A 57,671-nucleotide genomic window follows, 5' to 3' on the forward strand; every position below is an offset into this window, starting at 1 on the left:
GACCCTTGTCGATCTTGATGAACGGCACGACACCCCGCTCGATCAGCGCCTGCGGTGCGGGCTTGCCGTCGACCTGGCCATCCATCGTCCGCTCGAACAGGATCGCGCCGAGAACCTTTTCACCGGTAAAGCAGGGCGAGGTGATGATGCGGCTGCGCATCTGGTGGATGAGCCCGAACATCTCCTCGTCCGACCCCCAGGCCCCCTCTTCGATGCCATAGCCCTTCAACGCCTTGGGCGTGGACCCGCCCGACTGGTCGAGCGCGGCGATAAAGCCCTGACCATCGGCGATCTTGGCGGTCATTTCCTGCGTATTCATGAGGTTCCTCGACTGATTATAGTTCTGGTATCAAAGAGCCAGCCAGCGCTGGAGGGCCTGATCGACCTGTTCCATGCGGGTGGCGGACAACGTGCCGACGACGCGGACGAGCCGGTCGCGGCGGATCGACTGGAGGCGGTCGACCTGAATATCGGACGGCGCCCGCAGGCCGTTTTCAGGGGACGGCGAGACGGGCACGCGAAACAGCCGCTCGCCGCCGACATGCGTCGTCACTGGGCAGAGCGTGATGCTGCTATGCGTGTCGTTGAAGGTATCGGACTGGACGACGACGCCGGGACGCAGACGATCGTCGCCCTCGCCCGGGCCCGACACGAGCACGACGGCGCCGCGGATCAGTTCCACGCGCCGTCCTCACAATCAATGGCTTCCCAGAAATCAGGCGCCTGCTCGGCATCGCGCCGAGAGGCGGCCAATGACTGACGCCGCGCCTCCGACCGATAGGCCTCATCGTGAAGATCGACATAGCGACGGACAGCATCGCGCGCGATGTCACTCTTAGACCGCCCCTGCGAGCGCGCGACGGCGGTCAATCGTCGTTCGAGATCGTCATCGAGCCGGACACCGAGCATCGCTGCACCTACGTGTTTAACATGTTAAACGTAGCAGGCTGCCGTCGACTCTTCAAGGCGAGAGGGGGTCATGGCTAAAGCCGCGCCTTTTCACTGTGATAAGACGATGATCAGCCGCGCGTCAGCGCAGCTACCCCGGGCAGGTCCTTGCCTTCCATCCACTCGAGGAACGCGCCGCCAGCGGTTGAGACGAAGGTAAAGTCGTCCGCCGCGCCGGCCTGGTTCAGCGCCGCGACCGTATCCCCGCCCCCGGCGACCGAGACGAGGCCGCCCTCCTTCGTCAGCGCCGCGGCCGTCCGCGCGAGACTGACGGTCGCGGTGTCGAACGGCGGCGTTTCGAACGCGCCAAGCGGTCCGTTCCACACGAGCGTGCGACAATTCTTCAGAACGTCGGCCAGCGCCTCGGTCGCCGCCGGGCCGATGTCGAGGATCATTTCGTCGGCGGCCACTTCATGGACGTTGACCGTGCGCGTCGGCGGGTTGGCCTTGAATTCCTTGGCGACGACGACGTCATACGGCAGGTGGACGGTGCAATTGGCCGCATCCGCCGCGTCGAGGATCTCCTCCGCAGTCCCGGTCAGGTCGTGCTCGCACAGCGACTTGCCGACATCGACGCCGCGCGCCGCCAGAAACGTGTTGGCCATGCCGCCGCCGATGATGAGGTGATCGACCTTGCCGACCATCTGCTTCAGCACGTCGAGCTTGGTCGAAACCTTGGCGCCGCCGACGACCGCGGCAACCGGATGCTGGGGGTTGCCCAGCGCCTTGTCGAGCGCGTCGAGTTCAGCCTCCATCGCGCGGCCCGCGAAGGCGGGCAGCTTTCGCGCGACGCCCTCGGTCGAGGCATGCGCGCGGTGCGCGGCGGAGAAAGCGTCGTTGACGTACAGGTCGCCGAGCGCCGCAATACGATCGACCATCTCGGCGTCGTTCTTCTCCTCACCGGCGAAGAATCGGGTATTCTCCAGGATCGCCACGTCGCCCGGGTTCATCGTCGCGACCGCCTCCGGGGCGCCGTCCCAATCGACGAACTGGACCGAACGCCCGAGCACGTCCTGATAGGCGCTGGTGACCAGCGACAGGCTCATCTCGGGATTGCGTTGCCCCTTGGGCCGGCCGAAATGGGCCAGGATCAATACGATCGCACCCTTGTCCGAAAGCTCGGTGACGGTCGCGAGCGTCGCACGCAGACGCGTGTCGTCGGTGACGCGGCCATCGGCCATGGGCACGTTCAGATCCTCGCGGACCAACACGCGCTTGCCGTGGACGTCACCGATATCGTCGAGGGTCTTGAAGGGTCGCGTCATGCTTCGATCCTTATTTCGTCGCCGACGGCGATCTCGCCACCGGTAATCACCATCGCGCAGGCCCCGCCGCGCCAGTCAGGTGTCAGCGCCGCGCGCAGCCCGTCGGCCAGCGCCTCCATCCGCTCGCACGGATCGGTTTCGCGCGTAATTTCCAGCACCACGTTCGCACCGATGCGCAGGCGGACACCCTTCGTCTGCGGCAGGTCGAGCCCGTCGACCAGCAGGTTCGCGCGGCGTTCCTGCCAGCCGATGCTGTGCCCGACCTCCGCCATCGCCGCGTCCCAGTCGCCGCGTTCGATGAGGGTGACCTGGCGCTTATAGGGCTTGCCCTTCATCGCGCCCCGGAAATCCCCGGCGATGCCGGTTTCCGGAGTAACGCGGGCGTGCTCGATCACTTCCATCGGCGCCTTCGGGCGCGCGTGGCGAGCGATGCCGAGAAGCACGCCCATCGCGCGTCAGCCGAGCTTTGCCATCGCGCAGGCGGTGTCCACCATGCGATTGGAGAAGCCCCATTCATTGTCGTACCAGCTGACGACGCGCACCAGCTTGCCATCGAGTACCGCGGTTTCCAGGCTGTCGACGGTCGACGATGCCGGCGTGTGGACGATGTCGATCGAAACCAGCGGCTCGTCCGAATAATAGAGCACGCCCTTCATCGGGCCGTCGGCGGCGGCCTTGAGCAGGCTGTTGACCTCTTCCTTGGTCGTGTCGCGCGCAGGCGTGAACGTCAGATCGACGAGGCTGCCGTCCGGCACCGGCACACGGATCGCCGAACCGTCGAGCTTGCCCTTCAGCTCGGGCAGGACTTCGCCGACTGCGCGGGCAGCGCCCGTGGTGGTCGGGATCATCGACATGGCCGCGGCACGCGCGCGACGCAGATCCGGGTGGATCTGGTCGAGGATCTTCTGGTCGTTGGTATAGGCGTGAACGGTCGTCATCAGACCGCGCTCGATGCCGATTGCGTCGTTCAGCACCTTGGCGACCGGCGCCAGGCAGTTGGTGGTGCACGATGCGTTGGAGACGATCGTGTGCCCCGCCTCCAGCTTGCCGTGGTTGACGCCGTAGACGACGGTCAGGTCGACACCCTTGGCCGGCGCCGAGATCAGCACCTTCTTGGCGCCTGCATCGATGTGCTTCTGCGCGCTTTCGCGGTCGGTGAAGAAGCCCGTGCATTCCAGCACCAGATCGACGCCGGTTTCACCGTGCGGCAGGTTGGCGGGGTCGCGCTCGGCGGTCACCTTGATGCGCTTCCCGTCGATGACCAGGTCGGTGCCCTCGGCCGAGACCTCGCCCGGATATTTGCCATGGACGCTGTCGCGGCTGAACAGCCAGGCGTTCGACTTGGCGTCGGCCAGGTCGTTGATCGTGACCAGTTCGAGCCCGCAATCGGGACGCTCGAGGATTGCCCGCGCCACCAGACGCCCGATGCGGCCGAAACCGTTGATCGCAACCTTCGTCATCTCTTTCCCTCCTGTTGTCCGTTCGAGCCCTGGTCGGGCGAACGGGGAAATCACTTGCCCAGAGCCGCCTTCACTTGCGGCGCGATCTTGTCGGCGGTCAGGCCGAAATAGTCGTACAGCTTGTCGGCCGGCGCCGACGCGCCGAATCGGTCGATGCCGAACCGCAGGCCCTGCACCATCGTATAGCGTTCCCACCCGATCGTCGTACCGGCCTCGATCGAAACGCGCAGCAGCTGTTCCGGCGCCACGGGCGGCAGCACCTCGTCGCGGTACGCGGCCGGCTGGGCGTCGAACCGCGACCAGCAGGGCATCGACACCACGTCGGCGCCGATACCATCGGCCTCCAGCTTGTCGGCGACGTCGAGCGCGATCTCAACTTCCGAACCGGTCGCGATCAGGATGACCTTACGCTCCGCAGTCGCGGCACGCAGGCGGTAGCCGCCCTTCGCCGAAAGATTTTCTCCGCCCGCCTCACGGACTTGGCGCAGGTTCTGGCGGGTCAGTGCGAGGAGCGACGGTCCGTCCTTCCGCGCGACCGCGCAGGCCCAGGCCTCCGCCGTCTCAACCGAATCGCACGGCCGCCAGACGTCCAGATTGGGGATCAGGCGGAGAGACGTGACATGCTCGATCGGCTGATGCGTCGGGCCGTCTTCGCCCAAACCGATCGAATCGTGCGTCATCACGAAGATCGATCGCGCCTGCTGGAGCGCCGCCAGGCGAATGGCCGGACGGGCATAGTCGGAGAAGACCAGGAAGGTGCCGCCATAGGGCACGATGCCACCGTGCAGCGCCATGCCGTTCATCGCCGCGGCCATGCCGAATTCGCGGATGCCGTAATGGACGTAGCGGCCCGAATAGTCGCTCGCGGTCATCGCGGTCGCGGTCGCTTTCGTCTGGGTATTGTTCGACGGCGTCAGGTCGGCCGATCCGCCGACGAGCGCCGGATAGGCGGCGGTCAGCTTTTCGAGCACCAGTTCGCTCGACTTGCGCGTCGCGACCTTTGCACCGCCGCGCGCGATGTCGTCGAGTGCGACCCTGGCGACCGCATCGAGATCGAAGTCACCGGTCATACGTGCGGTAAAATCCGCGCTATTTTCAGCACTTGCCAGCCGCTGCTTCCAGTCGGCGTGAGGAACCGCGGCAACCCGGCCGGCCTCCGCCCACGCATCACGAATTTCGTCGGGAAGGACGAACGGCTCGCTTTCCCACACCAGCGCTACGCGGGTCGCGGCAACCTCGTCGGCGCCCAGCGGGGAACCGTGAACCTTATGGCTGCCGCCTTTGTTCGGCGCGCCCTTGCCGATGATCGTCCGGCACCGCACGAGCGTCGGGCGGCCTTCCTCCGCAATCGCTTCGTCGAACGCACGGGCGATATCGGCGGTATCATGGCCGTCGCATTCGACGACATGCCAGCCGGTGGCGCGATAGCGTGCCGCAATGTCCTCGCTGGTCGACAGGTCGGTCGACCCGTCGATGGTGATCCGGTTGTCGTCCCACAGCACGATCAGGCGCCCGAGGCCTAGGTGGCCGGCAAGGCCGATCGCTTCGTGATTGACGCCCTCCATCAGGCAGCCGTCACCCGCGATGACCCAGGTCCTGTGATCGACCAGCGCGTCGCCGAATTCGGCGTTCAGATGGCGCTCCGCAATCGCCATACCGACCGCCATCGCCACGCCCTGCCCCAGCGGGCCGGTGGTGCATTCGACGCCCGGCAACTCGAAATTCTCCGGGTGGCCGGCGCACGGGCTGCCCAGCTGGCGGAAATTGCGGATGTCCTCGATCGTCGGCCGCGCATAGCCCGTCAGGTGCAGCAGGCTGTAGATCAGCATCGAACCATGGCCGGCCGACAGCACGAAGCGGTCGCGGTCCGCCCAGTGCGGGTCGGTGGGATCGTACTTCAGATATTTCGTGAACAGGACGGTCGCGACGTCGGCCATGCCCATCGGCATGCCGGGGTGGCCCGAGTTTGCGGCCTCCACCGCATCCATCGACAGCGCCCGGATGGCGTTGGCGAGCTGGGCGTCGGAGACAGCCATTCGGGGTTCCTTGCAAATTATGATAGGGCGGAGTCGCCCGTGCGCGGCTGCCTTTGCGCATCGTCCGGGGTCTCCGTCAACCGTTGCGGGCAGTGCTTGCCCTGCTACCGAAAGCTGGTAATCCGGTATCATGAGCGACCAAGCGCCTGAAATTGCAGCTGCGCGGATCGAGCGTGCGTTGGCCCGGATCGAGGCTGCCGCCGCGGCCGCCGTGCGCGACAAGGCCGATTTGACGGCGCGTCATGCCGCGTTGCGCGCCCAGATCGGCGAGGCGATCGTCCAGCTCGATTCGCTGATCGCTGCCGAAGAGGATGACGACTGATGGCGGAGGTTCGTCTGACCATCGGCGGTCGTGTCCACGTCGTTGCCTGTCGCGACGGTGGCGAGGCGGCGCTGGAAGCGCTCGGCCGCCGACTCGACGCGCATGCCCCAACCGCCGCGCGCGCCGCCGGCGGTCAGGGCGGCGAGCGGACGATGCTCTACATCGCGCTGATGCTGGCGGACGAGTTGACCGAGGCCGAACAGACGACCGGCAGCAGTGGCCCGTCGTCGATCCTCCTCGACCGCATCGCCGAGCGGCTGGAACGTGTCGCCGACACCCTTGAGCAAGCGGGCACGAACGCCTAGATATAGCCGTGGCGGGCACTGCCCGGTACGAGCCGAAAAATATCCCTGAGGCTATTCATCATCCTATGGGGGCTGTCCCTGCGCGGACCGTGGTCCGCAGTATATGGTTCCCACCTGACGTACCGTGCGTCAGAGGATATCCCGGCACACGGCCATGGCGGTCCCGCCACCGCTATTAGACACGCGAAAGGGGCGTTTGCGTGAGCGACGAGAAGAGAGCGCTGAGAGCCCATATGCGTGCCGAGCGCGACGCCTTCGCAATGGAAAGCGACAGCGTGATCGTGCCGCCAGCGGGCTATCTCGCGCGGCTGAGCCCCGATATCGTCGTCGCGTCCTACATCCCGGTAGGTAGCGAGGCCGACCCGACCCCGCTCGCCGCCGCTGCGCGGGCGGCCGGCGCGACGCTTGCTCTGCCCCATGTCGCGCAGCGCGATGGCGAGATGCGGTTTCTGGCCTGGACCGACAGCGATCCGCTGATGCCGGGCACCTTCGGCATCCGCCAGCCCGACGCCGGCGCACCCGAGCTGCAGCCCGACATCGTGCTGACCCCGCTCGTCGCGTTCGACGATGCGCTCAACCGGCTTGGCCAGGGGGCGGGCTATTATGACCGGGCCTTTGCGCGGCTGCCCGACGCGTGGCGGCTGGGCATCGCCTGGTCGGTCCAACAGCTGCTGATGATCGATTGCGACCCGTGGGACGTGCCGTTGCACGCGGTCGTGACCGAACGCGGGATGGTGCGCTCGTGACGCCCAGCTGGCGCAAACCGGCCGGCGCACTCGGAATCCTCGCCTGGATCGCCTTCTGGGTGGTGCTGATCACCAGCTTCTCGCACGTGATCGGCGGGTGGCCGGTGCTGGTGCAGGCGGTCGTCTATCTGGTCGCCGGAATCGTCTGGATCCTGCCGCTCAGGCCGGTCCTGCAGTGGATGGAAACCGGGTCGGTTCATCCGCCGCGGGACTAGCTCCCAGGTACTCAGGAGGTCGCCGCGGCAAAGCCGCGTCGTCGGTCGGGACCTGAGGTCCCGCCGGCCGAGCTCGTCGATGTGGACAGCGCTGTTGCGCAGTCTCTCATCGACTGCGCTGTGGCGCGAGTGACGGGGCTCGAACCCGCGACCTCCGGCGTGACAGGCCGGCGCTCTAACCAACTGAGCTACACCCGCTCTCTAGCGAGGAAGCGGCCTTTAGGGGCGGGATCGCGTGCCGTCAACAGCGGTAGCGGAGGTTATTTTTCAGCAGGAAGCGCGGATTGCGCCGCGGCAACGCCGCGCCGTCGGACGGGGCTAACGCTCCGCCGGCCGAGTTTGTCCATGTGGGCCGCGCTTGTCCGCAGCCTCTCTGGACTGCGCTGTGGCGCGAGTGACGGGGCTCGAACCCGCGACCTCCGGCGTGACAGGCCGGCGCTCTAACCAACTGAGCTACACCCGCTCTCTAGCGAGGAGGCGGCTGTTACGGTGCCGACTCCGACCCGTCAACAGATTCGCCGAACTTTCTTACGCCTGCGTCAAGAATTGTCGTCACGGCGCTCCATGCGCATCCGCAATTCCCCCGGTTCCTGCACGAGTGTGCCGTGTTCGAAGAGGAACCCTGCGATGTCCGGTCGCCCGGCGGCATCGAGGATCGTCTGGATAATGATCAGCAGCGGCACCGCCAGCAGCGCACCGGGGGTGCCCCAGACCCATCCCCAGAAGCTCAGGGAGATGAGGATCAGGATCGGGTTGATCGTCAGCCGGTGTCCGACGATCAATGGCGTGATCGCATTCGCTTCGATCAGGTGTGCGCCGACCATGATCGCGGCGGGCACCAGCGCCAGCCAGATGTCGTTAAACGTCATCAGACCACCCAAGGCGAGCAACGCCGCCGCCAGGATCGGCCCGAGATAGGGAATGTAGTTCAACAGCGCGACAATCCCGCCCCACATCAGGGGAGTCGGCATGTCGATCGCCCAAAGACCCGCGGCGACGACCAGCCCCAGGCAAAGATTGATGACGGTGATGGTGCCGAGATAGGCCGAGGTGTCGTCGACGACCTGCTGAATCACCCGCGCGGTCGCCATTGCTCCGCCGAAGCTGGTTCGGCGCGTGATCGCGGCACGTCGCGTTCGCGTCCAGCCCGCCAGGAAGAAGTAGATGACCAGCACGGCGTAGAACATTTCGATGAACGCGGACGGTGCAGAGGTCGCGAACAGCTCGACGATCGATCGGGGCGGTGCCACGGGCGCGACCTGCTGCCGCTGGGGCGCGGCGGCCATCTGCCGCAGCGTCTTGTTCACGAACCGCTCGAGATTCGAATAGAGGTCGATGAGCGGCGACAGGTTATGCTGAATCTGATCGATGCGTTCGGGCAGGATCCGGACCCACTGCCACGCCGGCACGACGATCGACGCGAGCGCCGCGTTGACCACCGCCAGGAACAGCAGGACGCACAACAGCGACGCGAGACCCGATGGCAGACGCCGCCGCTCCATCCATTCCAGCATCGGCACCATCGCGATCGCGATCACGACCGCCGCTGTCGTCGGCAGAAAGAATGTCGAGCCGGCCTGAAGGGCAAAGGGAATGGCAATGACCAGCCCGACGCCAGCGATCAGCGTCAGCCCAGCGAGCAGGCGGTCGCGGCGCATGACCTCGACATGACTGCCGTCGTCGGCTGAAAGCGGTGTCGGTGCGGGGGCGTCGGCCACATATCTCTCCCAGTTCTGTGCCGGGTGTAGCGCCATTCCCTGTCTCTGTAATCCCAGTTAGGATGTGGATTATGGGAGAGTTTCTGCTTGTCATCGACGCCGGCACGACATCCACCCGTGCGATGCTGTTCGCCGCCGATGGCCGGTGCCTGGGATCGCAGGGTGCCGCGCTGACGCAGTCCTATCCCGCACCCGGCCGGGTCGAACACGACGCCGCGGAAATCTGGACGAAGACCCGCGATTGTGCAGCCGCGATGGTAGCCCAGGCAGGCGGCGCGGATCGGATCGCTGCGATCGGCATCACCAATCAGCGCGAGACGGTCGTCTTCTGGGACCGCACGACGGGTGATCCGCTGGCACCGGCGATCGTCTGGCAGGATCGCCGGACGGCAGCCATCTGCCAGCAGCTGAAGGATGCCGGTGAGGAACCGGGCGTCCAGGTACGCACCGGCTTGCTGCTCGATCCCTATTTTTCCGCCACCAAGATCGCGTGGGCGATGCGCGAATGGCCCGAGGTACGCGCGGCGGGCGACCGGCTGGCGGTGGGCACGGTCGAGAGTTGGCTGGTCTGGAAACTGACCGCGATCGATGCGCGGGGCGGCTCCCATGTCACCGACGCGACCAACGCCTCGCGCACATTGTTGATGGGGCTGGGCAGCGGGCAGTGGGACGACGGTCTGCTCGCGCTGTTCGACGTTCCTCGAACCGTCCTGCCGGAGATCGTCGACAGCGCGGGGGAGATTGGCCGGACGACGGCATTCGGTGCCGCGATTCCGATCTGCGGCTTGGCCGGCGACCAGCAGGCCGCGACGATCGGCCAGGCGTGCCTGGAGCCCGGTGCGACCAAGGCGACCTTTGGCACCGGCGCCTTCGTCCTGACGCAATATGGTGACCGCCTGCCCGCCTCGCGCCATCGCCTGCTCGCGACCGTTGCGTGGCAGATCGGTGGCAAGCGCGCCTATGCGCTGGAGGGATCGGTGTTCGTCGCGGGCAGCCTGATCCAGTGGCTGCGCGACGCGGTCGGGCTGATCGATACGGCGGGCGCCAGCGAGGCGCTGGCCCGCAGCGTTTCCGACAACGGTGGCGTCTACCTCGTCCCCGCCCTCGCCGGCATCGGCGCGCCCTATTGGCAGCCTGAGGCGCGGGCGACCCTCAGTGGCCTGAGCTTTGGTGCCACCCGCGCACACATCGTGCGCGCCGCACTCGAAGCCATGGCGCACCAGGCGCATGACCTGAAACGCGCCTTCGCCGCGGACGGCGCGGACTGGAGCCGACTGCGGATCGATGGGGGCATGGTCGCCAACGATTGGATGGCGCAGGATCTGGCCGACATGCTCGCCCTGCCCGTCGAGCGGCCCGACTTCGTCGAGACGACCGCGCTCGGCGCCGCGATGCTCGCCGGGGTGGGTTGCGGCCTGTTCGGGTCGCTATCCGAAGCGGCGACGATGCGGGGCCCCGTAACGGCGTTCGTACCGACGATGGACGACGTCACCCGCGGGCGCCGCCTGACCGGTTGGGCGGAGGCCGTGCGGCGCACGCTCCTGACCTGATCGGAATCGCGCTGACTCAGATCAACCGCTTAAGGCACTTATCGATCTCTATCGCATTGAGCGGGATATGCAGACACCCGCCTTTCAGAACGACCACCCCCTTGCCCTCGATTTCCAAGCTGCCATCCGAGATCCGGCCTTCCCCTGTGTCGGCGCGAAATCGGCGCTATCGCGTGGCAACATGCACTTTCTGGTCGCCCGCAGCATCGAATCGGCTTGGGACGACCTGCGCGTCCACGCCGGGCTGCGCGCGTTCGTCGCGGACTACCGAGCCGAGCCGACGCTGTTCCGCTCCTTCATCCTGTTGTTCGAAACCGACAGCACGCTCGACGAGGCCGGCTTCGAGCATGCGATGTGGGATCGCCTGCAGTCGCTCAGCGACAAGGACGAATGGCTGGGTCAGGAGCCTGACCCCCGCGTCAGCGACGATCCGAACGACCCACATTTCTCGCTGAGCTTTGCCGGCGAAGGCTTCTTCGTCGTCGGCCTGCATCCCAACGCCAGCCGCCCCGCCCGCCGCTTCCCGCGCCCGGCGCTGGTCTTCAACCTTCACGACCAGTTCGAGCGACTGCGGGCCGAGGGGCGGTACGAGAAGCTGCGCGAATCGATCATCGATCGCGATGTGGCGCTGGCCGGGTCGGCCAACCCGATGCTCGCCCGCCACGGCACGCTGTCGGAGGCGCGACAATATAGCGGGCGTGCGGTGGGCGACGATTGGCGCTGCCCCTTCTCCGGTCGGAGGAACTTCAGCGATGCGGCATGAGATCGCGCCGCGTTCGGGTGCCGGGTTCGAGCTGCGCGAGGGGCAGACGCTGACCGTCTATGATCCGCGGGGGGAGCAGGTCGCCGACTTGCTAGCCTATGCGAAACAGGACCTGCGCGAGGTCATTTCGTCGGGGCGCACCCTGGATTACGCCAGCCGGCTGTTCCTGACGACGGGCGACCCGCTCTATTCGAACCGCTCGAACGTGATGCTGGATATCGTCGAGGACACCGTCGGCCGTCACGACTTCCTGCTGACGCCGTGCAGCAAGGACACGTTCCGCATCATCTACGGCGACGCCGACCCGCACCGCGGCTGCTTCGGCAACCTGGCGGCCGCGCTGGCGCCGTGGGGGATCGAGCCGGACAGCATCCCGACTGCCTTCAACTGTTTCATGAATGTCGGCGTCAACGGGGAGACGGGCGAGATCACGGTCGACCCGCCGAAAAGCCGTGCGGGGGACAAAATCGCGTTCGTGGCGCGGATGGATCTGGTGATCGGACTGACCGCCTGTTCGGCGCTGCAGTCGAACAACGGCAGCTTCAAGCCGATCGAGTATGAAGTGACGGGCTAAGCAGTTTGTACCGTCGTCATTCCCGCGAAAGCCGGAATCAATAGTCGCTGAAGTCTATGAGTCTCATGTCGTTCAGCGAGAATGGATTGCCGCCATCGCGGGATTGACGATGGTGGGATTACGCTAAGCGTCGACGAACAACGCCTTCAGCTCACCCTTTAGTATCTTCCCGTTCGCATTGCGCGGCAGGACCGTGTCCGAGAAGCGGATTGCCACGGGCACCTTGAACGCCGCCAGCCGCTGGCGGACGAAGTCCTGCAACTCCGCCTCGCTTGCCTCGGCGCCCACCGCGAGGTGGACGACCGCGACGGGTTCCTCGCCCAACGTGCGGTGGGGAATGCCAACGAGCGCTGCATCGGTCACCGCCGGATGGGCGTAGAGGACATTCTCGACCTCGATCGAATAGATGTTTTCGCCGCCACGGATGATGATGTCTTTCGCACGGTCGACGATGTAGCAGAAACCTTCCTCATCAAGCCGCGCCAGGTCGCCGGTGCGCACCCAGCCATCGATGAAGGTCTCGGCGGTTGCCTCGGGCTTGTTCCAATAGCCCTTCACGATCATCGGCCCGCTGGCCCAAAGTTCGCCGACCTCGCCGACAGGCAGTTCACGGTCGCCCTCGACGCTCATGATCTTCAGGGCGGCGGTCGCGACGGGCGGGCCGCAGCTGTCCGGGCGGTTGATATAATCCTCGCCGCCGTGCTGCGTGACGGTCGCCATGGTCTCGGTCATACCCCAGCCATTTGCCGGAAGCGCGCCGAATTCCTGATAGATGCGCTTGACCAGCTCGGGCGCGGACGGTGCGCCGCCGTAGGCGATCAGTTCGAGGCTCGAGAGATCGTAGTTCGCGCGGTCAGGATGCTCGAGCAGCTGCCAGGCGATCGTCGGCACGCCACCGGTCACGTTGACCTTCTCGCGCTCGATGATCCCCAGGGCCTCGACCGGATCCCATTTCCGCATGAAGATCAGCGTCGAGCCCGAGACGAGCGTCCCCATCATCGTGGCCGAACATGCGGTGACGTGGAACAGCGGAATGACTGCCAGATAGACTTTCGGCGTCGGCTCCGCCGGCATCTCCCCGCGCCGCAGGGACATGCGCGCCTGAACATAGCCCGACGACAGGATGTTGGTGGTGAGGTTCCGGTGCGTGCCCAGCGCCCCCTTTGGCGCGCCGGTCGTTCCGCTGGTGTAGAAGATCGTCGCGTCGTCGTCGGGATCGATCGCCACCTGCGGGAAGGCGATATCGGGCAGGGTCGCCCAATTCGGCGCCGGACCGATCAGCGCGTCGAGGGGCGACGCCTTGCCGCCGAGCTCTCCCTGCGAACGCGCCACCAGAACGTGCTTCAGGTCCGGCAGCTGGTCGTAGCAGTCGACCAGCCGCGCGTGGCGCTCGCAATCGACGATCAGCAGCTTCGCACCCGAGTCGGTCAGGCCATATTCCAACTCGCCCCCGGTCCACCACGCGTTCAGCGGCACGCAGATCGCGCCGAGCGACACAATCGCGAAGAAGGCGACCGGCCATTCGGGCAGATTGCGCATGGTCAGCGCGACCCGGTCGCCCTTTTCCACGCCCATCTCGGCAAGCTTCGTCGCTAGATGCGCGACCGCGCGGACGGTGGCATCGAAGCTGATCCGTTCGTCCTGATAGATGGTAAAGGGCCGATCGCCATGGCTGCGCGCGAACTGGATCAACAGCGCCAGGTTCGGCGGAGCGTTCTTCCACGTCCGGGTCGGAATACCGCGGATGTCGACGGTCTCCATCTCGAACTTTTGCCCCGGTGCGCACAAGGCAGCCTCAACCTGCCCTAGCGTCATCTTCGGCCAGGACGGATCGAGCTGGATCAGCGGTTCGTCAGACACAGGCTTCCTCTCGCAACTTGAAGATCGGGTTTGCTCGTCCCGATGCTGTTTGTGCCAAGGTTAGTGTTGATTTGCGCGCGGCTCAAGCGGTAGAAGCGGCCGATCGACGGCACGCCGGCGATGAAGCGTTTCGAATGAGAGGTATGTCACGGCAATGGAGTTGGCGAAGCCCGGTGATCATGGCTTCGACGCTGATCGCCTCCGCGCGATCGATGCGTTTCTCGCCGAGCGCTACGTCGATTCGGGGCGATTCGCGAGCACCCAGCTGCTGATCGGTCGCGACGACGCGATCGTGCATTTCAGCTCGAACGGCCCGGCCCGCGAAGGCGGCGCCACGCTGGTCGACGAACGCGCCATCTACCGTATCGCCAGCATGACGAAGCCGGTGACCTCGGTCGCCTTCATGCAATTGCTGGAGGAAGGCCGCGTCGCGCTCGACACGCCGGTGCATCACGTTCTTCCGGAACTGAAAGGCGTCGGCGTCTATGCCGGCGGTGGCGGGGATACGCCGTTCTCGACAACCCCGACCGCCGAACCGATGCGGATGGTCGATCTGCTGCGCCACACCGCCGGGCTGACCTACGGTTTTCAGGAACGCACCCCAATCGACGCGGCCTATCGCGCGGGGCGGATCGAGAATTGGCACGGCAATCTCGACCTCGACGGCTTCGTCGCGGCGCTCGGCGACCTGCCACTCGAATTTTCGCCGGGTGACGCTTGGAATTATTCGGTCGCGACCGATGTGCTTGGCCTCGTCGTCCAGCGTATCGCCGGTCAGCCACTCGGCGACGTGTTCCGCGATCGCATCTTCGCGCCGCTTGGGATGCACGACACCGGCTTCGCTGTACCCGCCGACCAGACCGACCGGCTGCCCGACTGCTACGCCTTCGTGCCCGGCAAGGGGCGCGTGATGTACGATCGGGGTGCCGACTCCGCCTGGAGCCGCGCGCCGAAACTAGTGTCGGGTGGCGGCGGGCTGGTGTCGACCAGCCTCGACTATCACCGCTTCTGCCGCATGCTGCTGAACAAGGGGACGCTCGACGGCGCGCGCATCCTGTCACGCAAGTCGATCGATCTGATGACGATGAATCACCTGCCCGGCGGCCGCGATCTGGCCAGCATGAGCCGGTCGATGTTTTCGGAAAGCACCAATGCCGGCGTCGGCTTCGGGCTGGGCTTTGCCGTCACGACAAACGTCGCGCCGACTTTGGCGCCGGGATCGGTCGGCGAGTTCTATTGGGGTGGCGTGTTTTCCACCGCGTTTTTCATCGATCCTGCGGAGCGGATCATCATGGTCTTCATGACGCAAATGACGCCCAGCAGCACCTACCCCGTGCGGCGCGAGCTAAAGACCCTGATTTACTCTGCCCTCACCTAGAATTTTCGTGCCCCGGCGCAGGCCGGGGCGCAGTTTCGACCGAGTAGCGACTGGACCCCGGCCTTTGCCGGGGAACAAGGAGAGCAAAAAACGTGACCGACCCAATCACCACCCGCAAAGACGGCGACGTTCTGATCATCACCTCCGATAACCCACCGGTGAACGCGCTGGGCGCTGCGGTGCGCCAGGGTCTTGACCGGGCGGTCAAGGAAGGCCTGGCCGACGACAGCGTCAAGGCGATGGTCATCCGCTGCGACGGCAAGACCTTCTTCGCCGGCGCCGACATCACCGAGTTCGGCAAGCCGATGCAGGAGCCGGGCCTGCCGACGCTGGTCGACAGCATCGAAGCGTCGGACAAGCCGATCGTCGCCGCGATCCATGGCACGGCGCTGGGCGGCGGGTGCGAAGTTGCGCTCGCGTGCCATTACCGCATCGCCGTCCCATCGGCGAAGCTCGGCCTGCCGGAAGTGAAGCTCGGCATCCTGCCCGGCGCGGGCGGCACCCAGCGCCTGCCGCGCGTCGCGGGCGTCGAATTCGCGCTTGAACTGGCGACAAAGGGCGATCCCGTTCCCGCCGCCAAGGCGCAGGCTGCCGGTCTTGTCGACCGACTGGCCGGAGAGGACAGCCTGGAAGCCGACGCCATCGCCTATGCCCGCGAAGTCGCCGACGCCCGGCCCCTGCCCCGCGCCAGCGAGAAGAGCGTGACGGTCGAACCCGGCGTGTTCGACGCCTTCCGCAACACCAACGCCAAGCGCTTCCGCGGCTATGACGCCCCGGCCGAAATCATCTCGGTGATCGAGGAGACCGCGTCGCTGCCGTACGCCGAGGGCGTACAGCGCGAACGCAACGGCTTCATGAAGCTGATCATGGGCGTCCAGTCCGCCGCACAACGCCACATCTTCTTCGCCGAGCGCAAGGCATCGAAGATCGACGGCGTCGCCGACGACGTCGCGCTCCGCCCGATCAAACGTGTCGGCGTGATTGGCGCCGGGACGATGGGCGGCGGCATCAGCATGAACTTCCTGTCGGCGGGCATCCCGGTGACGATCGTCGAAATGCAGCAGGAGGCGCTCGACCGCGGCACCGGCGTCATCCGCAAGAATTACGAAGCGACCGCCGCAAAGGGCCGGATGAAGCCCGAGCAGGTCGAGCAGGCGATGGGCCTGCTGACGCCGACGCTCAAGATGGAAGACCTCGCCGACTGCGACTTGGTGATCGAGGCGGTGTATGAGGAAATGGGGGTGAAGAAGGACATCTTCACCAAGCTGGACGGCATCTGCAAGCCGGGCGCGATCCTGGCCTCGAACACCAGCTATCTCGACATCAACGAGATCGCGAGCGTGACCAGCCGCCCGCAGGACGTGCTGGGCCTGCACTTCTTCTCGCCGGCCAACGTCATGAAACTGCTCGAGGTCGTTCGCGGCGACAAGACCGCAGACGACGTGCTGGCGACCGCGATGGCGCTGGCCAAGAAGATCCGCAAGGTCGCGGTCGTCGCGGGCGTCTGTTACGGCTTCATCGGCAATCGCATGCTCATCCCGCGCCAGATGGAAGCGATGAAGATGCTCCATGAAGGCGCGACGCCGGAGCAGGTCGACCGCGTCCATGTCGAGTTCGGCATGCCGATGGGTCCGTTCCAGATGAGCGACCTGGCCGGCGTCGACATCGGCTGGCACCGCGACCCGACCCGCATTGAAAACATCCGCGACGCCCTCGCCGCCGAAGGCCGCTGGGGCCAGAAGAAGGGTGCCGGCTTCTACGATTACGACGAGAACCGCCGCCCGTCGAACTCGCCGCGGGTCGCCGAGATCATCGAGGACTTCCGCAAGAAGACCGGTACGCCGCAGCACGAGATCACCGACGAGGAAATCGTCGAGCGGACGCTCTACACCATGGTCAACGAAGGCGCGCTGATCCTGGAGGAAGGCAAGGCGCAACGGGCGTCGGACATCGATGTCGTGTGGATCTATGGCTATGGCTGGCCTCCGTACCGCGGCGGCCCGATGTTCTGGGCGGACACGGTGGGTCTGAAGACGATTGTCGCTGGCCTCGAGAAGCACGGCTTCCCGGTCGCCAAGCTACTTCGCGACAAGGCGGAAAAGGGCGAGCGGTTCAATTGATGCACGCCCTCTCCCCTTCAAGGGAGAGGGATGGGGAGAGGGGCGGTTCCACGAGCGTTCGGTCTCGGTGAGACACCGCCCCTCTCCCAAACCCTCTCCCCTCAAGGGGAGAGGGCTTACGACGGAGAGGATGCCATGACCGACCTCGAAACCTTCCGCAGCGAAACCCGCGCCTGGCTGGAGGAAAACTGTCCGCCCAGCATGCGCGAACCGGTGCGATCCGAAAAGGACGCCTGCTGGGGCGGCCGCGACCAGTCGATGCTGACGCCCGATCAGAAGCTCTGGATGAATCGCATGGCCGAGCGCGGCTGGACCGTGCCCGACTGGCCGAAGGAATATGGCGGCGGTGGCCTCAGCCCAGCCGAAACCAAGATCCTGCGCGAGGAAATGGCGCGTATCCGCGCCCGCAATCCGCTCAACAGCTTCGGCATCTCGATGCTCGGGCCGGCGCTGCTGAAATACGGCACGCACGAACAGAAGCTGGAGCATCTGACCAAGATCGCCCGCGGCGAAATCCGCTGGTGTCAGGGCTATTCGGAGCCCAACGCCGGGTCCGACCTTGCGGGCCTGCAGACGTCCGCTGAGGACAAGGGCGACCATTTCCTGGTCAACGGTCAGAAGGTGTGGACCAGCTATGCCGACAAGGCCGACTGGATCTTCTGTCTCGTCCGCACCGACAAGACGACCAAGCAGGGCGGGATCAGCTTCGTGCTGTTCGACATGGCCAGCGAAGGCGTGTCGACCAAGCCGATCCTGCTGATCAGCGGCTATTCGCCCTTCTGCGAAACCTTCTTCGACAATGTGAAGGTGCCGAAGGAAAATCTGATCGGCGAGCTCAACAAGGGCTGGGACGTCGCCAAATATCTGCTGGGCCACGAGCGCGAGATGATCTCGGGCATGGGCCTGGCCGGTCCGGGGGGCAACCCGCTGATCGAAGGCGCGATCGCGACGATCGGCCTCGACGACCAAGGCCGCCTCGCCGACCCGCTGCTGCGCGCCGAGCTGGCGATGTTCGAGGTGCGCGCCAAGGCCTTTGGCGCGATGAGCGAGAAGTTCATCGACGAGCTGAAGGCAGGACAGGCGCATCCCGCCCAGCCGAGCATGATGAAATATTACGGCACCGAGCTGAACAAGGCGCGCTACGAACTCATCATGGCGAGCGGCGGGTCCGACGCGCTCGAATGGGAAAGCGACGCATCGTCGAAGGGCGCGAAGCCGCGCGCGTGGCTCAGGACCAAGGCGAATTCGATCGAGGGCGGGACCAGCGAGGTCCAGCTCAACATCATCGCCAAGCGGATCCTGGATTTGCCGTCCGCCTGAAGCAAAAGAGCCCTCCCCCCCTGCAGGGGAGAGGGTTGGGAGAGGGGCAGTCTCCACGAACAACCTCTTATGGGTCGGCGCGAGAGACTGCCCCTCTCCCCGACCCTCTCCCCTGAAGGGGAGAGGGAGACTTTCATGCCCCTGTACCTCAACGACGAACAGACGATGCTCCGCGACACGGCAAAGGATTTCGTCGCCGATGCCGCCCCCGTCTCGCACCTGCGCGCCCTGCGCGATGCGAACGACCCTGCCGGGTTCAGCCGCGACCTGTGGAAGCAATTTGCGGAGATGGGCTTCACCGGCATCCTGATCCCGGAAGGCGACGGCGGCCTGGGTCTCGGCCATGTCGAGGCGGGCGTGGTGCTGGAAGAGATCGGCCGCAACCTGTCGCCCTCCCCCTTCCTCACCACCGCCGTCGCCGCGGTGGAAGCGCTGAAGGGTACCGCGCATGCGGCGCAGCATTTCCCCGGCATCTTGACCGGCGAGACGGTCGCCGCGCTCGCGATCGACGACGGGCCCAAGCACCGCGCGACCGTCGCGATGCAGGCCGAACGGGCCGGCAACGGCTTCCGCCTGACCGGCAGGAAGCAGTTCGTGACGCACGGCCATGTCGCCGACCTGCTGATCGTCGCCGCGCGCACCGCGGGCGCCGCGGAGGAGGACGACGGCATCACCCTGTTCGCCGTGCCGCGCGATGCGGCCAAGCTCGACGTGACGCCCGAACGCCTGGCCGACAGCAGCATTGCCGCGCGGATGGAATTCGATGGCGTCGAGGTCGATGCCGATGCGGTCATCGGCGAAGTCGACGGCGGTGCCGCCAACCTTAAGCGCCTGCTCGCCGCCGGCCGCACCGGTGCCGCAGCCGAGATGATCGGCGTCGGCAGCGGCGCGATGGACATGACCGTCGGTTACCTGAAGGAGCGCAAGCAGTTCGGCGTGACCATCGGCAGCTTCCAGGCGCTCCAGCACCGCGCCGCGCACCTCTATTCCGAACTGGAAGTCGCTCGCGCCGCGACGCTCAAGGCACAGCAATTGCTCGACGCGGGCGACGAGCGGGCCGTTAGTGCCGTGTCGGTCGCCAAGGCGATGACCGGGCTGGCGACAACGCTGGCAGTGCAGGAAGGCATCCAGATGCACGGCGGCATCGGCATGACCGATGAATATGACATCGGCTTCTACATGAAGCGCGCCCGCGTGCTGGCCGAGATGTTCGGCGACACGAACTTTCACGCCGATGCGCTGGCGAAGACGGCCGGGTATTGACGATCGCGATCCTCCCCGTTCACGGGGAGGGGAACCGCGCCCGGAGGGCGTGGTGGAGGGGGATCTCCCCAAGCGCATCGCCGGAGGATAGCCCCCTCCCCCATGCTGCGCATGGTCCCCCTCCCCGTGCCGGGGAGGATTTGAGATGACCGACGACTCACCACCCCCACCCCGCGCCGAAACGCCAGAGGCCCTCGTCGCCCAGCTCGTGACGCTGCTCGACGTCGAGACGATCGACACCGACCTCTACCGCGGGTCGCGCCAGCCCGGTGGCGTCGGGCGCGTGTTCGGCGGTCAGGTCATCGCTCAGGCCCTTCAGGCGGCGCAGCGCAGCGTCGAGGGTAAGGACGCGCATTCGCTCCACGCCTATTTCATGCGGCCGGGGGATGAAAATTTCCCGATCATCTACCGTGTGGTCCGCGACTTCGACGGTGGCAGCTTCGCGACCCGGCGGGTGATCGCGATGCAGAAAGGCCAGCCGATCCTGAACATGGCCGCGTCGTTTCAGCGTGCCGAGGACGGGCTGCACCACAGCGACGCGATGCCCGATGTCCCGCCGCCCGAAGCGCTGCGGTCCGAAACCGATCTGCGCCGCGAACACATCGATGAGATCCCGGAGAAGATGCGCCCCTTCTTCTTGCGCGCACGCCCGATCGAGATGCGGCCGGTTAGCCCACGCTCGCTGATCCACCCGCAGCCCGCGCCGCCGGTCTGGCATGCCTGGTTCCGCGCGACCGCAGCCCTGCCCGATGATCCAGCGCTGCACCGCGCGATCCTCAGCTACGCCTCTGACATGGCACTGCTCGGCACCGCGATGCTGCCGCACGGCAAAAGCTGGCTGAGCGGCAAGATGCAGACCGCGAGCCTCGACCATGCGGTGTGGCTGCACGAACCGTTCCGCGCCGACGACTGGCTGCTCTACACGACCGACAGCCCATGGTCGGGCCACGGTCGCGGGTTCAATCGCGGCCGGATTTTCTCGCGCGATGGACGGCTGGTCGCGAGCACCGCACAGGAAGGACTGATCCGCGTCCGCGAATGAGCATTGTCACATCACCGGTGGCGATGGTGGCGGCGGAGTAGCCTCTCCCGGTTCGTCGCCTTCCGGCAGCTTGAAGCGTACTCGCTCGACGCACCCCGAAGCCCCTCGTGCCGATGGCGCGCGGCGCGCGTTGGTCATGATCTGTCGGGCCTGATCGCCGAACGCCGCCGCCGGTTCGCTAGCGACGACGTGGACATTGCCCACCTGACCCCATGGCGCGACATCGTAGCGCACGATAGCCCACCCCTCGATCCCGCGGCGGCGGAACGGCTCGGGGAACGTCAGCGTCGGAAGATATGCCCATTTCGCGTCGTCGGCCGGACAGCCCTCTGCATTCCGGAACCCGTCGAGGGGTGTTGCGACAGGGGCAGCCAGCGGGGTCCGCTGACGACGGAACATCGGCATAACGCAACCGGTGCGCCCGCGGTCGGTTTTAAAGCGCGACGCAGTCACCGCGGCCCGCGTGGCGGCATCCAGCGCGGCATTACCGTCGCTTTCGATCGTGCGGATGCGCACCGGCTTGCCGCGCGTATCCAGATCGAAACCGGCGACGGTCATCGACAGCGTACCCGGCGCCTGAGGAATTGCTTCCAGATCGGGATAGGCGCGCAGCAGAGGCGCGGGGCCAGTCCCCTTATAACAATCGCCTTCCACCGCGCGGGCGCGCTTGCGGATGTCGCTTTCAAAATACGCCGCATCGTGCGGCAGAGTCAGGTAGCGACGGATCAGCGGCGCGGGGGCATCGGCCAGCGGGGTCGCATCGATGTCATATTGGATCGTACACCGCGCCTGCGCCGATCCGGCGGCAAAGCGCGACGCCGCCAGCGCGGGCTGCAGGTCGGGCATCGGCACATAACCGCCGGCCATCGCACGCGGCTCAGCCTTAATTCCCACGACCCGGCCGTCCGTGTCGATCGAGAAGCTGAAGCGAACCGGTGCAGGGTCCGATCCCCGCACCATCGCGCCTGCCGATGGGGTCGGGCGCGCGATCGAAACCGCTGTCGGGATGCCGCCGTCGCAGCGCACGGCGCCGGGTCGAAAATCGAACATCGTGTGAGCAGATGCGGTCGGCGATGCCACTATCGGCGGCGCCGGCGGTACCTGTGCGACTGGCAAAACGGCGACGGCGAGCACGGTCAGGATCGGCATGGCGCGATCCTGCGCGCGCCGCGTGACGGGCTCAAGGCAAAACTGACCGACTCACGTCGCCGTCTTGCCAAATTCCTGTCGGTTGAACGGGTGGCTCGACGACAGGCCGCCGTCGACGACGATGGCCTGACCATTGACGTAGCTCGCGGCGTCGGAGGCGAGGAAGGCGACGACCTCAGCCAGTTCCTCGGGCTCGGCCCCTCGACGCAAGGGGTTGAGCTGGCCCAGCCGATCGCCCTTGCCCGCTGCCCGCGCGCCATCGAAGATCATCTGGGTCATACCCGTTTCGGTCAGCCCGGGGCAGACCGCGTTCACCCTCACGTTCGACCCGGCGAGCTGCTGTGCGCCAACCTGCGCCAGGCTGATAACCCCTGCCTTGGACGCCGAATAGGCCGGGGACCCCGCGCCCGATCGCAGGCCGGCGACGCTGGCGGTCAGGATGATCGCCCCGCCCCCGCTCTCGACGATCCGCGGCGCGGCGTGCTTCAGCGCCAGGAACGGGCCGATGACGTTGACCCGCAGCACGTCGGTGATGAGGTCGACGGAGGTGTCGAAGATGTTGGCCAAGCCACCGGAAATGCCGGCGTTGGCGAACATCACGTCCAGCCGGCCGTGCTGCTCCATCGCCAGATCCACCGCGCGGATGACATCCTCCTCACTGCCCGCATCCATGCGCAGCGCGGTTGCCGCATCCCCGATCGCGGCGGCGGTTGTGTCCGCGCCTTCGGTCAGGTCGGCGCAGATTACGCGGCCGCCCTCCCGCGCGAACTGCATGGCGGCGGCGCGACCGATGCCGGACCCCGCGCCGGTGACGATGATCGATTTGCCCTCGAAGCGCATCACTTACCCTTCCCGTTCGCCCTGAGCCCGTCGGGCACCATCACAGCAATATCTTGAGGGGATCTGGCCGGAGAGCCGTCCGTCTTCATTCTCGCCGTCCCCAGAAGAAGGACAGGACTTCAACAAGCTCAGCCCGAGCGGCGGGTGCGCTAGTCCGCCCCCGCCTTCTTCGCGAAATCCCATGCCGCACCCGCCAACCGATACACCTGCGCCGCCGACGCCTCGGCCTGCGCGCTCGATGCCGTCCCGTCGACGATCCGCTTCTTGATCCCCTGAACGATGCCGGTCAGGCGGAACAGGTTGTACGCAAAATACCAGTTTAGGTCGGGCACACCGTCGCGACCGGTGCGCGCGCAATAGCGCTCGACCATCGTCTCGATCGGCGGGATGCCCGTCTCGGGACCCGTCATCCCCATCACGCCCGAACGCCCCTCGGGCTGGGTCACCCAGCTCATCAGGAAATAGCTGAAATCGGCGAGCGGATCGCCGAGTGTCGACAGCTCCCAGTCGAGCACCGCGATCACCCGCGGCGCGTCGGGCGCGAAGATCATATTGTCGATGCGGTAGTCGCCGTGGACGATGCTGGTCGCGGTCTGCGGGGGCAGCGTCGCGGGCAGCCATTCGATCAACCGGTCGACCTCGGGCATCACCTCGGTTTCGGACGCGCGATATTGTTTCGTCCAACGGGCGACCTGGCGCTCGAAATAATTGCCGGGCTTACCGTAATCGGCGAGGCCCGCGGCGACGTAGTCGGTCGTGTGGAGATCGGCGAGCGTATCGCACATCGCCTCGTAGATCGCGGTCCGTTCGGCCGGCGCATAGCCCGGCAACGTCCCGTCCCACAGGTTGCGACCGTCCGCGAAGCCCATGACGTAGAATTGCGCGCCGATAACGCCGTCATCGGTGCACAGGCCATAAGGCTTTGCGACCGGGAAGCCGGTCGGGTGCAAACCGGCGATCAGACGATATTCGCGATCGACCGCGTGCGCGGAGGGCAGCAGGGGCCCGAACGGCTTGCGCCGCAACACATAGCGACCCGATGGCGCGTCGATCAGATAGGTCGGGTTCGACTGGCCGCCGGCGAACTTGGCGTACCTCAGCGGCCCGGCAAATCCATCGACATGCGCCTGCATCCATGCGGTCAGCGCCGCATCGTCCAGGCGGTCCTTGTCGGCGACCGCGGTCGTCTGGGGCGCCTCCGCCGGGGTCATCGCGACACGCCGATGTCGCCGCTCGACGCCGGATCACTCTTCCAGTCGGCCCATTTGCCGAACTCGTTGCGGGCGATCGCGCGGTTGTGAACCTCGTCCGGGCCATCGGCGAAGCGCAGCGTGCGGATGTTCGCCCAGTCGTGTGCCAGGTGGAAATCACCCGACACACCGGCGCCGCCATGCGCCTGGATGGCGTCGTCGAGGATCTTCAGCGCCATCGTCGGCGCCTGAACCTTGACCATCGCGATTTCGAGCTGGGCCGACTTGTTACCCGCCTTGTCCATCATGTCGGCGGCCTTGAGGCACAGCAGCCGCGTCATCTCGATATCGATCCGCGCGCGCGCGATCCGCTGTTCCCAGACGCTCTGATCGGCGATCCGCTTGCCGAAGGCGACACGGCTCAGCAGACGCTTCGCCATCGCCTCGATCGCGGCCTCTGCGACACCGATCGTGCGCATGCAGTGGTGAATGCGCCCCGGCCCCAGGCGGCCCTGCGCGATCTCGAACCCCCGGCCTTCGCCCAGCAGGATGTTCTCGGCTGGCACGCGGACATTTTCCAGTACGACCTCGCCATGGCCATGCGGCGCGTGGTCATAGCCATAGACCGACAGCATCCGCTCGATCCGCACGCCCGGCGCATCCATCGGCACCAGGATCATCGACTGCTGGGCATGACGCCTCGCCGACGTGTCGGTCTTGCCCATCAGGATCGCGACCTGACAACGCGGATCGCCCACGCCCGACGACCACCATTTCCGACCGTTGATGACATAATCGTCGCCGTCGCGCACGATCGAGGTTTCGATATTTGTCGCATCCGACGACGCCACGGCCGGTTCGGTCATCAGGAAGACCGATCGGATTTCACCGTCCATCAGCGGTTTCAGCCACCGGTCCTTCTGCGCGCGCGTTCCGTAGCGGTGGAACACCTCCATATTTCCCGTGTCGGGTGCGGAGCAATTGAAACATTCGCTCGCCCAGACGATCCGCCCCATCTCTTCGGCGCAAAGCGCGTATTCGAGATTGGTCAGTTGCTCGCCTTCGAACACGAAGCTGTCGTCGACGTGCGTCTGGCCCGAATGCGGCGGCATGAAGAAATTCCAGAGGCCTTGCGCCTTGGCCAATGCCTTGACCTCTTCGATCACCGGCAGCACCTTCCAACGCTCGCCTTCCGCAGCTTGGCGGCGATATTCGGCGTCGCGGGGGGCGATCTCGCGGTCGATGAACGCGGCCACGCGGTCGCGCCAATATGTCTCGCGCTCGCTCAGCGTGAAGTCCACGGGCATCTCTCCTCGAACGTCGTCCTGTCGGAAGGGTAGGCCGTACCCGTTTTTCGGTAAACCCCGCTCACCCGATTTTTATCGCCTGTTGCCGCACGTACCGGCTCAAGCAAAAATGTCTCTAGGCGTGGACGACAGGAGTGCTATCACCGCCTACGATATGACCGCGACGTCAGGCAGAGAGGGTGGGACCAAGCGTTTCCAGGCGAAGCGCGACGCGATCCTGGCGGCTGCGGCCGAGGCGATCAACGACCAGAGCGCGAAGGGGATGACCTTTGCCGACGTCGCCGCCCGCGTCGGGCTCAACACCACCAGCGTCACCTATTATTTCCGGCGCAAGGAGGATCTCGCCTCCGCCTGTTTCGAACATACCATCGACCAGCTCGGCGCGATGCTGGAGGAGGCGATGGCGGAGGCGACGCCGCAGGACCGCGTCGCCCGCTACCTTTCCATCAACTTTCAGCGGATGGGGCGCATTGCGCGCGGCGAGGATACCGCCTTCGCGATCCTGAGCGACCTGCGTGCGATGGACGAGCCGATCAAGGGCAAGCTGCTGACCGGGTGGCAGCGCGTCTTCCGCAACACCCGCGCCCTGTGGGGCGACCCGGCCGACCGCGCGACCAAGGACCTCTACGGCGCGCTGGCGCATGTGCTGCTGGAAAACACCTTCTGGTTGTCGATCTGGCTGACCCGCTACGACGTCGACGAATATGACCGGGTCGAAGCGCGACTAATGGACGTGTTCCGTCACGGCCTGGCCAGCGGACGAGCGGCATGGACGCCGAAACTACTGGAGGTCGACGATAGCGACCAGGAGCCGGGCCGCGCGGCGTTCCTGACGGCGGCGACGCGCCTCATCAACGAACTCGGCTATCGCGGCGCTTCGGTGCAGCGGATCGCCAGCGAGCTGAACGTCACCAAGGGCAGCTTCTACCATCATCTCGACGCCAAGGACGAGCTGGTGACGGAATGCTACCGCCGCAGCTTCGACCGGATCGCCGCGGCACAGGCGAGCGCGCATGCCGCCGGCGGCACCTATTGGCAGATGCTGGAAAACGTCATGGCGACGTTGCTCGACATCCAGTTTTCGGAACGCGGTCCCTTACTGCGCACGACGGCGCTGTCCGGCCTGCCGCCACGCGATCGCCAGACGATGATCGACCGGTCGAACCGCCTCGCCCGGCGGTTCGCGGGGATGATCTCGGACGGCATTGCGGAAGGGTCGATCCGTGCCGTCGATCCGCTCGTCGCCAGCCAGGCGCTGATGGCCATCCAGAACGCCGCGTTCGACATGCGCAAATGGGCGAGCACGATGCCCAGAGAGCGGGCAGTAGCGATGTATGCCTCGACGCTGATGTTCGGCCTGTTCGACGACCGCGTCCTTGCCTAGCCACGCCACGGGTCGTTGCGTGCTCCGACAGCCAAGGCCGAGCGTAAGGCGGGGTCTACCCGATCGATGTGGGACGAAGCACCATCCTGACGATCGTTTCTCTAGCCCTTCGCCAAAACTCACGGAGTTTACCCCATGACCGCGCTCGCTGACATTCTTTCGGCGCTGGAGCCAATCGACGGCGGGTTTCGCGGTGAAATTCCGGTCGACTGGCTGCAGGGCCGTACCGCTTATGGCGGACTGTCATCGGCACTCGCGCTTCACGCAGCGCTGGCATGCGAGCCGGACCTTCCGCCCCTCCGGTCGGCGCTCGTCGCCTTTATCGGCCCGCTGGCCGGCACGGTGACGATCACTGCGCGAAAACTCCGCCGCGGACGAAACGCGGCGTATATCGAGGCAGCGATCGAAAGCGATGCCGGCGTCGGCTATCGCGCCACCTTCGTTTTCATGCGCGAGATGGAGTCGGCGATCAGCTTCGATCGTACCCAATCCGCCCGACTTGGCCCGCCCGCCGGTACCGCAAGAATTCATTGTGGGCCTGCGAACCATTTCACGGCAAATTTCGAATTCCTCGACTGCGCAGCCCCGGACACTGCCGGCGAATGGCACCGCTGGGCGCGGCTCGTCCACCGCGATGGGCTCGACCCGGAGGTGGCGCTGATCGCGATCGCCGACGCGCTGCCGCCCGCCGCCTACCAGCTGCATCGCGGTGCCGCGGCGATGAGTTCGCTGACGTGGCAGCTCAACCTGCTTGTCCCGCGGCCGACGACGACTGACGGCTGGTGGCTGATCCAAAGCCGCACCGACCGCGCCGTCGGCGGCTATTCGAGCCAGCGGATGACGATGTGGTCGGCCGACGGCACGGCCATCGCCGATGCGATGCAGGGCGTCGCCATCTTTACGTAAGGCTGCGACATTTCGCGACAGTTTCGCGCGCGAAGGACATAGATGTGCGACCGGCGCCGGCGATACCGACATCACGGCGGGGCCGCCCCGCCCCCGTTTCTCTCTCGGAGATCGAAGATGCTGAAGACTCTGACCGCCGCAGCACTGCTCGGCACCGTCGCTCTGGGCGGGCTGGCCTGTGCCCAGACCGCGCCTGTCGGCGCCCGGCCGGCAAAGGCGGACGCCGATGGCGACGGACGGATCACCCGCGCCGAATTCATCGCTCGCGCCGAAGCGAGTTTTGCGCGGATGGACGCCAACAAGGACGGCGTGCTCACGCCCGACGAACGCCGCCCCGTCCGCCCGGCGAAGGCCCCCCGCGCGCCGGGCGCCGTCGGCGGGCCGTTCATCCCGGTGCAGGACGCGGCACCCCCGCCGCCGCCCGGCGGGGCGATGCAGGCGCGTCCCCAGGGCATGCGTGGCCCTGGCGGCGGCATGGCGCGGATGGACACCGACGGTGACGGTCGCCTGTCACGCGCCGAGTTCGACGCCGGCGCCCGCATCCGCTTCGAACGCATGGACACCAACAGGGACGGTATCGTCGACGCGACCGAGATGGCCGCCCTGCCCGGCGGCGGTCGGGGAATGCGTGCCGACACCAATGGTGACGGCAAGCTGACCCAAGCCGAATATGACGCTCAGTCGAAAGAGCGTTTCGACCGGATGGACGTCAACGGCGACGGCGTGCTCGACACCGCCGAACTTCAGGCGGGTCCAGGCATGCGCGGTGGCCGTGGTGGCGGCCAGCGGCGGGGCGGCATGCCGCCCGCCCAACCGATGCCGGCCGCGCCGACCGGCGCGTAACCGGGGTCACGCCGGGCCGCTAAAGCGCCGTCCTCCCCTTTGTGGCGCGCGGCGGCCCGGCGTTGGCAAACCTTGTCCGATACGGTTAGCGATATGACGATGGCTTCCCCCGACCTTCCCCATCTGCTGCTCGTCGATGACGAACGGTCGATCCGCGAACCCTTGGCGCAATATCTGACCAAGCAAGGCTTTCGCGTGACCCAGGTGGGCGACGCGGAGGCAGCGCGCGCTCGGCTGAACGCCTATGCCATCGACCTCGTCGTGCTCGACATCATGATGCCGGGCGAGGACGGGCTGTCGCTGTGCCGCCACATCCGCGCGACCAGCGAAACGCCCGTCATCCTGCTGACGGCCAGAAGCGAAGAGACCGATCGCATCGTCGGCTTGGAAATGGGCGCCGACGATTATGTCGTGAAGCCGTTCTCCCCGCGCGAGCTCGCCGCCCGCATCAAGGTCGTGCTGCGTCGCCTCGCCGCCGGCGGCACCCGGCAGCATGCGCCCGAAACGGGCAGCTTCGCCTTCGCCGGCTGGGTGCTGAAGACCGGCGAGCGCAGCCTTGTCGATCGCGAAGGCGTGGCGGTGCCGCTGTCGACCGGCGAATACAACCTGCTCCATGCCCTCGTCACCCGCCCGCGCCAGGTGCTGACCCGCGACCAACTGCTCGACCTGACCCAGGGGCGTGAGGCAGCGGCGTTCGACCGGGCGATCGACAATCAGGTCAGCCGACTGCGCAAGAAGATCGAACCCGATCCCAAGGCGCCCCAGTTGATCAAGACCGTCTGGGGCGGCGGCTATACGCTGGCCGCCGAAGTCATTCGGCTTTGACCCTTCTGCGCTTTCCCAGGAGCCTGGCGGGCCAGGTTCTGCTGCTCGTCGCGGTCGCGCTCTTCGTGGCGCAGGCGATCAATTTCGGGCTGTTGCTGCGCGAGCGGCGCGAATTTCGCCTGGCTGCAGCCACCAACCCTGCCATCACCCGCCTGATCGACGCCAGCGAGCGGCTGGACGCGGGCCGGAAGCTGCCCCCGGACCGCCCCCGCAACCGCGTCCGGCTGGAAGCCGCGTCGCCGGTCGCCATGGCGACCGAACGCGTGCCCGACGCACAGCAGGCGATCGTCGCCGGCCTGACGGAGGCCGGCATCCGCTTCAGCCGGGTCGAGGCCGGGCTGCGCCCCTTCACGATCGACGCCGACCGCCCCGGTCCCGCCGGCAAGATGCGGCGCGAGCGGATGCGCCGGTTCGTCAGCGAACTCGTCATTGCCGTGGAGCAACCCGGCCGGGGATGGTTGACCATCGCCACCCCCTGGCCGCGAACCGAGCGCGGGATCGTCGCGCAACTGATCGCCCAGACGCTGGTGCTCTATGGCATCGTGCTGCTCGCGGTCCTGTGGATCGGCACGCGGATCGCGCGTCCGCTTCGAACCCTCGCAACCGCCGCGCGAGCCTTCCGCCCCGGTGACGGCGCCGAGCCGGTCGAGGAACGCGGGCCCGCCGACGTGCGCGCGGTGATCGCCGCCTACAACACGCTCGGCACCCGCGTGCAGGCGATGATCGATGAAAAGGACCGCATGCTCGGCGCGATCGGCCACGACCTGCGCACGCCGCTAGCCGCGCTTCGCGTCCGAATCGAATCGGTGGAGGATGAGGAGGATCGCCAGCGCATGGCCGACACCATCGATGAGATGGCGCGGATGCTGGAAGATATCCTGTCCCTCGCCCGGCTGGGCCGCTCGAGCGATCCGGTGACCGAAGTCGATCTCGCCGCGCTGGTCGATGCGGTGGCGGAGGATTTCCGCGACCTTGGCCATGCCGTCGAGACGCGCGATGCCGAACGCCTGCCCTGGCGGGTCCGCCCCGCACCGATGCGCCGCGCGATCCGCAACCTCGTTGAAAATGCCATCAAATATGCCGGCGGCGCCGAAGTCGTCGTCGAACGATCGAGCGCGGGCGCGTGCATCGCGGTACTCGATCGTGGCCCCGGCATCCCGGACGATCGGCTGGCGCATGTGTTCGAGCCGTTCATCCGCGTCGAGAGTTCGCGGAACCGAGATACCGGTGGCATCGGCCTCGGCCTCGCGCTCGCGCGGGCGATCGTGCAGGAGGTCGGCGGCACGCTGACGCTGGTCAACCGCGAGGGCGGCGGGCTGGCCGCGACGATTACGCTTCCGACACGACGCAACTAAGTTCGGGCCGCACCGTTCGAGCCAGGATGATCGCACGGTCCACACCCACGCCCGCATGATTACCGTCGCCTCCTACAATATGCGCAAGGCGATCGGCACCGATCGGCGCCGCGACCCGATGCGGGTGCTGGAGGTGCTGCGCGAGGTCGATGCCGACGTGATCGCCCTGCAGGAGGCCGATCGCCGGTTCGGGACCCGCGCAGGCGTCATATCGCCGCATCTGCTCGACGAACATTCGCCGTGGAAGGCGCTGCCGGTCGGCGTGCGGACACAGTCGATGGGCTGGCACGGCAACGCCCTGCTCGTACGCAAGGATGCGGTGGTCTCGGACTGCGAAGTGATCCACCTCCCGACGCTGGAGCCGCGCGGTGCGGTCATGGCGGACGTGCGGGTCGGCGGCACGCCCTTGCGCGTTGTCGGCATGCACCTCGACCTGTCGGGTCTGTGGCGGCGGCGGCAGGCCCATGCGATCCTTGCACACCTGGCCGCATCGGCCGTCCAATATCCGACGGTGATGATGGGCGACCTCAACGAATGGACTCGCGCGGCCGGCTGTCTGAAGGACTTCTGCCGCGACTTCACCAGTGCGGAAACGGGTCCCAGCTTTCACGCCCGCCGGCCCGTCGCCCGGCTCGACCGCATCCTCGTCTCGCGCGAATGGCGGGTCGTCGAATGCGGTGTCCACGCAAGCCTTGCCGCGCGCACCGCTTCGGATCATCTTCCGATCTGGGCGCGGCTCGAACTCGCCTAGAAGCGGGGGCGGATGCGCGAGAAGGAACTGCGGCTGGCGCTGATCTGCTACGGCGGCATCAGCCTGGCCGTATATATGCACGGCATCACCGGCGAGATCTGGCGCCTGGCGCGCGCCAGCCGCAGCTTCCACGACGGCAGCGATCCGGGCAACGGATCGGAAGGCGTGTACCACGCGCTGCTAAGCGAGATCGCCTCCAGCGCTGAGGTCCGGCTGCGCGTGCTGCCCGACATCATTGCCGGGGCCAGCGCCGGAGGGATCAACGGCATCTTCCTGGCGCAGGCGCTCGCCTCCGGACAGTCCCTCGAACCGCTGACGACGATGTGGCTCGAGAATGCGGATATCGAGGCGCTGCTCGACCCCGACGCCGCGCCCGATCGCTTCTCCAAGCTATGGGCGACGCCGCTCGCCTGGATGGTCGCCGATCGCAACCAGATCGACGGCACCGTCGAACCCGGGTCGCGCGAGGAGGTTGCCCGCAAGCTACGCCATTTCGTCCGCTCGCGGTGGTTCGAACCGCCATTCGGCGGCCCGCGGCTGACCCATATGCTGCTCGATGCGCTTGACGCCATGGCAGCGGGGCCGAAGGGCGACCGACTGCTTCCGCCCGGCCAGCCGCTCGACCTTTTCGTCACCGTCACCGACTTTCGCGGCCACCCGGAGCGGCTGCGGCTGAATTCCCCGCCCGAAGTGGTGGAGACCGAACACCGCCTCGTCTTTCCCTTCTCCGACAGTGGCGACGGTCGCCTGGGCGGCGCGCCCGAACTGGCCCTCGCCGCGCGGGCGACGTCGAGCTTTCCCGGCGCCTTCCCACCGCTGAAGGTCGGCGAGGTCGACGCGGTGCTGAAAGAGCGCAGGCAGCGCTGGCCCGGCCGCAAGGCGTTCCTCAACCGCGCCCTGCCCCGCCATGCCGCAGTCAACGCCGCCGAGAGTGCCGTGCTGATCGACGGCTCGGTGCTGGCCAATGCGCCGTTTCGTCCCGCGATCGACGCGCTGCGCGACCGACCGGCCAAGCGCCAGATCGATCGCCGCTTCGTCTACATCGATCCGGTTCCGGGCTATGATTTCAACCTGGGTCTGTCGAAGGTCGAATCGCCCGGATTCTTCCAGACCATCCTTGGCGCGGTCAGTGAGTTGCCACGCCAGCAACCGATCCGCGACAATCTGGAGGCGATCGACGCCCGCACGGCACGGGTCGAACGCCTGCGCGGCATTCTGGCGGGGCTGCGCGGCGACGTCGAGGCGGCGGTGGTTCGGCTGTTCGGCTATACGTTGCTGCTCGACTATCCCACGCCTGCGCGCCTGGCCGGCTGGCGCCGCCGCGCGCAGGTCGCCGCAGCCAAGGACGCAGGCCTGTCCTATGCCGCCTATGCACGGCTGAAACTCGCCGACATCAGCGCGCAGATCGTCACCACGCTGCAGCGCGCCGGCGGCGACCGCGGCCCGGACGGACTCCGTCGTATCGGCGCCGCGGTCGACCGCGCGCTCATCGAGCGCGGCATCACGATGGAGACCGCCGCCGAACTGTCGGCCGCGTCCCCGATCGTCGATTTCCTGCGTCGCTTCGATCTCGGTTTTCGCGTCCGCCGCCTGCGCCTGATGGCGCGCCGTCTGGCCGAGATGGACGAGGCAGGCAGCGACGCCCTGCTCGCGCCGGTGCGGGAGGCGGTCTATGCCTCGCTCGCCGAATATCTCGACTTCGAGCGCAGCGACGCGTTCATCGCACTGCGTCCCGACATCCGCCGTATCGCCGCCGATCCCGCGGCGGCGCTTGCCGCACTCGACGCCGCAATGGACCTGCCCGGCATCGACACCCGCACAGACCAACGGTTGAGCGACGGGCTGACCGCCTTGCCCAAGGACCTGCGTCGGCCGTTGCTGCTCGGCTATCTCGGATTCCCCTTCTTCGACATCGCGACCCTGCCTTTATTGCAGGGCGAGGGGCTGGACGAGTTCGACCCCGTCAAGGTCGATCGCATTTCCCCCGACGACGCCAAGGCGATCCGCGAAGGCGGCGCGGCGGCCACCTTGAAGGGCACCCAATTCCATAATTTCGGTGCCTTCTTCAGCCGCGCCTACCGGGAGAACGACTATCTTTGGGGTCGTCTGCATGGTGCCGACCGGTTGATCGACATCGTCGTCTCTACCTTGCCGGGCAGCGCGCGGTTGCGGCCCGGCCGTATCGCCGCGATCAAGCGCGACGCGTTCCTGGCGATCCTGGCCGCCGAGGAAGAGCGGCTGACCGCTATTCCGGGCCTGTTCGAGGCGTTGCGCAAGGAAATCGGCTGAGGCTGGTCAAGCGGCGCTTCAGGGCATAGGGTGGCGCCATGCAGTTCCTGAAGACGTTGCTGATCGTGTTCACCGTCGGTCTCGCGGTGGCCTTCGCCTTCAACAACTGGGCCAGCGTCGACATCCGCCTGTGGGGCGGGTTGATCGTCGACATCAACAAACCGCTGTTGATGCTGGTCTGCTTCCTGCTCGGGCTGATCCCGACCTGGCTGTGGCAGCGCGCGATTCGCTGGCGGTTGGCGCAGCGGCTTGCGGTGAGCGAACGGACCGTCGCCGACCTGCGTGTCGCCGTCACGACGCCGCCCACCACGACGCCGCCGGCCCCGACCACGCCGGCGCTAGCCATTCCGCCGGCAGACGGCGATCCCCTGCCGCCCGTCACGGTCGAGGAGCCGAAGCTGTGAGTTCGCCGCTATACGTCGCGCTCGACACCCCTGACCTTGCGCGGGCCAAGGCGATCGCACAGCGCGTCCGTAATCACGTCGGCGGACTGAAGCTCGGCCTCGAATTCTTCATGGCCAACGGTCGCGCCGGAGTGCGCGAGATGGCCGACATCGGCCTGCCGATCTTCCTCGATCTGAAGTTCCACGACATCCCCAACACCGTCGCCAAGGCGATTCAGGCCTTGCGCCCGCTCGAGCCGGCAATCCTGACCGTCCACGCCAGCGGCGGCCGGGCGATGCTGGAGGATGCCAAGGCAGCAGCACCGACGGGCACCAAGGTCGTCGCCGTCACGGTGCTGACCAGCCTCGACGGCAGCGACCTGTCGTCCATCGGCCTGGCCGCCGATCCGCACGAGCAGGTCGTCCGCCTGACCGAGCTCGCGCGCGAGTCCGGGATCGACGGCGTCGTCTGTTCGGGCGAAGAGGTGAAGGCCGCCCACAAGGCCTGGCCGCAAGGCTTCTTCGTCGTGCCGGGCGTGCGTCCGGCAAACGGTGCTGCCGGCGATCAGAAACGCGTGGTCACCCCGCGTGCAGCGCTCGATGCCGGCGCGTCGATCCTGGTGGTCGGCCGTCCCATCACCCAGGCCGAAGACCCCGACATCGCGGCGCGGGCGATCGAGGCGACGCTTTAGCCGAGGCTGCTCTCGTCCCGGGCGGGAGCTTAGCAAGCCCGACCCATTGCCGCATCCTCCGCCGTGGTGCAGCGCGAATGATGCCGTTCTTGGGGACTTCCATCAGGCTCACGCGAAAAAGAGAGCTTGAAAGGCGCCCGTCAGTCCCGCGCCAGATGCACGAAATCGCGCTCGAAACTCTTCAGATGCGCGCCGCCGTCGACGAAGATCACCTGCCCCGTCACGGCCTGTGCCTGGGTGAGCCATAGCACCGCGTCGGCCACCTCCTCCGCCCGCGCATTGCGGCCCATCGGCATCAGAGCCCCGACACGTTCGAACTGGCCATCGACATACTCCTCCGTCGGGAGCACCAGTCCCGGCGCGACGCCGTTCACCCGCGCGTGCGGCGCCAGCGCCAGCGCCAGCGTCCGCGTCGCCTCTGCCAATGCCTGCTTGGACAGGGTATAGGCGAGCTGATCGATCGGCGGGTTGGCGATCCGCTGGTCGAGGATGTTGACGATCGCCACGCCCTGCTGTCGTTCGGCCACCGCCTTGGCGAGGGCGACGGGCGCAGCAAGGTTGGTCCGTGCGAGTTCGAGTACGCGCTGGAACGCACAATCGGCGCCGTCCATCGCGGCAAAGCGCGAGGCGCAGTTGACAAGAACGTCGATCGGCCGGCCGAAACGCGCCGCGACTGTGTCCGGCAGCGCTGTGACCGCGTCGCCATCGTCGAGATCGGCGACGAAGGTCTCGTACCGCCGATCCCTCAGATGCGCCGTCAGCCACGCCTCCGGCGCGTCACCGCTGCGAGATTGCAGCGCGAGGTCGTAGCCCGCCCCCGCCAGTCGCGCGGCGATATACGCCCCCAGCCGTCGCCCACCCCCGGTGACGAGCGCGAGCGGCACGGTCAGCGCCGATGCCGGATAAGGGTGATTCCGATCGATTCGCTCCCCTCGGCGATCGCCAGCTTCACGATCTTGACCTGCACCCGCTTCACGCGCGCGTCCTGCAGGAACAGCGTTTCAGCGATATGATCCGCCACGCCCTCGATCAGCGTGAAATGCACGCCCTGCGGCAGGGCATCGGTCGCGGCGTGACGCAGATCCATATAGCTTTTCGACGCGGACAGCGGCGTGTCCGGGGCGAAGCCCGGTAGACAATCGAGCTCGACGTCCATCGATATCCGCAGCGGCTGCGGCAGGTGCGTTTCCTCCGAATAGATGCCGGTCAGCACCATGACTTCGAGGTCGTGCACCTGAAGCGTCAAACTGTCGTGCACGGCGGTCGTCACCTTTTCATCGATACGCTGAGCACCCGCGCATAGCAGATGCGGGAGCGGGCGAAAGCCTTGGTCAGGCGCGCGGGCCGACCGCGCCGGCACCGTCCGGGACTCCGCTGCCGCGGGCAAGCAGACGGCGCGGCTCGAAGGGGCCGGGCAGACGCCACGCGGCGGTCGCCTCCGCCGAAAAGCCGAAGAAGCGGCCATAATATTCCGGGTCCCCGATCAACATCAGCGCGTCGGTGCCGGCAAGCTTCGACGAGTCAGCCGCAGCGAGCATATGCGCCATCAGCCGCCGGCCGACCCCGCCGCGTTGAAGCCCCGGCTCGACTGCGACCGGCCCGACAAGAACCATCGGCACGTCGCGCCCATCGTCGCCGACGAACCGCACCGGCCAGCACTGAATGGTCCCGGCGAGCGCGCCATGGTCGTCGACCGCAGCGAAACTCAGGCTGGCCATCTGCGCCGTGCCGCTGCGCAGCCTGTAGGCGGTTCGGGTGTGACGATCCGCCCCAAACGCACGATCGAGCAGCGATTCCACTGCGAGTGCAGGAACATCGGACAGGGGAACTAGAATCATGCCGGGGGTCGCTTGAAACACAAACCCCCGCCGAACCGGGTGGTTCAGCGGGGGTGTGGCGCGCCCGGAACGATTCGAACGTCCGACCCTCAGATTCGTAGTCTGATGCTCTATCCAGCTGAGCTACGGGCGCTTGGGAGTGGCGCTGATAGGCGGCGAATCGAGGCATGGCAAGCCATTGCTTGCAGAAAAATGCATCCCTAGGTTTTCATGATGAAATACAGCCTGCTGAGCCTGCCGCTGATCCTCTCCGCTTGCGCGAGCCAGCCGGTGAACGCGCCCTCTCTCCTGCCGCGCGCCATTGAAACGCGCCCGGATTCGCCCCCCGTGCGCGACGAGACCGTCCGCCCCGATCCTTCGCTGGACTCGAAGATCGCCGCCGGCGTCGCCACCTTCGACAAGGCGGCGGCGGCGTTCGACGCCGGCAAAGCTGCGCTCGCCCGCCGAATCGAAGCGGGGAGAGGCGCGGCGGAAGGGTCGGAACGGTGGCTGGACGCCCAGCAGGCTCTAGGCGAGCTGCAACAGCTTCGCACCGCGACCGACGGGGCGATGACCGATATCGAGGCTCTGGCCATCGAGCGGGCGAGCGCGGGACAATTGCCCTACCCCATGCTCGATGCGGCGATCGCGCGCGCGCAGGCCGTCGTCGATCGGCAGATGGCGGAGGAAAACCGGCTCCGCGCGATCCTCGCCTAGCGAAATTCCTTCAGCACCGGCAGAATCGTCGCATAATCGTCGGTCCACGGCGTCAGGTCACGTCGCGGATAGAGCGGTCGCCATGCGCTGCCATCGCTGATGACCATCGCAAAGGTCGATGGATCGCGGGTCAGGACGATCCAGTCGCTCAGCGTCGCCTGCGGCCCTTCGTCCTCGTGCGGCTTGTAATGCAACATCGCGCCCATCCACCCCCGAGCGGACGCGGCGACGACCGGTTCCAGATCGAGGAAGCGGTTGGAGACGTGGACGAGCAACAGCCCCTTCTTCTGAAGCACGCGGCCGTAGCTTTCGAACGCCTCGCGCGTCATCAGATGCATGGGGATGGCGTCGGACGAGAAGGCGTCGAGCACCAGCACGTCGAGCGAACCGCTCGCCTGCTGCGCCAGCCGCATCCGCGCGTCGCCGACGACGATGGCCGCCTGAGGCAGACAGCGCGACAGGAAACTGAATTTCGCCGGATTGCGTGCGATCGCGACGACCGCGGGGTCGATTTCGAAAAACGTCCAGTGTTGTCCCGGCTTCGCGTAGCAGGCCAGCGTCCCGGTCCCGAGACCGACGGCACCGATCCGGGCGCCCGGCCCGTACAGTTCGGGCGCCATGCGCAGCGCCACGCCGACGCCCGATCCCTGGACGTAATAGCTCGTCGGATAGCGTTCGCGCGCGGGCGTTCCGGTCAGCTGAATGCCGTGCAACGTCGTTCCGTGCGCCAGCGTCCGCTCCCACGCTTCGTCGCGAATTGTGTAGACGCCGAAATAGCTGCGGGTCCGATGATTTCCCTCCAGCGTAACCTCCAAGGCACGCCAGCCACCGAAAAGCATCAGCGTGCCCAGCAGCGTGATCAGATACGGTGCGCGCTTGCCCACCAGCACTATCCCGAACACACAGAGCCCCAGGTAGACGACGGTCTCGACCGAGGCTTCCCCGGGCTGCGCGGCGTCGAGGATGGCGACGATCGCGAGTACGGTCACGAGAACGGCGACGAGCGCGGTTCGGATGAGCGTCCCGCGCCGGTCGGTCCGCCACAGTCGGGCGGCGATCGGCAACAGGAAAGTCTGCGGCACCAGCGCGCCGGCCGCCAGGATCAGCAGCGGATATTCATAGGTCCAGTCGAACACGACCGGCGCAATGAGGCCGGAAAAAACGCCGCCCAGCGCGCCCCCGACCGACATGGCGAGATAGAAGCCGGTCAACCGGTCCGCCGCTGGACGCAGGTCGTACATCCGCGTGTGCAGCGCGACCGCCACGACGAACAGGAGCAGCAAAGCGATGCCCGCGTTGAAATAGGGCATCGCGTGCGTACCCGCGATCATCACGCCGCCGAACAGCAGGATGGTGATCGGCGTGAACTTGGTGATGACCTGCGCTATGCCGCGTTTCGTGGCGAAGGCGACCGAGAAGCTGAGCAGGTACAGCCCCAGCGGCAGGACCCACAACAGCGGCACCGCCACGATGTCGGTGGTCAGGAAGGTCGATGTCGCGAGCATCAGGCCCGACGGCACCAGGGCGAGTGCGATCCACAGAATAACGCGGCGCCCCGGCGCCGGTGCGCTGCGCTCCACGACCGGGGTTTCCGCCGTCGCACGTCGCGGCAGCCTCAACGCGCATGCAGCGACCAGCACGAACAACGCGACATAGCCCGCGCTCCACATCACGCTCTGCCGGTCGAGCGCCATCGTCGGTTCGACCAGCAACGGATAGGCGATCAGCCCGCCGAAGCTGCCGATGTTGGACGCGGCATAGAGCGCATAGGGGTCGCGACCGGGGGCTGTGACGGCATACCACCGCTGCATCAACGGCGCCTGCGCGGACACGGCGAAGAATAAGGGACCGATCGAGGCGCCGAGCAGCCACGGCACCCACACCGCTGGCTCGGCATCCGCCGGCAGGTCGAAGTTATAGAGGCCGATCGGCAACCACAACGCCGCGACGGCCAGGACGCCCAGATGGACCGCAGCAGTCTGTCGTGGTCGCAGCTTGCTCAGGGCGTGCGCATAGGCATAACCGCCCAGCAGCAGCGCCTGATAGACGGGCATCGCCGAGTTCCACACCGCCGGCGCCCCACCCAGTCGCGGCAATGCCATGCGCGCGACCATCGGCTGGACCAGGAACAGCAGGAACGATCCGGTGAGGATCGTCGCGATGAATAGCACGCGGGCGGCCCGCGGGGTTGGCGCCGCCGTCGCTTCCGTCTCGCTCACGCGACGGACCGATCGATGCGATAGGTAAGGTGCCGCCGAAGCGGACTGCCCACCGGGACCGCCTTATGGTCGAAATTCCCGTCCGGCAGTCGCCGCATTCCCAATCGCTCCATCAGTCCCCAGCTCCGCTCATTGGCAGGAACGGTGATTGCCACAATATGGTTAACGCCCCGGTGCCACGCGCTCGCGATGCACGCGGACGCCGCTTCGCGGGCATAGCCCTGCCCCCAGGCGTGTCGCGCCAGTCGCCATCCGATCTCGGGTTGCGCGTCGATCGGAGTGCCTTCGGCCCCGGGCTTGATCCCGCAGAAGCCGAGAAACGCGCCGTCGGACCGCCGCTCGACGACCCAGAAGCAGGAACCGGTCTTCTCGAGCAACCGCTTCTGGCGCGCAGCGAACGTTTCGGCATCGGCGATCGACAGCTCGGGGCCGATGTACCGCATGACCTCGGCGTCCCGTCCCATCGCGTAAAACGGCGCGATATCACTGTCCTGCCAGGGTCGCAGCATCAGCCGCTCGGTTTCGTTCATGCCCCCAGCAACCGCGCAGCAAGCGGCGCGTGATAGGTCAGTACGCCCGAACAGCCTGCGCGCTTGAAGGCCATCAGCGTTTCCAGGACCACTGCGTCGCGATCCGCCGCGCCGACCGCGACTGCGGCCTCGATCATCGCATATTCGCCCGACACCTGGTACGCGAACACCGGCACGCCGAACTCGCTCTTCACGCGCACGACGATGTCGAGATACGGCAGTCCCGGCTTGACCATGACGCTGTCGGCGCCCTCGGCCAGGTCGAGTGCGACCTCGCGGATCGCCTCCTCGGCATTGGCCGGGTCCATCTGATAGGTCTTCTTGTCGCCCTTCAGCAGCCCGCGCGTACTGACCGCGTCGCGGAACGGACCGTAGAAGCCGCTGGCGTATTTGGCGGCGTAAGCCATGATCTGGACGTTGCGATGGCCCGCACCTTCCAGCCCGTCGCGGATCATGCCGACGCGCCCGTCCATCATGTCGGACGGCGCGACGATGTCCGCCCCCGCTTCCGCCTGGACCAGGGCCTGGCGGACAAGCACCTCCGCCGTTTCGTCGTTCAGGACGTAACCCGCAGCATCGACCAGCCCATCATGGCCATGGCTGGTATAGGGGTCGAGCGCGACGTCGGTCAGCACGCCGACGTCAGGCGCGGCATCCTTGATCGCGCGGATCGCGCGGCACATCAGATTGTCGCGGTTGAACGCCTCCGCCCCGTCATCGCTGCGCAGGTGCGGCGGCGTATTCGGAAACAGGGCGATGCACGGGATGCCGAGCGCCGAAGCCTCCTTCGCCCGCTCCGCAATCTTCGCGAGCGACCAGCGCGAGACGCCCGGCAGGCTTGCGATCGGCTCTTCGTCGGCACCCTCGGTCACGAACAACGGCCAGATCAGATCGGCCGGGGTCAGCACGGTTTCGGCGTGAAGACGCCGGCTCCAGGTGGAGGCACGGGTGCGGCGCAGGCGAAGCGCGGGATAGTGCGACATGGTGCGTGCCTTGCGCCATCGCACCCTCGGCATCAAGCGTTACGCATCCGAAATCGGGATCGAAGCGTTGTAGCGGCTCATGACCCGATTCCAGTCCGCCGCCCTGATCGTCAACGCCAAGTCCCGAAGGGGGCAGGCTCTGTTCGATCAGGCTTGCCAGGCGTTGCAGGACGTCGACTTTACGGTCGATGCTCATGCGGTCGAGGACCCGAACGATCTGGAAGGGACGGTCGAACGCGCGCTGGCGAAAAAGCCGCAGCTCGTCATCTTCGGCGGTGGCGACGGGACGATCAGCGGCCTGGTCGACCTGCTGGTCGGCGAGGACGTGGTGTTGGGCGTCCTGCCGCTCGGCACCGCGAACAGCTTCTGCCGGACGCTCGGCATCCCGCTCGACATCCCCTCCGCCGTCCGCGTCCTGAGCGAGGGACGAGCGAAGCGGATCGACCTCGGCATGATCGACGACGATTATTTCGCCAACGCCGCGACGATGGGGATCGCACCCAAGATCGCGGAGACTGTACCGCACGACCTGAAGAAATGGCTGGGCCGCGCCGGCTATCTCAGCTGGGCGGCGCTGCAATATGCCAAGTTCCGCCCCTTTCCGATCACCATCGACGACGGCAACGGTCACCCGCGCGTGATGCGCGCGGTCGAGGTGCGGATCGCCAACGGACGCTACCACGGTGGCCAGGAAATGATGGAAGACGCGGCCATCGACAATGGCGAGATCCTGGTGGAGGTCGTTCGCGGCCACCTACGCAGCCGCCTGCTCTATAACTGGGCGGCGAATGTCTTGCGCCTGCCGCAGCGGCGCGAAAAGGTCACCGTCTTTCGCGGACAATCGATCCGCATCGACAGCGACAAACCGCGGCCGATCTCGATCGATGGCGAGGTGCTGGCGAAGACGCCGGTGACGGCCAAGGTTGCACCGGGGATCATCGAGGTGATGGTTCCGGCGTAGTATCGGGTGCTGCCGCAAAAGTCCGGGCGTGAGCGCGGATTGTTGCGATCACCCCGTCGGATGCGACCGCCCCGCCGGCTCGGCATCGGCGTGACTCTGCTCCTCGCAATGCTCGGGCTCGGGCGTCAGCAGCGCCCCACGCCGCCAGTTGCCGAACCGGTAATAGGCCACCGCCATCACCAGGTTCGCCGCCGACCCGGCCGGGAAGCTCCACCAGAGCGCATCCGCACCCCATGCCGGCAAGAACAGCGCGGCGAAGCCCAGGCGGACCGGGTACATGGACACGAACAGCATGATCAGCGGCGCGATCACGGCGCCGTTCGCGCGGACGGTGGAAAACAGCACCATCGTCGCGCCAAACAGGACGAAACCCCAGGCGGCGACCAGCTGGATATGCTCGGCGATCGGCATCGCCGGGCTGTCCTGGCCCAGAAACAGCCCCAGCACCGCGCGGTCGAACACTGTCGTCACCGCAACCATCGCGCCCGTCAGCGCGACGTTGGTCAAAAGCCCCGCGCGCGTGATTTGATCGACCCGGTCCCATCGCCCCGCGCCGATGTTCTGCGCGGCCATCGCGCTGACCGCGGCGCCGATCGCCAGTGCGGGCATCTGGATATAGGTCCACAATTGCTGCGCGACGCCATATGCCGCGACGGTATCGACCCCCTGCCGGTTGATCAGCCCCGCCATCGCCAGTCCCGCCGACGACATGACCAGCATCTGCGCGCCCATCGGCAGCCCCTTGGTGGCGATGGTGCGTGCCAGCGGCCCATGCGGCTTCAGATAGCCAAGCTCGCCTCCACGCAACCTGAGCGGCAGGTCCTTGGCATAGACGTACAGGATCAGGCAGGCGAGCGAGACGTGGTTGGCGATCAGCGTCGCCGTCGCAGACCCGGCGATGCCCATCCTGGGAAACGGGCCGATCCCGGCGATGAAGAAGGGATTGAGCCCGGCATCGATCACGACGCTCAGCGCCATGAACCAGAAGGGCGTCGTGGAATCGCCTGTCCCGCGCAACCCCATCATCACCAGCACGACCATCATTGATGCCGGCAGACCGAGGAAGATGACGCGCAGATAAGCCAGCGCGAGCGGGAAGGCGCCGCCCGGCGTGGCGAGCCACGTCAGGATCTGCGGTGCGAACAGCCACCCGAGCGCCGCAATGATCACCGCGCCGCCCAGTACCAGCCCGACTGCGGTCCCGAACGCCCGCCGCGCCGCCTCGATATCGCCCCGCCCGATCGCCTGACCGACCAGAATGGTCGCCGCCATACCGAAACCGAACACCGCGCCGAACATCAGGAACATGATGATATTGGCGTTCGATGTCGCCGCCAGCGCCGCCTCGCCCAGGAAGTGCCCGACCCAGATCGTGTTGATCGATCCGTTCAGCGACTGGAGAATGTTGCTGCCGAGCGTCGGAAGGGCAAAGGCAAGCAACGTGCCGGCGATCGGGCCTGACGTCAGGTCGCGGCCGTTGCCGCGGCCCGGCGAAGGCGACGATGTCGGTACAGCTTCGACCTCGGTCACGACACGCCGTTCCTTTTCGATCCTCCCCTGCAAGGGGAGGTGGCAGGCCGAAGGCCTGACGGAGGGGTGTTACGCTTTCCGGATAGCGGGACACCCCTCCACCATCCTTCGGATGGTCCCCCTCCCCTTGCAGGGGAGGACGTATTTAGCCCAACCGCCCCAGCGCTGCCGTCAGCCGCTCGGCCTCCGCCGATTTCTCGGCATGATCGGCCTTGGCCTTCTCGACCGCCTCGGGCTTCGCGCGTTCGACGAAGCTCGGGTTGCCGAGACGCCCGGCCAGCGCATCGCGTTCCTTCTCCGCCGCCGCGATCGCCTTCGTCAGGCGCGCGCGTTCGGCAGCGAGGTCGATGACGTCGCCCAGCGGAAGGACGAACGTCGCCTCGTCGACGACGATCTGAAGCGCACCGCCTTCGGGTGCGGCCCCCTCCGCCCGGTCAATCCGCGCGAGCCGCGCGATGACCGCGGCCTGCGACGTCAATCGCGTCTCGGTCGCCGCCGAAGCGTCGCGGACATGCACCGGCAGGCGCGCGCCCGGCGGTACGTTGAGTTCGGTACGAGCCGCGCGGACTTCGCTCACCAGCCGGATCAGCCATTCGATTTCCGCCGCGGCTTCGGGATCGAGTGCCCGCGCGTCCGCCATCGGCCATTTCGCGACGATCAGGTCGTAGTCGCGTGCCCCCATCGCATGCCACAGTTCTTCGGTGATGAAGGGCATGAACGGATGGAGCAGCACCAGGATCTGGTCGAGCACCCAGCCCGCCACCGCGCGCGTCTCATCGACGCCGGCGACGCCCTCGCCCTGCAGGACCGGCTTGATGAGTTCGAGATACCAGTCGCAGAAGCGGCTCCAGACGAACTGGTAGATCGCATCCGCCGCGCCGTCGAAACGGTAATCGGCCAGCGCCAGGTCGACCGCCTGGATCGTCTGCACCGTCTCCGCGACGATCCACTTGTTGACTGCCAGCGTCGCGACCGGCGGCTCCAGCGTCGTCGATGCGACGATCCCGTTCGACTGGCAGAAGCGGCTGGCATTCCACAGCTTGGTCGCGAAATTGCGGTATCCCTCGACCCGCTTCTCATCCATCTTGATGTCGCGGCCCTGGCTTTCCATCGCCGCCATGAAGAAGCGCAGCGCGTCGGCGCCGTAACTGTCGATCAACCCCAGCGGGTTGACGACATTGCCCTTCGACTTCGACATCTTCGCGCCATCGGCGGCGCGGACAAGACCGTGCAGGTAGAGCGTGCGGAACGGCACGTCCTTCAGGAAATGCATCCCCTGCATCATCATCCGCGCGTCCCAAAAGAACAGGATGTCGAAGCCGGAGATTAGCACGTCGTTAGGATAGCGGCGCTCCCACTCGCCCGTCGCATCCGGCCACCCCATCGTCGCGAACGGCCACAGCGCGGACGAGAACCAGGTGTCGAGCACGTCCGGGTCGCGGGTCAATGCGACGCCCTCACCCGCCTGCGCCTGCGCCTCTTCCTCGGTTTCCGCGACATAGGCCTTACCATCGGCGTCGAACCACGCCGGGATCTGGTGCCCCCACCACAGCTGGCGGCTGACGCACCACGGCTGGATGTTCTCCATCCAGTTGAAGAAGGTCTTTTCCCACGTCTTGGGCACGATCTGGATGCGTCCGTCGCGCACCGCCTCGACCGGGCCCTTGGCCAGCGTCGCGGCATCGACATACCATTGGTCGGTCAGCCACGGTTCGATGACCACGCCCGATCGGTCGCCATAGGGCGTCTGGATCGTCCGCGGTTCGGCGTCATGCTCGGCGCCGTCCTTGTCGGTGTGCGGGATCAGGACGCCGTCGTCCTTCAGCCGCGCAACGACCGCCTTGCGCGCGTCTGCGGTCGACAGGCCCAGGAACTCGGTCGGGATCAGCCCATCCGCGGTCTGGACGATGCGCGCCTTGGCATCGAGCATGTTGAGCATGTCGCGCGCGGCGATCCCGGCGCGCTTGCCGACCTCGAAATCGTTGAAGTCGTGACCCGGCGTGATCTTCACCGCACCCGACCCCAGTTCCGGATCGGCATGTTCGTCGGCGACGATCGGGATCAGGCGCCCGGTGATCGGCAGGCGCACCTGGCGACCGATCAGCGCGGTGTAGCGCGCGTCCTCGGGATGCACCGCGACCGCCATGTCGGCCAGCATCGTCTCCGGCCGGGTCGTCGCAACCTCGATATGCCCCGACCCGTCGGCGAGCGGATAGCGCAGGCGCCAGAAGCTGCCCTTCACTTCGCGCGTCTCGACCTCCAGATCGCTGATCGCGGTGCCCAGACCCGGGTCCCAGTTCACGAGGCGCTTGTCGCGGTAGAGCAGGCCCTGGCGGTGCAGCTCGACGAAGACCTTCAGCACGGCCTTCGAAAAGCCGGGGTCCATCGTGAACCGCTCGTTCTCCCAGTCCATCGAGCAGCCCAGGCGCCGCAGCTGCGACGTGATCTCGCCGCCGCTCTCCGCCTTCCATTGCCACACGCGGTCGATGAAGGCCTCGCGCGTGAAGTCGGTCCGCTTCTCGCCCGCGGCGTTCATCTGGCGTTCGACGACCATCTGAGTCGCGATGCCGGCGTGGTCGGTGCCGACCACCCACAGCGCATCCTTGCCCTTCAACCGTGCGTGACGGACCAGAATGTCCTGCAACGTGTTGTCGAGCGCGTGGCCGATGTGGAGGCTGCCCGTGACGTTGGGCGGCGGGTTGACGATCGTCCAGGGCTCGGCATTCGGGCGGTCGGGGCGGAACTGGCCGCTCCCCTCCCAATGCGCATACCATTTCGCCTCGATGGCGGCGGGATCGAAAGTCTTTGCGAGTTCGGTCATGCGAGGGCCCATAACCAAGGTAAGGGTCCTCGCACCACCCCCGTTATCGCGCGGTCTTCGCCGTCCACCGGTTCAGCCAGCCGAGCACCTCGCCATACCATTGGCGCGAGTTCTTGGCCTTCAGCACCCAGTGGTTCTCGTCAGGGAACACAACGAGCCGCGAGGGAATATTGCGGCGCTGGAGCGCGGTGAAGCTTGCCAGCCCCTGGGTGTAGGGGATGCGGAAGTCCTTTTCCCCGGTGATGACCAGCATCGGCGTCTGCCATTTGGCGACGTGGTTCACCGGGTTCCAGCGCTCGAACGCCTCGGGATCCTCGAAATACGCCTTGCCGCCGTGTTCCCATTCGTCGAACCAGAGTTCTTCGGTTTCATAGGCCATGGCGCGGGCATCGAAGACGCCGTCGTGCTGGACCAGGCACTTGAACCGGTCGGGCCACTGACCCGCGATCCAGTTCATCATATAGCCGCCATAGGACGCGCCGAGCGCACAGGCGTTGTCCGCGTCGAGCCAGCTGAACCTGCTCGTCGCCGCGGCGAGCCCCTTCTGCAAGTCCTCCAGCGGCCAACCGCCCCAGTTGTTGCGGATCGCATCGGTGAAGGCCTGGCCGTAACCGGTCGAGCCATGGAAATCGACCGCCACCAGTCCGTAGCCCGCACCCGCGAACACCGCCGGATTCCAGCGATAGGACCAGCTATTGTTGCTCGAACCCTGCGGACCGCCGTGCACCATATAGGCGATCGGCACCTTGCCGGAGCTGCCGGCGGGTTTCACCGCATAGCCCCACACGGTGTCGTTGTTCGCCCCTGCAAAGCTGAAGCGCGTGACGGTCGGCCAGTCGATGTCCTTCAGCTTGTCGGCATTGACGCTGGTCAGGCGCGTGGTGCGCCTGCCGTCGACACGGTAGAAGTCATCCGGCGCGACGAGGCTGTTCATCGCATAGACGAAACCCTTTGCGGTCGGCACCACGGCGGTCACATTGCCCTGCTGCGTCAGCCGCGTGACCTTGCCGCTTGCCGCGTCGACCGACCACACCGGATTCTCCTGCGTGTCCTGTGCGGTCACCAGAATACGCTTGCTGTCGGGTGTCCACGCGATCGATTCGACCGAGCGGTCCCAGCCGCTCGTCAGCGCGCGGACCTGCCCGGTCTGCAGGTCGCGAACCATCAGCGTCAGCTTGTCCGCCTCATAGGTCGGCCGTGCCATTGCCGCCCAGGCGAGCCAGCGACCATCGGGCGACACGCTCGGGAAATTGTCGGTCGCGTCGTTCGCATCGGTCAGGTTGGTCGGTGCGGCCGATCCGTCGGCAGGGGCCGAGAAGATGTCGAGGTTTGTCGAAGTCGCTTCAATCCGCCCCGCCTCTCGCAGCGCGAAATAGACGGTGCGCCCGTCCTGGCTCCACGCCACCTCCTCACCGCCGCCGAACGGCTTGGACGGCGTGTCGCCGAGCAACTTGCCCGTTATCGCAACGCCGTCGCCCGGCGCGCCATCGGCCCCCAGCGGCAGGACGAACAGCTGCGACCGGTTCCCATCGGCCCATGTATCCCAGTGACGCACGAACAGCTGGTCATAGGTCCGCGCCGAGCCGGCGTTCGGGTCCTTCTTCTCCATCGCCGGCGCCAGACTCGGCGCGCCGGGCTTGCGATCGGCCCAGATCAGGATCTTGTCGCCGGTCGGCGCGACCTTGAACCCGCCGAAGCCACCCTGGAACCCGGTCAGCTTGCGTGCCTGGCCACCGCCGAGCGCGATCGCCCACACCGCATCGTCGCCGCCCTTGTCCGACTGGAAATAGACGGTGTCGCCGACGATCTGCGGGCTGGTCTCATTGACGTCCGCTTCTGCTGCCAGTTTCTCCGGCACCGCGCCCTTGCGGGTCAGGTCGAGGCGCCAAAGGTCGAACCGGCCCCGATTGGCGGCGAGATCGGTTTCGCGCTGTTGCCAGACGAGCCAACGGCCGTCCTTCGACACGACGGGCGACGACACGCGCGACAGCATCGTCACGTCGTCGATCGTCAATTGGCGGGCGTGCGCCGGGGAGGATACGGCGGCGGCGGAAAGCAGCGCGGTAGCTGCGAGCAGGAAGTGCTTCATGGGCGGCAGGTGTACTCCAGCCGCCGCGTCAGACAACCCCGTTAGGCCCCTCCAGCAACGTCCTGATCCGCTGGGCAAGTTCTGCGCGGCGATAGGGCTTGCGCACCAGGTCGAACGCCTGGCTTTCGGCGTCGAGCGCGCGGTCGGAATAGCCGGTCGTCAGCAGGATCGGCATGGCCGGCATGCGACGGCGCACTTCCTTCGCCAGTTCGACGCCGTTGATCCCGCCGGGCATGACGATGTCGGTAAAGATCAGGCGGAAGTCGCTGTCGTGGTCGAGCAGGTCGATCGCCTTGCTCGCGCTGGGGCAGTGGACGACGTCATAGCCGAGATCCTCAAGGATCGCGCGACCGAGCTGCGCGATCTCCTCCTGATCCTCGACCATCAGGATGCGCTCGCCCTGCCCGCGCGTCTGGCTGGCCTGCAGCTTCTCCGGTTCGACGATGCCGCGCGCGCGCGGGAAGAACAGCGCGACGCGGGCGCCCTTCCCCTCCACGTTTTCGGCATGGACGGCGCCGCCCGACTGGCGAACGAAGCCATAGACCATCGACAGGCCGAGCCCGGTGCCCTTGCCGACTTCCTTGGTCGAGAAAAACGGGTCGAAAATCCGGTCGATCTGGTCGACGTCGAACCCCTTGCCGTCGTCGGTCACCGCGATGCGAACATATTCGCCCGGCTCCAACCCCGGCGCCAGTGGCTGGTCGGCGGTCGACACGACATTGTCGGTTTCGATCGTCACTTCACCCTTGCCGTCGACGGCATCGCGCGCGTTCGACACAAGGTTGAGCAGCGCCATTTCCGCCTGGACGGGATCGACGCGGGCGTTCCACAGCTCTTCCTGGAAATGGCGGCGAACATCGACGCCGTCGCCCACGTTGCGGTCGATGATCGTGCCGAAATCGCTGATCAGCGTATTCAGGTTGAGCAATCGGTCCCGCAGTTCCTGCTTGCGCGCGAACGCGAGCAGTTGCTGAGTCAGTGTCGCGCCGCGATTGGCTGCCATGCCGATCGCTTCGACGGCCCGGCGCGACGCCCGGTCGTTGGCGTCGATCCGGCCCTCCAGCATGTCGACATAGCCGAGCACGACCTGGAGCAGATTGTTGAAATCATGCGCGATCCCGCCGGTCAGCTTGCCGACGGCTTCCATCTTCTGCGCCTGATGAAGCGCGTCCTCCGCCTCCTTGCGGCGCGAGATGTCGAGCTGGCTGCCGAAGAAATACAGCAGCTTGCCGTCGTCGCCGAACACCGGCGATACGAACAACGCGTTCCAGAAGGTCGACCCGTTCTTGCGATAATTCAGAACCTCGACCGCGACTTCTTCGCGGTTGCGGATCGCCTCGCGAACCTGGTCGATCGCGTCGCAGTTGGTTTCCGGACCCTGCAGGAACCGGCAATTGCGGCCGATGATCTCGTCCAGCTGGTACCCGGTCATCCGCGAGAACGCGTTGTTGCAGAAGACGATCGGATTGTCGTCCTGGTTCGGATCGGTGACGATCATCGGCATCCGCGTCGTTTCGACCGCGGCGAAGAAGATGTCGTGCGACGAACTCTTGGTCGGCGTGCTCGGATCGCTCAGCCGCGGCGCAGGCGGCATTCGACTGTGGGTGCTCGTCAGGTCTTTTTCGGGAGGTGACGGGGCGCCGGGCATCCGGTTAGTAACTCACGTGTCTGTCAGGGGTTGCCCGCTTAAAGACCACGGCCGGAAATACGAGCGATTTCCTTGGCCACCATCGTTTCGACGATAGACGGCAGGTTGGTGTCGAGCCATTCGCGCAGCATCGGGCGCAGCATCTCGCGCACCAGTCCTTCCAACGTGTCGCTGCCGGCGACGTCGGGCTTCACCACCAGGCGCGACAACGCCTCCAGGGGGCTGCGCGATGCCTCTACCGTGTCGGGGGACACGATCGAATCCGCCCGCGCCGTAGCGGCCGAGGATGGCATCGGGGTCGGCGCGGGGGTCGGATCGACGGCAGGTGGCGTCCGCATCGGGCGAATGGTGTCGCGGCGGACCGTCGGCTCCGCGGTCGGAAAGGGCGCGCGTTCCGACAGCTCGAGAACCTCGTCCGAATCGCCGTCGTCGTCGAGCGGATCGTCCTGCGCCACGATCGGTCGCGGTGCGGCGCGACGCGTCCGGCTGTTGCCGGCAGGCGTCTCGCTTTCCTCGATCACCCGTTTGATCGAGGAAAGGATTTCCTCCATCGTCGGTTCGCTACTGACATCGCCCATGCCGACAGGCCCCCGACGGAACGTGGTTAACGCGCTGTTCCTGCGGGATTGGCCGGGGGTGTGTCAACCGATTGTCGACCAGTCCGGCCGGCCGGTGCCCCCTGGGGCGGCGTTCCGGGGTTCAGCGCAGCAGGATCGGTGCCCGGCGGCCGGGCGAGTGCGGGGTCGCCCAATTCCGGGTTCGGCCCCACCGTCGCGGTTTGCGGCGCCACATCCACCGTACGCGTCGCCACCGCCTCCGGCTCGGGATCGCTGCCCCAGTCGCTGATCTTCCTGCGCACGCGATCATAGTTCGCGATCGGGTTGTACAGCGGGCCGCCGTCTTCGAGATTCAAATCGTCGGCCTCTGCCCGCCCCATCGCTGCGAGCAGTGCGAACCCGGCAACATAAGCGTCACGCCGTGCGGAGACGAGCGTGACCTGTGAATTGAGCAGTTCCTGCTCGGCATTCAGGATGTCGAGGATCGTGCGGGTGCCGACGCTGTTTTCGGCGCGAACGCCCTCCAGGCTCAAGCGATTCGCCTGTACCGCGACTTCGCTGGAGGCAATGACCTGCTGAGCCGACTGCCAATTGGCATAGGCCGACCGTACCTGCGACACGACGCCGCGCTCGGTTGCGGTCACCTGTTCGATCGCCTGGCTTTCGCGCGCTTGCGCCTGACGCACCTGCGCGGCGGGTCGACCGCCCTGATAGATCGGCAGCGACAGGCCGAACCCGGCCGTCAGGCCGTAGTCGCTCTGCGGCGCCGCAGAGATCGGCGACGCCGATCCCAGCGTGTTGAGGAAGTTATAGTAGGTCCCGCCTGCTTGCGCGTTGATCCGCGGCAGGCGCGATGCCCGCGCAACCCGCGTGTCGAACCGCGTCGCATCGCGAGCCTTCTCGGCGGCCTGAAGCAGCGGATTTTCATCGAGCGCGGTCGATACCGCCGTCGTCGTGTCGGTCGGCAGGTTCGGCAGCGGCGGCGGCGACTGCAGCACGCCCGCCGGCGCACCGACGACGCGGATATAATTTTCGCGGCTGGCGATCAGCCGTGCTTCGGCCTGACGCAGCTGCCCCTCGGCCAGCGCGCGCCGCGCTTCCGACTGCGCGACGTCGGTGCGGGTCAGGTCGCCCACCTCGAACCGGTCGCGCGACGCCTGCAGGTTGACGCTCAGTGCGCGCACATTCTGCTGGTTGAGGGCGACGACCGCCTCGTCGCGGATCACGTCCATGTACGCCGCGACCACGTCGGTGAACAGGTTCGCTTCGGTGCCGCGCAGGTTCGCCCGGCCCGCCTCGATACGCGTCTCCGCAGCGCGGACCGAATTCTTCACCGCGCCGAACGCAATGATCGGATAGGCGACCGTCGCCTGTGCGTTGATCTGACGCTTCGGTGCGAAGATGTTGTTGCCGGTCTGCCGCAGCGTCTCGGTATAGCTGCCCTGCAGATTGGACGACGGCAGCCCCGATGCACGCGCGATCGGCACATTTTCGTCCTGCGCGCGCAGATCGGCCCGCGCGCCGGTGATCGTCGGGTTGGTGCGATAGGCGCGGATCAGCGCTTCGCGCAGCGTTTCCGCCGAGCCCGCCCCCGCGCCTGCAACCGCCAGGACCGCGCCTGCGGTCGTCAGGAGAAAACGTCGCATCGATTATCCCGGAAAATGAAAGGCGCGCGGGCGTTCGAAACCCGGCAGCGTCACGCAATCGATGTCGGCAAAGGGCACGAGCGCGAAACCGTCCGACCTTACCCCGCTCGCCAGCCGAGCGACCCCGCCGTCGATCAGCCCGGCCAGCACGCGGCCGCCTGTCTTGACCTGCGCGACCAGTGCATCGGGCAATTGCTCGACCGCGCCGTCGACGATCAGCACGTCATAGGGAGCGTGATCGGCGGCACCTTCCGTCAGCGGGCCTTCCACAACCGTGACGTTCGCGACATCGGCAAGCGCCGTACGGGCGGCGGCAGCGAGCTCCGCCTCGCTCTCGACCGCGAGGACCTTTGCGACCAGCTGTGCGAGCACGGCGGCGGTATAGCCGCGGCCCGCGCCCACCAGCAGCACCGTATCGTGCGGCGACAGCTCTGCCGCCGTCAGCAGCCGGCCCGTCGCCAACGGCGCATTTTGTTCGCGGCCCGCGCCCAGCGGTACCGGGCGGTCGCGGTAGGCGAGCTCGGCCGCGTCGGTCGCCACGAACGCTGCGCGCGGCACGTCCGCCATCGCGGCAATCACGCGCGGATCGCTGACCGCAGTCGTCCGCAGCTGGCTCACGACCATCGCGGCGCGCGCTGCGGCTTCGGTGCTGTTCCCCATCATCGTCGTCATGTCCCCGCCATCGCACAACCGTGTTAGTCATGCAATACAGTTGTTGCTGTTCCGCCCGCTCTACTCCGCCGGCCCCGCCGCGCCAAGCGTCGCCCGCGCAACACAGGGCAGGATTCCGCTTAACCGCCCGGCTGGTGTCGCCAACGTTACCGATCGTTCACTTGAGATCGAACCGGATTGGACGTTTATTCGGCCTCGCTGATTGTCAGCATGTGAGGAATGCCATGCGCAAGATTGCTCTCTGCCTCGCCGCCTCGGCGCTGTTCGCCTCCGGCGCGGCCGATGCCGCCGGACCCTGTCGCGACGCGCAGAAACGCTTCGTCAAATGCCCCGCAAAGCCGGTCGCCAAGACGGCCCGTTGCAAGACCGCCGCCGGCAAGTTCGCGAAATGCGGCACGCCGGGCGCCAAGCCGATCTGAGCGCTGCTACCGTTCGGAAGAGCGGTTCGGCGCGATTTTCGCCCGAACCGCTGGAGGCGCGACCGGGAATCGAACCCGGGTGCAAGGATTTGCAGTCCTCTGCGTCACCACTCCGCCATCGCGCCTCGATGCGGTGGAGGCGGGCAGATGCGGCGGGATCGCGCCCTTGTCAACAGCGGCCTTCAACCGGCTTGGCGCAAACCGGCGGCCCGGCTAGACGCGCGGGCATGACGCTCAAGCTCTACAACAGCCTCACCCGCCAGACCGAAGTCTTCACGCCCATCCACGATGGAGAGGCGCGGGTCTACACCTGCGGGCCGACCGTCTATAACTATCAGCACATCGGCAACATGCGCGCGTTCCTGTTCGCCGACACGCTGGGCCGCGTGCTGAAGTGGAACGGCTATCAGCTGACCCACATCATCAACATCACCGACGTCGGCCATCTGACGTCGGATGCCGATGCGGGCGAGGACAAGATGGAAAAGGCCGCGGTCGCGCAAGGGGCCTCGATCTGGGACATCGCCGCGCATTACACCCATGCCTTCAAGCGCGATATCCGCCGTCTGAACATCACCGACCCGGCCGAATGGACGGTCGCGACTGATTATGTCCCGCAGATGATCGAGTTCGCCAAGCGAATCGAGAAGGACTGCTATCGGATCGACGGCGGGCTGTACTTCGACGTGTCGAAGGTGCCGAATTACGGCAGCCTCGCCCGCGCCACGACCGAGGATGGCGAAAGCCGGATCGAACCTGTCGACGGCAAGCGCAACCCGCAGGACTTTGCGATCTGGCGCACGTCTCCACCGGGCGAGCAGCGGCAGATGGAATGGGATTCGCCTTGGGGCAAGGGCGCACCGGGCTGGCATCTCGAATGCTCGGTAATGAGCCACGCCAAGCTCGGCCATCCGTTCGACATCCACACCGGCGGCATCGATCACCGCGAGATCCACCACCCGAACGAGATTGCGCAGAACCAGGCGTATTGCGAATGCAGCGATCCGGGCGCGCGGATCTGGATGCACAATAATTTCCTGATCGATCGCGGCGGCAAGATGTCGAAGTCGACGGGGCAGTTTCTGACGTTGCAGGTGCTGGTGGACGCCGGCTTCCACCCACTCGCTTATCGTATGCTCTGCCTTCAGGCGCATTACCGCAGCGAACTCGAATTCTCGTGGGAGAACCTCGCCGCTGCCTCGACGCGGTTGAAGCGGTTGGTTCAGACGGTCGAGAAACTGCGTGACCGGTTCGACAAGGAGCCGCGGGGCACGCTCGAGACGCCGGAAGTCGACGAGGCGAAGGCCGCGGTCGGCGACGACCTGAACACCGCGCGCGCGCTGGTGCTGCTCGAATCGGTCGCGGGCGGCAAGGGCCATGCCGGTGATCGCTACATCGCGGTGCGCAAGATCGACCGCGCGCTTGGCCTGCGCCTCGCGTTCATCACGCGCGACGAACTGCGCGTTCGTCCGGCGCATGCGACGCTCGACGAGGAAGCGATCGAGGCACGGCTGGTCGAACGCCGCGAAGCGCGCGCGGCAAAGGACTTCGCCAGAAGCGACGCGATCCGCGACGAATTGGCCGCAGCCGGAGTCGAGGTGATGGATGGCGACCCGCTGGGATGGGATTGGAAGGTCGTTCTTCCCTAAATCCTCCCCGTGCCGGGGAGGATTTGTTAGCGTGCCGCCATGAAAGCCGTCCTCCCCGCCCTCGCCCGCCCGCTGCTCGAGCCGCACCTTCCCGCCGGGCTGGACATTGCGTGGTTCGCCTCGCCCGATGAGGCACGCGCGATGATCGTCGACGCCGACATCGCCTGGGTCGACATGCAACCGCCGAGCGAGACCGCCGCCGCCATCGCCGCGGGTCGGGGGCTCAAGTGGGTTTCCACCATCTACGCCGGCATCGACGCCTTCGACCTGCCGCGGCTGAAGGCGATGGGGACGCGGCTCACCAACGGCGTCGGCATCAACGCGGTCGCGGTGGCGGAATATGCCGTGATGGGCATGCTCGTCGCGGCCAAGCGCTTCGACCAGGTCGTTCGCCTTGCCGACCGGCAAGAATGGACCAGCGCCCCGCCGGGCGTGCTGGAACTGGAGGATACGTCCGCACTCATCATCGGCTACGGCACGATCGGCCGGCTGATCGGCGACCGCCTCCGCGCCTTCGGAGTCGCGGTCACCGGCGTCACGCGCTCGGGTCGCGACGGCACGTTGACGCCCCACCAGTGGCGCGACCGGCTCGGCGATTTCGACTGGATCGTCCTCGCCGCACCCGCGACGACCGATACCCGGGCACTGATCGGCGCCAACGAACTGGCGGCGATGAAGCCCGGCGCCTGGCTGATCAACATGGCCCGCGGCGACATGGTCGATCAGGATGCGCTGATCGCAGCGCTGACCGCGCGGCGAATCGGCGGCGCGTTCCTCGACACGGTGACCCCCGAACCGCTCCCCGCGGGGCATCCGCTATGGGCCACACCCAACGCGATCCATTCGATGCACCTGTCCGGACGCAGCCAGACGCGCATGTTCCGGCGCGGCGCGGAGCTGTTTCTGAAGAACCTCTCGGCCTTTCTCGCAGGTAATCCGCTGCAAAATCAGGTCGATCTCGACGCGGGATATTGACGAACCGACCCCTTCCCCGCCACCTGCCGACGGGATTTGGGGGAGCAGCATGCGCGGACAGGTTTTGGGTGTCGATCGGACGACGGGGGACGGTCAGATCGCAGGCGACGACGGCCGCCGCTATCGCTTCCGGCCCGAGGACTGGAGCGACAAGATCGGCCCGTCGGTCGGCGCGACGGTCGATTTCGACGTCAACGACACCCGCGCTCTCAGCATTTATCACGTTCCCGGCAGCGTACCCGCGCATGTCGCCCATGCCGTCCAGGCCGGCGAACGCCCCCGCCGCCGCACCAACCGCAACAAGATCGTCGCCGCGCTGCTCGCCTTCTTTCTCGGCACGCTCGGCATTCACCGCTTCTACCTCGGCCGCACGGGCAGCGGCGTGGTGATGTTGATTCTGACCTGCACGCTCGTCGGCCTGCTCGTCACCGGCATCTGGGCCTTCGTCGACTTCATCCGCTACCTCATCATCGACGAAGCGGAATTCGATCATCGCTACAACAGCGTTTTCTGATTTACGCTGACGGCGTAAATAGAACTTGCGCAGATTTACGCCGTCAGCGTAAACGCCGCGCATGACGACCCTTGCCGGCACCAAGATCCGTAAGTTCCGTGAAGAACGTGGTCTGAGCCGCGCCGCCTTCGGCGCGTGGTTCGGCGCGGCCGGATCGACCGTTCAGGGTTGGGAAGAGGACGGCAAGCGCGCCGGCGCGAAGATCGCCAACCAGATCGCCAGCAACGGTATCGCCCATCACGCCGACTGGGCGATCCCCCATCGTATCTCGGAGACCGACATGGCCGCGACCTGGACCCCTGACAGCTGGACGCGTGCCGAGGCGCGCCAGATGCCGACCTACCCCGATGCCGCCGCTCTGGACGCTGCGACCGACCAGCTGGCAAGCTTCCCCCCGCTCGTCTTCGCCGGTGAGGCGCGCAACCTGACCGCCGACCTGGCCGAGGTCGCGGCGGGCAAGGCGTTTTTGCTGCAAGGCGGCGATTGCGCCGAAAGCTTTGCCGAGTTCCATCCGAACAACATCCGCGACACCTTTCGTGTCATCCTGCAGATGGCGGTCGTCCTGACGTTCGCCTCCAAGCTGCCGGTGGTGAAGCTCGGCCGCATGGCCGGGCAGTTCGCCAAGCCCCGATCCGCCGATATGGAGGAGATCGGCGGCGTCTCGCTCCCCAGCTATCGCGGCGACATCGTCAACGACATCGCCTTCACTCCCGAAAGCCGCGCGCCTGATCCGCAGCGGCTGATCCGAGCGTATTCGCAGTCGGCGGCGACGCTCAACCTGCTGCGTGCCTTCGCCAGCGGGGGGTACGCGAACCTGCACCAGGTCCACCGCTGGACCCACGACTTCATGGGCCGCAGCCCGTGGGCGAAAAAATATGCCGAGATGGCCGACCGGATCGGCGAAGCGCTGGAGTTCATGGCCGCCTGCGGCATCGACGCCGAGCGCGTGCCGCAGCTGAAGGCGACGAGCTTCTACACCAGCCACGAAGCCCTGCTGCTGCGCTACGAACAGGCGCTGACCCGGCAGGATTCGCTGACCGGCGACTGGTACGATACCTCCGCCCATTTCCTGTGGATCGGCGACCGCACGCGTTTCGAGAATTCGGCGCATGTCGAATATCTTCG

54 protein-coding genes and 4 tRNA genes (2 of these 58 running past the window's edge) are annotated in these 57,671 nt (G+C 66.6%); 28 read left to right on the forward strand and 30 right to left on the reverse strand.

The window, feature by feature from the left end; all coding sequences use genetic code 11:
• From JW805_08840 to tkt, 7 genes are all read right to left on the reverse strand, one after another.
• Window positions 1-319: the start of a fructose bisphosphate aldolase gene (locus tag JW805_08840; GenBank protein MBN2972123.1), read on the reverse strand. 587 nt of this gene lie to the left of the window's left edge; the window shows 319 of its 906 coding nt (coding positions 1-319); it begins with the start codon at window positions 317-319; its stop codon lies off the left edge, out of view.
• Window positions 320-349: 30 nt separating this feature from the next.
• On the reverse strand, window positions 350-682 hold the full coding sequence (locus JW805_08845; protein ID MBN2972124.1) for a type II toxin-antitoxin system PemK/MazF family toxin: 333 nt from the start codon (window positions 680-682) through the stop codon (window positions 350-352).
• Entirely contained in the window at window positions 673-909 is a 237-nt protein-coding gene (locus tag JW805_08850) for a CopG family transcriptional regulator (protein MBN2972125.1), read from the reverse strand. The genes JW805_08845 and JW805_08850 overlap by 10 nt, the downstream gene beginning before the upstream one ends.
• Window positions 910-1,019: 110 nt before the next feature.
• Entirely contained in the window at window positions 1,020-2,213 is a 1,194-nt protein-coding gene (locus JW805_08855; protein ID MBN2972126.1) for a phosphoglycerate kinase, read from the reverse strand.
• The gene (locus tag JW805_08860) at window positions 2,210-2,662 is read right to left on the reverse strand and encodes an MOSC domain-containing protein (protein MBN2972127.1); all 453 of its coding nucleotides are present in this window, start codon (window positions 2,660-2,662) and stop codon (window positions 2,210-2,212) included. Before JW805_08860 ends, JW805_08855 begins: the two co-directional genes overlap by 4 nt.
• A gap of 6 nt (window positions 2,663-2,668) precedes the next feature.
• The gene (gene gap / locus JW805_08865; GenBank protein ID MBN2972128.1) at window positions 2,669-3,673 is read right to left on the reverse strand and encodes a type I glyceraldehyde-3-phosphate dehydrogenase; all 1,005 of its coding nucleotides are present in this window, start codon (window positions 3,671-3,673) and stop codon (window positions 2,669-2,671) included.
• A 50-nt stretch (window positions 3,674-3,723) separates the two neighbouring features.
• Window positions 3,724-5,709, reverse strand: coding sequence for a transketolase (gene tkt, locus JW805_08870; protein MBN2972129.1), 1,986 nt, complete (start codon window positions 5,707-5,709; stop codon window positions 3,724-3,726).
• A gap of 130 nt (window positions 5,710-5,839) precedes the next feature.
• Between tkt and JW805_08875 the strand changes: the two genes are divergently transcribed.
• The 4 genes from JW805_08875 (at window position 5,840) to JW805_08890 (ending at window position 7,297) form a co-directional block, all read left to right on the forward strand.
• Complete coding sequence (locus JW805_08875; protein ID MBN2972130.1) at window positions 5,840-6,031, forward strand: hypothetical protein; 192 nt, start codon at window positions 5,840-5,842, stop codon at window positions 6,029-6,031.
• Entirely contained in the window at window positions 6,031-6,336 is a 306-nt protein-coding gene (locus JW805_08880) for a cell division protein ZapA (protein MBN2972131.1), read from the forward strand. Before JW805_08875 ends, JW805_08880 begins: the two co-directional genes overlap by 1 nt.
• Before the next feature lie 200 nt (window positions 6,337-6,536).
• A complete protein-coding gene (locus tag JW805_08885) occupies window positions 6,537-7,082 on the forward strand; it encodes a 5-formyltetrahydrofolate cyclo-ligase (protein ID MBN2972132.1) in 546 nt (181 codons plus the stop codon).
• Complete coding sequence (locus tag JW805_08890) at window positions 7,079-7,297, forward strand: DUF2842 domain-containing protein (GenBank protein ID MBN2972133.1); 219 nt, start codon at window positions 7,079-7,081, stop codon at window positions 7,295-7,297. Before JW805_08885 ends, JW805_08890 begins: the two co-directional genes overlap by 4 nt.
• Before the next feature lie 121 nt (window positions 7,298-7,418).
• Here the strand turns inward: JW805_08890 and JW805_08895 are convergent.
• From JW805_08895 to JW805_08905, 3 genes are all read right to left on the reverse strand, one after another.
• Window positions 7,419-7,495 (reverse strand) — tRNA-Asp (locus JW805_08895).
• A gap of 188 nt (window positions 7,496-7,683) precedes the next feature.
• Window positions 7,684-7,760 (reverse strand) — tRNA-Asp (locus JW805_08900).
• Between the two features lie 76 nt (window positions 7,761-7,836).
• Window positions 7,837-9,015, reverse strand: a complete 1,179-nt coding sequence (locus JW805_08905) for an AI-2E family transporter (protein ID MBN2972134.1) — start codon at window positions 9,013-9,015, stop codon at window positions 7,837-7,839.
• Between the two features lie 71 nt (window positions 9,016-9,086).
• On the opposite strand from JW805_08905, the gene JW805_08910 reads away from it, so the two are divergent.
• The 3 genes from JW805_08910 (at window position 9,087) to JW805_08920 (ending at window position 11,902) form a co-directional block, all read left to right on the forward strand.
• Window positions 9,087-10,565, forward strand: a complete 1,479-nt coding sequence (locus tag JW805_08910) for a glycerol kinase (GenBank protein MBN2972135.1) — start codon at window positions 9,087-9,089, stop codon at window positions 10,563-10,565.
• A gap of 67 nt (window positions 10,566-10,632) precedes the next feature.
• Window positions 10,633-11,328, forward strand: coding sequence for a YqcI/YcgG family protein (locus JW805_08915; GenBank protein MBN2972136.1), 696 nt, complete (start codon window positions 10,633-10,635; stop codon window positions 11,326-11,328).
• Window positions 11,318-11,902 carry an urea carboxylase-associated family protein gene (locus JW805_08920; protein MBN2972137.1) on the forward strand — a complete coding sequence of 195 codons (585 nt, stop codon included), beginning with the start codon at window positions 11,318-11,320 and terminating at the stop codon, window positions 11,900-11,902. The genes JW805_08915 and JW805_08920 overlap by 11 nt, the downstream gene beginning before the upstream one ends.
• 123 nt (window positions 11,903-12,025) lie before the next feature.
• Here JW805_08920 and JW805_08925 read toward each other — a convergent pair whose 3' ends face one another.
• The gene (locus JW805_08925; GenBank protein ID MBN2972138.1) at window positions 12,026-13,762 is read right to left on the reverse strand and encodes an acyl--CoA ligase; all 1,737 of its coding nucleotides are present in this window, start codon (window positions 13,760-13,762) and stop codon (window positions 12,026-12,028) included.
• A gap of 160 nt (window positions 13,763-13,922) precedes the next feature.
• On the opposite strand from JW805_08925, the gene JW805_08930 reads away from it, so the two are divergent.
• The 5 genes from JW805_08930 to JW805_08950 all read left to right on the forward strand — a co-directional run bounded on the left by JW805_08930 (window position 13,923) and on the right by JW805_08950 (window position 20,885).
• Window positions 13,923-15,140: a beta-lactamase family protein gene (locus JW805_08930; protein MBN2972139.1), complete on the forward strand. Its 1,218-nt coding sequence runs from the start codon at window positions 13,923-13,925 to the stop codon at window positions 15,138-15,140.
• 92 nt (window positions 15,141-15,232) lie between these two features.
• On the forward strand, window positions 15,233-17,260 hold the full coding sequence (locus tag JW805_08935) for an enoyl-CoA hydratase/isomerase family protein (protein MBN2972140.1): 2,028 nt from the start codon (window positions 15,233-15,235) through the stop codon (window positions 17,258-17,260).
• Between the two features lie 135 nt (window positions 17,261-17,395).
• Complete coding sequence (locus JW805_08940; GenBank protein ID MBN2972141.1) at window positions 17,396-18,580, forward strand: acyl-CoA dehydrogenase family protein; 1,185 nt, start codon at window positions 17,396-17,398, stop codon at window positions 18,578-18,580.
• Between the two features lie 135 nt (window positions 18,581-18,715).
• Window positions 18,716-19,843, forward strand: a complete 1,128-nt coding sequence (locus JW805_08945) for an acyl-CoA dehydrogenase family protein (GenBank protein ID MBN2972142.1) — start codon at window positions 18,716-18,718, stop codon at window positions 19,841-19,843.
• A 145-nt stretch (window positions 19,844-19,988) separates the two neighbouring features.
• Window positions 19,989-20,885 carry an acyl-CoA thioesterase II gene (locus JW805_08950; GenBank protein ID MBN2972143.1) on the forward strand — a complete coding sequence of 299 codons (897 nt, stop codon included), beginning with the start codon at window positions 19,989-19,991 and terminating at the stop codon, window positions 20,883-20,885.
• A gap of 6 nt (window positions 20,886-20,891) precedes the next feature.
• On the opposite strand, the gene JW805_08955 is transcribed toward JW805_08950, so the two are convergent.
• The 4 genes from JW805_08955 to JW805_08970 all read right to left on the reverse strand — a co-directional run bounded on the left by JW805_08955 (window position 20,892) and on the right by JW805_08970 (window position 25,371).
• Complete coding sequence (locus tag JW805_08955) at window positions 20,892-22,034, reverse strand: energy transducer TonB (protein MBN2972144.1); 1,143 nt, start codon at window positions 22,032-22,034, stop codon at window positions 20,892-20,894.
• Between the two features lie 51 nt (window positions 22,035-22,085).
• The gene (locus tag JW805_08960) at window positions 22,086-22,877 is read right to left on the reverse strand and encodes a glucose 1-dehydrogenase (GenBank protein MBN2972145.1); all 792 of its coding nucleotides are present in this window, start codon (window positions 22,875-22,877) and stop codon (window positions 22,086-22,088) included.
• A gap of 146 nt (window positions 22,878-23,023) precedes the next feature.
• Window positions 23,024-24,085 (reverse strand): phosphotransferase family protein, encoded by a 1,062-nt coding sequence (locus tag JW805_08965; protein MBN2972146.1) that lies wholly within the window; start codon window positions 24,083-24,085, stop codon window positions 23,024-23,026.
• Complete coding sequence (locus JW805_08970) at window positions 24,082-25,371, reverse strand: acyl-CoA dehydrogenase family protein (protein ID MBN2972147.1); 1,290 nt, start codon at window positions 25,369-25,371, stop codon at window positions 24,082-24,084. The genes JW805_08965 and JW805_08970 overlap by 4 nt, the downstream gene beginning before the upstream one ends.
• A 121-nt stretch (window positions 25,372-25,492) precedes the next feature.
• Between JW805_08970 and JW805_08975 the strand changes: the two genes are divergently transcribed.
• From JW805_08975 to pyrF, 9 genes are all read left to right on the forward strand, one after another.
• Window positions 25,493-26,755, forward strand: coding sequence for a TetR/AcrR family transcriptional regulator (locus tag JW805_08975; protein ID MBN2972148.1), 1,263 nt, complete (start codon window positions 25,493-25,495; stop codon window positions 26,753-26,755).
• Between the two features lie 135 nt (window positions 26,756-26,890).
• Window positions 26,891-27,661 (forward strand): thioesterase family protein, encoded by a 771-nt coding sequence (locus JW805_08980; GenBank protein MBN2972149.1) that lies wholly within the window; start codon window positions 26,891-26,893, stop codon window positions 27,659-27,661.
• Window positions 27,662-27,778: 117 nt separating this feature from the next.
• Entirely contained in the window at window positions 27,779-28,504 is a 726-nt protein-coding gene (locus JW805_08985; protein ID MBN2972150.1) for a hypothetical protein, read from the forward strand.
• Between the two features lie 99 nt (window positions 28,505-28,603).
• Window positions 28,604-29,329, forward strand: coding sequence for a response regulator (locus JW805_08990; protein MBN2972151.1), 726 nt, complete (start codon window positions 28,604-28,606; stop codon window positions 29,327-29,329).
• A complete protein-coding gene (locus JW805_08995; protein MBN2972152.1) occupies window positions 29,326-30,684 on the forward strand; it encodes a HAMP domain-containing histidine kinase in 1,359 nt (452 codons plus the stop codon). Before JW805_08990 ends, JW805_08995 begins: the two co-directional genes overlap by 4 nt.
• Before the next feature lie 55 nt (window positions 30,685-30,739).
• A complete protein-coding gene (locus JW805_09000) occupies window positions 30,740-31,435 on the forward strand; it encodes an endonuclease/exonuclease/phosphatase family protein (protein ID MBN2972153.1) in 696 nt (231 codons plus the stop codon).
• Window positions 31,436-31,447: 12 nt separating this feature from the next.
• Entirely contained in the window at window positions 31,448-33,724 is a 2,277-nt protein-coding gene (locus JW805_09005) for a patatin-like protein (GenBank protein MBN2972154.1), read from the forward strand.
• Between the two features lie 38 nt (window positions 33,725-33,762).
• Window positions 33,763-34,128 (forward strand): hypothetical protein, encoded by a 366-nt coding sequence (locus JW805_09010; protein ID MBN2972155.1) that lies wholly within the window; start codon window positions 33,763-33,765, stop codon window positions 34,126-34,128.
• A complete protein-coding gene (gene pyrF, locus JW805_09015) occupies window positions 34,125-34,799 on the forward strand; it encodes an orotidine-5'-phosphate decarboxylase (protein MBN2972156.1) in 675 nt (224 codons plus the stop codon). Before JW805_09010 ends, pyrF begins: the two co-directional genes overlap by 4 nt.
• Window positions 34,800-34,939: 140 nt before the next feature.
• Here the strand turns inward: pyrF and JW805_09020 are convergent, their stop codons facing one another.
• From JW805_09020 to JW805_09035, 4 genes are all read right to left on the reverse strand, one after another.
• Window positions 34,940-35,683, reverse strand: coding sequence for an SDR family oxidoreductase (locus JW805_09020; protein MBN2972157.1), 744 nt, complete (start codon window positions 35,681-35,683; stop codon window positions 34,940-34,942).
• A gap of 2 nt (window positions 35,684-35,685) precedes the next feature.
• On the reverse strand, window positions 35,686-36,069 hold the full coding sequence (locus tag JW805_09025; protein MBN2972158.1) for a dihydroneopterin aldolase: 384 nt from the start codon (window positions 36,067-36,069) through the stop codon (window positions 35,686-35,688).
• 61 nt (window positions 36,070-36,130) lie between these two features.
• Window positions 36,131-36,637 carry an N-acetyltransferase gene (locus tag JW805_09030; protein MBN2972159.1) on the reverse strand — a complete coding sequence of 169 codons (507 nt, stop codon included), beginning with the start codon at window positions 36,635-36,637 and terminating at the stop codon, window positions 36,131-36,133.
• Window positions 36,638-36,693: 56 nt separating this feature from the next.
• A tRNA-Arg gene (locus JW805_09035) sits at window positions 36,694-36,770 on the reverse strand.
• 80 nt (window positions 36,771-36,850) lie between these two features.
• Between JW805_09035 and JW805_09040 the strand changes: the two genes are divergently transcribed.
• Entirely contained in the window at window positions 36,851-37,333 is a 483-nt protein-coding gene (locus JW805_09040) for a hypothetical protein (GenBank protein ID MBN2972160.1), read from the forward strand.
• On the opposite strand, the gene JW805_09045 is transcribed toward JW805_09040, so the two are convergent.
• The 3 genes from JW805_09045 to hemB are packed head-to-tail and all read right to left on the reverse strand — an operon-like array spanning window position 37,330 to window position 41,098.
• The gene (locus JW805_09045; GenBank protein ID MBN2972161.1) at window positions 37,330-39,552 is read right to left on the reverse strand and encodes a fused MFS/spermidine synthase; all 2,223 of its coding nucleotides are present in this window, start codon (window positions 39,550-39,552) and stop codon (window positions 37,330-37,332) included. The two genes, JW805_09040 and JW805_09045, sit on opposite strands and share 4 nt — an antisense overlap.
• A complete protein-coding gene (locus tag JW805_09050; protein MBN2972162.1) occupies window positions 39,549-40,082 on the reverse strand; it encodes a GNAT family N-acetyltransferase in 534 nt (177 codons plus the stop codon). The genes JW805_09045 and JW805_09050 overlap by 4 nt, the downstream gene beginning before the upstream one ends.
• The gene (gene hemB, locus JW805_09055; protein MBN2972163.1) at window positions 40,079-41,098 is read right to left on the reverse strand and encodes a porphobilinogen synthase; all 1,020 of its coding nucleotides are present in this window, start codon (window positions 41,096-41,098) and stop codon (window positions 40,079-40,081) included. The genes JW805_09050 and hemB overlap by 4 nt, the downstream gene beginning before the upstream one ends.
• 46 nt (window positions 41,099-41,144) lie before the next feature.
• On the opposite strand from hemB, the gene JW805_09060 reads away from it, so the two are divergent.
• Window positions 41,145-42,026 (forward strand): YegS/Rv2252/BmrU family lipid kinase, encoded by an 882-nt coding sequence (locus JW805_09060; GenBank protein ID MBN2972164.1) that lies wholly within the window; start codon window positions 41,145-41,147, stop codon window positions 42,024-42,026.
• A gap of 48 nt (window positions 42,027-42,074) precedes the next feature.
• On the opposite strand, the gene JW805_09065 is transcribed toward JW805_09060, so the two are convergent.
• From JW805_09065 to JW805_09095, 7 genes are all read right to left on the reverse strand, one after another.
• Window positions 42,075-43,556: an MATE family efflux transporter gene (locus tag JW805_09065; GenBank protein ID MBN2972165.1), complete on the reverse strand. Its 1,482-nt coding sequence runs from the start codon at window positions 43,554-43,556 to the stop codon at window positions 42,075-42,077.
• A gap of 145 nt (window positions 43,557-43,701) precedes the next feature.
• Window positions 43,702-46,377 (reverse strand): valine--tRNA ligase, encoded by a 2,676-nt coding sequence (locus JW805_09070; GenBank protein ID MBN2972166.1) that lies wholly within the window; start codon window positions 46,375-46,377, stop codon window positions 43,702-43,704.
• Window positions 46,378-46,420: 43 nt separating this feature from the next.
• On the reverse strand, window positions 46,421-48,466 hold the full coding sequence (locus tag JW805_09075; GenBank protein MBN2972167.1) for a S9 family peptidase: 2,046 nt from the start codon (window positions 48,464-48,466) through the stop codon (window positions 46,421-46,423).
• Between the two features lie 28 nt (window positions 48,467-48,494).
• Entirely contained in the window at window positions 48,495-50,060 is a 1,566-nt protein-coding gene (locus JW805_09080; protein ID MBN2972168.1) for a PAS domain-containing protein, read from the reverse strand.
• A 92-nt stretch (window positions 50,061-50,152) separates the two neighbouring features.
• Window positions 50,153-50,692, reverse strand: a complete 540-nt coding sequence (locus tag JW805_09085) for a DUF2497 domain-containing protein (protein ID MBN2972169.1) — start codon at window positions 50,690-50,692, stop codon at window positions 50,153-50,155.
• A gap of 26 nt (window positions 50,693-50,718) precedes the next feature.
• Window positions 50,719-52,317 (reverse strand): TolC family outer membrane protein, encoded by a 1,599-nt coding sequence (locus tag JW805_09090; GenBank protein ID MBN2972170.1) that lies wholly within the window; start codon window positions 52,315-52,317, stop codon window positions 50,719-50,721.
• A gap of 3 nt (window positions 52,318-52,320) precedes the next feature.
• Complete coding sequence (locus tag JW805_09095) at window positions 52,321-52,989, reverse strand: protein-L-isoaspartate(D-aspartate) O-methyltransferase (GenBank protein ID MBN2972171.1); 669 nt, start codon at window positions 52,987-52,989, stop codon at window positions 52,321-52,323.
• Between the two features lie 224 nt (window positions 52,990-53,213).
• Between JW805_09095 and JW805_09100 the strand changes: the two genes are divergently transcribed.
• The gene (locus tag JW805_09100) at window positions 53,214-53,408 is read left to right on the forward strand and encodes a hypothetical protein (protein MBN2972172.1); all 195 of its coding nucleotides are present in this window, start codon (window positions 53,214-53,216) and stop codon (window positions 53,406-53,408) included.
• A 51-nt stretch (window positions 53,409-53,459) separates the two neighbouring features.
• Here the strand turns inward: JW805_09100 and JW805_09105 are convergent.
• Window positions 53,460-53,533 (reverse strand) — tRNA-Cys (locus JW805_09105).
• A gap of 102 nt (window positions 53,534-53,635) precedes the next feature.
• Here JW805_09105 and JW805_09110 point away from each other — a divergent pair.
• The 4 genes from JW805_09110 to JW805_09125 all read left to right on the forward strand — a co-directional run.
• Entirely contained in the window at window positions 53,636-55,057 is a 1,422-nt protein-coding gene (locus JW805_09110) for a cysteine--tRNA ligase (GenBank protein ID MBN2972173.1), read from the forward strand.
• Window positions 55,058-55,096: 39 nt separating this feature from the next.
• On the forward strand, window positions 55,097-56,032 hold the full coding sequence (locus JW805_09115) for a D-2-hydroxyacid dehydrogenase (GenBank protein ID MBN2972174.1): 936 nt from the start codon (window positions 55,097-55,099) through the stop codon (window positions 56,030-56,032).
• 49 nt (window positions 56,033-56,081) lie between these two features.
• The gene (locus tag JW805_09120; GenBank protein ID MBN2972175.1) at window positions 56,082-56,546 is read left to right on the forward strand and encodes a TM2 domain-containing protein; all 465 of its coding nucleotides are present in this window, start codon (window positions 56,082-56,084) and stop codon (window positions 56,544-56,546) included.
• Between the two features lie 280 nt (window positions 56,547-56,826).
• Window positions 56,827-57,671 carry the 5' portion of a 3-deoxy-7-phosphoheptulonate synthase class II gene (locus tag JW805_09125; GenBank protein MBN2972176.1) on the forward strand. Its footprint extends 541 nt past the window's final position, so 845 of the gene's 1,386 nt are visible here — the first part of the coding sequence; the start codon lies at window positions 56,827-56,829; its stop codon lies beyond the right edge, outside the window.

Source organism: Roseomonas aeriglobus, assembly GCA_016937575.1.
GTDB lineage: Bacteria > Pseudomonadota > Alphaproteobacteria > Sphingomonadales > Sphingomonadaceae > Sphingomonas > Sphingomonas aerigloba.

Excerpts from the sequence above, each read along its gene's own strand:
- JW805_08850 (MBN2972125.1), bottom strand. The coding sequence starts at position 909 with ATGCTCGGTGTCCGGCTCGATGACGATCTCGAACGACGATTGACCGCC.
- JW805_08855 (MBN2972126.1), bottom strand. The coding sequence starts at position 2,213 with ATGACGCGACCCTTCAAGACCCTCGACGATATCGGTGACGTCCACGGC.
- JW805_08860 (MBN2972127.1), bottom strand. The coding sequence starts at position 2,662 with ATGGGCGTGCTTCTCGGCATCGCTCGCCACGCGCGCCCGAAGGCGCCG.
- gap (MBN2972128.1), bottom strand. The coding sequence starts at position 3,673 with ATGACGAAGGTTGCGATCAACGGTTTCGGCCGCATCGGGCGTCTGGTG.
- tkt (MBN2972129.1), bottom strand. The coding sequence starts at position 5,709 with ATGGCTGTCTCCGACGCCCAGCTCGCCAACGCCATCCGGGCGCTGTCG.
- JW805_08875 (MBN2972130.1), top strand. The coding sequence starts at position 5,840 with ATGAGCGACCAAGCGCCTGAAATTGCAGCTGCGCGGATCGAGCGTGCG.
- JW805_08880 (MBN2972131.1), top strand. The coding sequence starts at position 6,031 with ATGGCGGAGGTTCGTCTGACCATCGGCGGTCGTGTCCACGTCGTTGCC.
- JW805_08910 (MBN2972135.1), top strand. The coding sequence starts at position 9,087 with ATGGGAGAGTTTCTGCTTGTCATCGACGCCGGCACGACATCCACCCGT.
- JW805_08915 (MBN2972136.1), top strand. The coding sequence starts at position 10,633 with ATGCAGACACCCGCCTTTCAGAACGACCACCCCCTTGCCCTCGATTTC.
- JW805_08920 (MBN2972137.1), top strand. The coding sequence starts at position 11,318 with ATGCGGCATGAGATCGCGCCGCGTTCGGGTGCCGGGTTCGAGCTGCGC.
- JW805_08940 (MBN2972141.1), top strand. The coding sequence starts at position 17,396 with ATGACCGACCTCGAAACCTTCCGCAGCGAAACCCGCGCCTGGCTGGAG.
- JW805_08945 (MBN2972142.1), top strand. The coding sequence starts at position 18,716 with ATGCCCCTGTACCTCAACGACGAACAGACGATGCTCCGCGACACGGCA.
- JW805_08950 (MBN2972143.1), top strand. The coding sequence starts at position 19,989 with ATGACCGACGACTCACCACCCCCACCCCGCGCCGAAACGCCAGAGGCC.
- JW805_08955 (MBN2972144.1), bottom strand. The coding sequence starts at position 22,034 with ATGCCGATCCTGACCGTGCTCGCCGTCGCCGTTTTGCCAGTCGCACAG.
- JW805_08965 (MBN2972146.1), bottom strand. The coding sequence starts at position 24,085 with ATGACCCCGGCGGAGGCGCCCCAGACGACCGCGGTCGCCGACAAGGAC.
- JW805_08970 (MBN2972147.1), bottom strand. The coding sequence starts at position 25,371 with ATGCCCGTGGACTTCACGCTGAGCGAGCGCGAGACATATTGGCGCGAC.
- JW805_08980 (MBN2972149.1), top strand. The coding sequence starts at position 26,891 with ATGACCGCGCTCGCTGACATTCTTTCGGCGCTGGAGCCAATCGACGGC.
- JW805_08985 (MBN2972150.1), top strand. The coding sequence starts at position 27,779 with ATGCTGAAGACTCTGACCGCCGCAGCACTGCTCGGCACCGTCGCTCTG.
- JW805_08990 (MBN2972151.1), top strand. The coding sequence starts at position 28,604 with ATGGCTTCCCCCGACCTTCCCCATCTGCTGCTCGTCGATGACGAACGG.
- JW805_09000 (MBN2972153.1), top strand. The coding sequence starts at position 30,740 with ATGATTACCGTCGCCTCCTACAATATGCGCAAGGCGATCGGCACCGAT.
- JW805_09005 (MBN2972154.1), top strand. The coding sequence starts at position 31,448 with ATGCGCGAGAAGGAACTGCGGCTGGCGCTGATCTGCTACGGCGGCATC.
- JW805_09010 (MBN2972155.1), top strand. The coding sequence starts at position 33,763 with ATGCAGTTCCTGAAGACGTTGCTGATCGTGTTCACCGTCGGTCTCGCG.
- JW805_09030 (MBN2972159.1), bottom strand. The coding sequence starts at position 36,637 with ATGATTCTAGTTCCCCTGTCCGATGTTCCTGCACTCGCAGTGGAATCG.
- JW805_09040 (MBN2972160.1), top strand. The coding sequence starts at position 36,851 with ATGAAATACAGCCTGCTGAGCCTGCCGCTGATCCTCTCCGCTTGCGCG.
- JW805_09050 (MBN2972162.1), bottom strand. The coding sequence starts at position 40,082 with ATGAACGAAACCGAGCGGCTGATGCTGCGACCCTGGCAGGACAGTGAT.
- hemB (MBN2972163.1), bottom strand. The coding sequence starts at position 41,098 with ATGCCGAGGGTGCGATGGCGCAAGGCACGCACCATGTCGCACTATCCC.
- JW805_09060 (MBN2972164.1), top strand. The coding sequence starts at position 41,145 with ATGACCCGATTCCAGTCCGCCGCCCTGATCGTCAACGCCAAGTCCCGA.
- JW805_09070 (MBN2972166.1), bottom strand. The coding sequence starts at position 46,377 with ATGACCGAACTCGCAAAGACTTTCGATCCCGCCGCCATCGAGGCGAAA.
- JW805_09075 (MBN2972167.1), bottom strand. The coding sequence starts at position 48,466 with ATGAAGCACTTCCTGCTCGCAGCTACCGCGCTGCTTTCCGCCGCCGCC.
- JW805_09080 (MBN2972168.1), bottom strand. The coding sequence starts at position 50,060 with ATGCCGCCTGCGCCGCGGCTGAGCGATCCGAGCACGCCGACCAAGAGT.
- JW805_09085 (MBN2972169.1), bottom strand. The coding sequence starts at position 50,692 with ATGGGCGATGTCAGTAGCGAACCGACGATGGAGGAAATCCTTTCCTCG.
- JW805_09090 (MBN2972170.1), bottom strand. The coding sequence starts at position 52,317 with ATGCGACGTTTTCTCCTGACGACCGCAGGCGCGGTCCTGGCGGTTGCA.
- JW805_09095 (MBN2972171.1), bottom strand. The coding sequence starts at position 52,989 with ATGACGACGATGATGGGGAACAGCACCGAAGCCGCAGCGCGCGCCGCG.
- JW805_09100 (MBN2972172.1), top strand. The coding sequence starts at position 53,214 with ATGCGCAAGATTGCTCTCTGCCTCGCCGCCTCGGCGCTGTTCGCCTCC.
- JW805_09110 (MBN2972173.1), top strand. The coding sequence starts at position 53,636 with ATGACGCTCAAGCTCTACAACAGCCTCACCCGCCAGACCGAAGTCTTC.
- JW805_09115 (MBN2972174.1), top strand. The coding sequence starts at position 55,097 with ATGAAAGCCGTCCTCCCCGCCCTCGCCCGCCCGCTGCTCGAGCCGCAC.
- JW805_09120 (MBN2972175.1), top strand. The coding sequence starts at position 56,082 with ATGCGCGGACAGGTTTTGGGTGTCGATCGGACGACGGGGGACGGTCAG.